At 63.6% G+C, this 56,851-nt stretch carries 50 protein-coding genes (1 of these 50 running past the window's edge); 17 read left to right on the forward strand and 33 right to left on the reverse strand.

Features of this window, described 5'->3' with window-relative positions; all coding sequences use genetic code 11:
- Window positions 1–5 precede the first annotated feature (5 nt).
- The 8 genes from HT051_RS02155 to HT051_RS02190 all read left to right on the forward strand — a co-directional run bounded on the left by HT051_RS02155 (window position 6) and on the right by HT051_RS02190 (window position 7,626).
- Window positions 6–1,298 carry a glutamate-5-semialdehyde dehydrogenase gene (locus HT051_RS02155; RefSeq protein WP_371740620.1) on the forward strand — a complete coding sequence of 431 codons (1,293 nt, stop codon included), beginning with the start codon at window positions 6–8 and terminating at the stop codon, window positions 1,296–1,298.
- Window positions 1,299–1,333: 35 nt separating this feature from the next.
- Window positions 1,334–1,894 (forward strand): nicotinate-nucleotide adenylyltransferase, encoded by a 561-nt coding sequence (locus HT051_RS02160; protein ID WP_174540514.1) that lies wholly within the window; start codon window positions 1,334–1,336, stop codon window positions 1,892–1,894.
- Window positions 1,895–2,073: 179 nt separating this feature from the next.
- Window positions 2,074–2,502 carry a ribosome silencing factor gene (rsfS, locus tag HT051_RS02165; RefSeq protein WP_174540515.1) on the forward strand — a complete coding sequence of 143 codons (429 nt, stop codon included), beginning with the start codon at window positions 2,074–2,076 and terminating at the stop codon, window positions 2,500–2,502.
- A gap of 39 nt (window positions 2,503–2,541) precedes the next feature.
- Complete coding sequence (gene rlmH / locus HT051_RS02170; protein ID WP_174542820.1) at window positions 2,542–3,024, forward strand: 23S rRNA (pseudouridine(1915)-N(3))-methyltransferase RlmH; 483 nt, start codon at window positions 2,542–2,544, stop codon at window positions 3,022–3,024.
- Window positions 3,025–3,168: 144 nt separating this feature from the next.
- Window positions 3,169–4,584 (forward strand): murein hydrolase activator EnvC, encoded by a 1,416-nt coding sequence (locus HT051_RS02175; protein ID WP_174540516.1) that lies wholly within the window; start codon window positions 3,169–3,171, stop codon window positions 4,582–4,584.
- Complete coding sequence (locus HT051_RS02180) at window positions 4,584–5,918, forward strand: S41 family peptidase (protein WP_174542821.1); 1,335 nt, start codon at window positions 4,584–4,586, stop codon at window positions 5,916–5,918. Before HT051_RS02175 ends, HT051_RS02180 begins: the two co-directional genes overlap by 1 nt.
- 96 nt (window positions 5,919–6,014) lie before the next feature.
- Window positions 6,015–7,082, forward strand: a complete 1,068-nt coding sequence (locus tag HT051_RS02185; protein ID WP_174540517.1) for a divergent polysaccharide deacetylase family protein — start codon at window positions 6,015–6,017, stop codon at window positions 7,080–7,082.
- Between the two features lie 22 nt (window positions 7,083–7,104).
- Window positions 7,105–7,626: an RNA pyrophosphohydrolase gene (locus HT051_RS02190; RefSeq protein WP_174540518.1), complete on the forward strand. Its 522-nt coding sequence runs from the start codon at window positions 7,105–7,107 to the stop codon at window positions 7,624–7,626.
- Here HT051_RS02190 and HT051_RS02195 read toward each other — a convergent pair.
- The 6 genes from HT051_RS02195 to HT051_RS02220 all read right to left on the reverse strand — a co-directional run bounded on the left by HT051_RS02195 (window position 7,623) and on the right by HT051_RS02220 (window position 15,110).
- Entirely contained in the window at window positions 7,623–9,971 is a 2,349-nt protein-coding gene (locus HT051_RS02195) for an RND family transporter (protein WP_174540519.1), read from the reverse strand. The genes HT051_RS02190 and HT051_RS02195 overlap by 4 nt on opposite strands.
- Window positions 9,972–10,151: 180 nt before the next feature.
- On the reverse strand, window positions 10,152–10,556 hold the full coding sequence (locus HT051_RS02200) for a F0F1 ATP synthase subunit epsilon (RefSeq protein WP_174540520.1): 405 nt from the start codon (window positions 10,554–10,556) through the stop codon (window positions 10,152–10,154).
- 75 nt (window positions 10,557–10,631) lie between these two features.
- Window positions 10,632–12,083, reverse strand: a complete 1,452-nt coding sequence (atpD, locus tag HT051_RS02205; RefSeq protein WP_174540521.1) for a F0F1 ATP synthase subunit beta — start codon at window positions 12,081–12,083, stop codon at window positions 10,632–10,634.
- Window positions 12,084–12,106: 23 nt separating this feature from the next.
- A complete protein-coding gene (locus HT051_RS02210) occupies window positions 12,107–12,994 on the reverse strand; it encodes a F0F1 ATP synthase subunit gamma (protein ID WP_174540522.1) in 888 nt (295 codons plus the stop codon).
- Between the two features lie 26 nt (window positions 12,995–13,020).
- Complete coding sequence (gene atpA, locus HT051_RS02215; RefSeq protein WP_174540523.1) at window positions 13,021–14,550, reverse strand: F0F1 ATP synthase subunit alpha; 1,530 nt, start codon at window positions 14,548–14,550, stop codon at window positions 13,021–13,023.
- Complete coding sequence (locus HT051_RS02220) at window positions 14,550–15,110, reverse strand: F0F1 ATP synthase subunit delta (protein ID WP_174542822.1); 561 nt, start codon at window positions 15,108–15,110, stop codon at window positions 14,550–14,552. The genes atpA and HT051_RS02220 overlap by 1 nt, the downstream gene beginning before the upstream one ends.
- A 430-nt stretch (window positions 15,111–15,540) precedes the next feature.
- On the opposite strand from HT051_RS02220, the gene HT051_RS02225 reads away from it, so the two are divergent.
- Window positions 15,541–17,517, forward strand: a complete 1,977-nt coding sequence (locus tag HT051_RS02225; protein ID WP_174540524.1) for a chloride channel protein — start codon at window positions 15,541–15,543, stop codon at window positions 17,515–17,517.
- A gap of 599 nt (window positions 17,518–18,116) precedes the next feature.
- Here the strand turns inward: HT051_RS02225 and HT051_RS02230 are convergent.
- Window positions 18,117–20,276, reverse strand: a complete 2,160-nt coding sequence (locus HT051_RS02230) for a primosomal protein N' (protein WP_246810147.1) — start codon at window positions 20,274–20,276, stop codon at window positions 18,117–18,119.
- Window positions 20,277–20,384: 108 nt separating this feature from the next.
- Here HT051_RS02230 and HT051_RS02235 point away from each other — a divergent pair, with 108 nt between their 5' ends.
- Window positions 20,385–21,341 carry a tyrosine recombinase XerC gene (locus HT051_RS02235; protein WP_174540525.1) on the forward strand — a complete coding sequence of 319 codons (957 nt, stop codon included), beginning with the start codon at window positions 20,385–20,387 and terminating at the stop codon, window positions 21,339–21,341.
- A 554-nt stretch (window positions 21,342–21,895) separates the two neighbouring features.
- On the opposite strand, the gene lpdA is transcribed toward HT051_RS02235, so the two are convergent.
- The 7 genes from lpdA to zapE all read right to left on the reverse strand — a co-directional run bounded on the left by lpdA (window position 21,896) and on the right by zapE (window position 31,988).
- Window positions 21,896–23,293: a dihydrolipoyl dehydrogenase gene (lpdA, locus tag HT051_RS02240; RefSeq protein ID WP_174540526.1), complete on the reverse strand. Its 1,398-nt coding sequence runs from the start codon at window positions 23,291–23,293 to the stop codon at window positions 21,896–21,898.
- A gap of 79 nt (window positions 23,294–23,372) precedes the next feature.
- Window positions 23,373–24,692 (reverse strand): 2-oxoglutarate dehydrogenase complex dihydrolipoyllysine-residue succinyltransferase, encoded by a 1,320-nt coding sequence (gene odhB, locus HT051_RS02245; protein ID WP_174540527.1) that lies wholly within the window; start codon window positions 24,690–24,692, stop codon window positions 23,373–23,375.
- Window positions 24,693–24,734: 42 nt separating this feature from the next.
- Window positions 24,735–27,614 carry a 2-oxoglutarate dehydrogenase E1 component gene (locus HT051_RS02250; RefSeq protein WP_174540528.1) on the reverse strand — a complete coding sequence of 960 codons (2,880 nt, stop codon included), beginning with the start codon at window positions 27,612–27,614 and terminating at the stop codon, window positions 24,735–24,737.
- A 65-nt stretch (window positions 27,615–27,679) separates the two neighbouring features.
- Window positions 27,680–28,558, reverse strand: a complete 879-nt coding sequence (gene sucD, locus HT051_RS02255) for a succinate--CoA ligase subunit alpha (protein WP_174540529.1) — start codon at window positions 28,556–28,558, stop codon at window positions 27,680–27,682.
- Window positions 28,559–29,725 carry an ADP-forming succinate--CoA ligase subunit beta gene (gene sucC, locus HT051_RS02260; RefSeq protein ID WP_174540530.1) on the reverse strand — a complete coding sequence of 389 codons (1,167 nt, stop codon included), beginning with the start codon at window positions 29,723–29,725 and terminating at the stop codon, window positions 28,559–28,561.
- 82 nt (window positions 29,726–29,807) lie between these two features.
- Window positions 29,808–30,782: a malate dehydrogenase gene (gene mdh, locus HT051_RS02265; RefSeq protein ID WP_174540531.1), complete on the reverse strand. Its 975-nt coding sequence runs from the start codon at window positions 30,780–30,782 to the stop codon at window positions 29,808–29,810.
- A 96-nt stretch (window positions 30,783–30,878) separates the two neighbouring features.
- On the reverse strand, window positions 30,879–31,988 hold the full coding sequence (zapE, locus tag HT051_RS02270) for a cell division protein ZapE (protein ID WP_174540532.1): 1,110 nt from the start codon (window positions 31,986–31,988) through the stop codon (window positions 30,879–30,881).
- A gap of 194 nt (window positions 31,989–32,182) precedes the next feature.
- Here zapE and HT051_RS02275 point away from each other — a divergent pair, with 194 nt between their 5' ends.
- Window positions 32,183–33,613, forward strand: coding sequence for a DUF1254 domain-containing protein (locus HT051_RS02275; RefSeq protein ID WP_174542824.1), 1,431 nt, complete (start codon window positions 32,183–32,185; stop codon window positions 33,611–33,613).
- Between the two features lie 29 nt (window positions 33,614–33,642).
- Here the strand turns inward: HT051_RS02275 and HT051_RS02280 are convergent, their stop codons facing one another.
- Together HT051_RS02280 and HT051_RS02285 are read right to left on the reverse strand one after the other, a co-directional pair.
- Entirely contained in the window at window positions 33,643–34,068 is a 426-nt protein-coding gene (locus HT051_RS02280; RefSeq protein ID WP_174540533.1) for a cupin domain-containing protein, read from the reverse strand.
- The gene (locus HT051_RS02285; protein ID WP_208454359.1) at window positions 34,065–35,012 is read right to left on the reverse strand and encodes a cobalamin-binding protein; all 948 of its coding nucleotides are present in this window, start codon (window positions 35,010–35,012) and stop codon (window positions 34,065–34,067) included. The genes HT051_RS02280 and HT051_RS02285 overlap by 4 nt, the downstream gene beginning before the upstream one ends.
- Window positions 35,013–35,210: 198 nt before the next feature.
- Between HT051_RS02285 and HT051_RS02290 the strand changes: the two genes are divergently transcribed.
- Complete coding sequence (locus HT051_RS02290) at window positions 35,211–35,693, forward strand: hypothetical protein (protein WP_174540535.1); 483 nt, start codon at window positions 35,211–35,213, stop codon at window positions 35,691–35,693.
- Here the strand turns inward: HT051_RS02290 and HT051_RS02295 are convergent.
- Window positions 35,690–36,319, reverse strand: coding sequence for a glutathione S-transferase family protein (locus tag HT051_RS02295; protein ID WP_174540536.1), 630 nt, complete (start codon window positions 36,317–36,319; stop codon window positions 35,690–35,692). The genes HT051_RS02290 and HT051_RS02295 overlap by 4 nt on opposite strands.
- Before the next feature lie 299 nt (window positions 36,320–36,618).
- Here HT051_RS02295 and HT051_RS02300 point away from each other — a divergent pair, with 299 nt between their 5' ends.
- Window positions 36,619–37,506: a hypothetical protein gene (locus HT051_RS02300; RefSeq protein ID WP_174540537.1), complete on the forward strand. Its 888-nt coding sequence runs from the start codon at window positions 36,619–36,621 to the stop codon at window positions 37,504–37,506.
- Window positions 37,507–37,528: 22 nt separating this feature from the next.
- On the opposite strand, the gene HT051_RS02305 is transcribed toward HT051_RS02300, so the two are convergent.
- From HT051_RS02305 to HT051_RS02355, 12 genes are all read right to left on the reverse strand, one after another.
- Window positions 37,529–38,320, reverse strand: a complete 792-nt coding sequence (locus HT051_RS02305) for a succinate dehydrogenase iron-sulfur subunit (protein ID WP_174540538.1) — start codon at window positions 38,318–38,320, stop codon at window positions 37,529–37,531.
- Window positions 38,321–38,555: 235 nt separating this feature from the next.
- Window positions 38,556–40,385 carry a succinate dehydrogenase flavoprotein subunit gene (gene sdhA / locus HT051_RS02310; RefSeq protein WP_174540539.1) on the reverse strand — a complete coding sequence of 610 codons (1,830 nt, stop codon included), beginning with the start codon at window positions 40,383–40,385 and terminating at the stop codon, window positions 38,556–38,558.
- Window positions 40,386–40,388: 3 nt separating this feature from the next.
- Complete coding sequence (gene sdhD, locus HT051_RS02315; protein WP_174540540.1) at window positions 40,389–40,763, reverse strand: succinate dehydrogenase, hydrophobic membrane anchor protein; 375 nt, start codon at window positions 40,761–40,763, stop codon at window positions 40,389–40,391.
- Window positions 40,764–41,171 (reverse strand): succinate dehydrogenase, cytochrome b556 subunit, encoded by a 408-nt coding sequence (gene sdhC, locus HT051_RS02320; RefSeq protein WP_174540541.1) that lies wholly within the window; start codon window positions 41,169–41,171, stop codon window positions 40,764–40,766. It lies immediately after the preceding gene.
- Window positions 41,172–41,297: 126 nt separating this feature from the next.
- Window positions 41,298–41,822, reverse strand: a complete 525-nt coding sequence (locus tag HT051_RS02325) for a superoxide dismutase family protein (RefSeq protein WP_174540542.1) — start codon at window positions 41,820–41,822, stop codon at window positions 41,298–41,300.
- Between the two features lie 145 nt (window positions 41,823–41,967).
- Entirely contained in the window at window positions 41,968–43,020 is a 1,053-nt protein-coding gene (locus HT051_RS02330) for a MaoC family dehydratase (protein WP_174540543.1), read from the reverse strand.
- Between the two features lie 109 nt (window positions 43,021–43,129).
- A complete protein-coding gene (locus HT051_RS02335; protein ID WP_208454360.1) occupies window positions 43,130–45,892 on the reverse strand; it encodes a DUF2339 domain-containing protein in 2,763 nt (920 codons plus the stop codon).
- A 196-nt stretch (window positions 45,893–46,088) separates the two neighbouring features.
- Window positions 46,089–46,178, reverse strand: coding sequence for a pyrroloquinoline quinone precursor peptide PqqA (gene pqqA, locus HT051_RS15250; protein WP_069094653.1), 90 nt, complete (start codon window positions 46,176–46,178; stop codon window positions 46,089–46,091).
- 647 nt (window positions 46,179–46,825) lie between these two features.
- Window positions 46,826–46,915, reverse strand: coding sequence for a pyrroloquinoline quinone precursor peptide PqqA (gene pqqA, locus HT051_RS02345; RefSeq protein WP_069094653.1), 90 nt, complete (start codon window positions 46,913–46,915; stop codon window positions 46,826–46,828).
- Between the two features lie 136 nt (window positions 46,916–47,051).
- The gene (locus HT051_RS15200) at window positions 47,052–47,180 is read right to left on the reverse strand and encodes a hypothetical protein (RefSeq protein WP_256396039.1); all 129 of its coding nucleotides are present in this window, start codon (window positions 47,178–47,180) and stop codon (window positions 47,052–47,054) included.
- 21 nt (window positions 47,181–47,201) lie between these two features.
- Window positions 47,202–48,587 carry an OFA family MFS transporter gene (locus HT051_RS02350; protein ID WP_174540545.1) on the reverse strand — a complete coding sequence of 462 codons (1,386 nt, stop codon included), beginning with the start codon at window positions 48,585–48,587 and terminating at the stop codon, window positions 47,202–47,204.
- 205 nt (window positions 48,588–48,792) lie between these two features.
- Entirely contained in the window at window positions 48,793–49,992 is a 1,200-nt protein-coding gene (locus tag HT051_RS02355; RefSeq protein ID WP_174540546.1) for an NAD-dependent formate dehydrogenase, read from the reverse strand.
- A 334-nt stretch (window positions 49,993–50,326) separates the two neighbouring features.
- Between HT051_RS02355 and HT051_RS02360 the strand changes: the two genes are divergently transcribed.
- Both HT051_RS02360 and HT051_RS02365 read left to right on the forward strand, forming a co-directional pair.
- A complete protein-coding gene (locus tag HT051_RS02360) occupies window positions 50,327–51,019 on the forward strand; it encodes a carbonic anhydrase (protein ID WP_174540547.1) in 693 nt (230 codons plus the stop codon).
- A gap of 175 nt (window positions 51,020–51,194) precedes the next feature.
- The gene (locus HT051_RS02365; protein ID WP_174540548.1) at window positions 51,195–52,322 is read left to right on the forward strand and encodes a hypothetical protein; all 1,128 of its coding nucleotides are present in this window, start codon (window positions 51,195–51,197) and stop codon (window positions 52,320–52,322) included.
- On the opposite strand, the gene HT051_RS02370 is transcribed toward HT051_RS02365, so the two are convergent.
- A complete protein-coding gene (locus tag HT051_RS02370) occupies window positions 52,291–53,316 on the reverse strand; it encodes an aspartate-semialdehyde dehydrogenase (protein WP_174540549.1) in 1,026 nt (341 codons plus the stop codon). The two genes, HT051_RS02365 and HT051_RS02370, sit on opposite strands and share 32 nt — an antisense overlap.
- 217 nt (window positions 53,317–53,533) lie before the next feature.
- On the opposite strand from HT051_RS02370, the gene HT051_RS02375 reads away from it, so the two are divergent.
- A complete protein-coding gene (locus HT051_RS02375; RefSeq protein ID WP_174540550.1) occupies window positions 53,534–54,901 on the forward strand; it encodes a sorbosone dehydrogenase family protein in 1,368 nt (455 codons plus the stop codon).
- 34 nt (window positions 54,902–54,935) lie between these two features.
- Here the strand turns inward: HT051_RS02375 and HT051_RS02380 are convergent, their stop codons facing one another.
- Window positions 54,936–55,322 (reverse strand): DoxX family protein, encoded by a 387-nt coding sequence (locus tag HT051_RS02380; RefSeq protein ID WP_174540551.1) that lies wholly within the window; start codon window positions 55,320–55,322, stop codon window positions 54,936–54,938.
- Window positions 55,323–55,519: 197 nt separating this feature from the next.
- Here HT051_RS02380 and HT051_RS02385 point away from each other — a divergent pair, with 197 nt between their 5' ends.
- A complete protein-coding gene (locus HT051_RS02385) occupies window positions 55,520–55,891 on the forward strand; it encodes a DUF962 domain-containing protein (RefSeq protein WP_208454361.1) in 372 nt (123 codons plus the stop codon).
- Window positions 55,892–55,916: 25 nt separating this feature from the next.
- On the opposite strand, the gene HT051_RS02390 is transcribed toward HT051_RS02385, so the two are convergent.
- On the reverse strand, window positions 55,917–56,621 hold the full coding sequence (locus HT051_RS02390) for a hypothetical protein (RefSeq protein ID WP_174540553.1): 705 nt from the start codon (window positions 56,619–56,621) through the stop codon (window positions 55,917–55,919).
- A gap of 10 nt (window positions 56,622–56,631) precedes the next feature.
- A protein-coding gene (gene leuB, locus HT051_RS02395; RefSeq protein ID WP_174540554.1) for a 3-isopropylmalate dehydrogenase crosses the window boundary here: on the reverse strand, window positions 56,632–56,851 show its end. It continues 887 nt past the right edge of the window; 220 of the gene's 1,107 nt are visible here — the last part of the coding sequence; its start codon lies beyond the right edge, outside the window; it ends in the stop codon at window positions 56,632–56,634.

Below are 56,851 nucleotides of genomic sequence, written 5' to 3' on the forward strand. Positions count from 1 at the left end.
ACGCGGTGAAGCAAATGGAAGCGAAGCAGTCGGACGGGCAGAGCCTGGATTCGCTGATGGCGCGGATCGGCGCGGATGCGCGGGCCTCGGGCCACGAGCTGGCGCTGGCATCGACAGAGGCGAAGAACGCCGCGCTGCTGGCCATGGCGGATGCGATCCTGGACACCGCGCCGGCGATCCTCGCCGCCAACGCGCAAGAGGTCGAGGCCGGCAAGGAAAAGGGGCTGGCGCCCTCGTTCATCGACCGGCTGACCGTCACCGATGCGCGGATCGCCGGTATGGCGCAGGGCTTGCGCGAGATCGCCGCGCTGCCCGATCCGGTCGGTCAGGTGACGGCCGATTGGGACCGGCCCAACGGGCTCAATATCGCCCGGGTGCGGGTGCCGCTCGGGGTGATCGGCATCATCTATGAGAGCCGGCCCAATGTGACGGCGGATGCCGGTGGGCTGTGCCTCAAATCCGGCAATGCGGTGATCCTTCGCGGCGGCAGCGATGCACTTGCCACCTCCACTGCCGTTCACCGGGCGCTTGTCGCCGGGCTCGAGGCGGCCGGGCTGCCCAAGGCGGCGATCCAGCTGGTTCCGACCACGGATCGCGCCGCAGTGGGGATGATGCTCACCGGGCTGAACGGCAATATCGACGTGATCGTGCCCCGCGGCGGCAAGGGGTTGGTGCAGCGGGTGCAGGACGAGGCGCGGGTGCCGGTCTTCGCCCATCTGGAAGGCGTCTGCCACGTCTATGTGGAGAAGTCGGCCGATCTGGAGATGGCAAAGGCCATCGTGCTGAACGCCAAGATGCGGCGCACCGGGATTTGCGGCGCAGCCGAGACGGTGCTGGTCGATGAGGCGGCGGCTCCCACCCATCTAAAGCCGCTGATCGAGACGCTGATCGATGCGGGCTGCGAGATCCGGGGCGATGAGGCGGTGCAAGAGGCCGATTCCCGGGTGAAGCCGGCGAGCGAAGAAGACTGGGCGACGGAATACCTCGCGCCCATCGTCACCATGGGCGTGGTGGCCGACGAAGCGGCAGCAATCGCCCATATCGCCCGCTACGGCTCGCACCATACCGACAGCATCGTCGCCGAGAATGCGAAGGCGGCGGAGCGGTTCCTGCGCGAGGTGGATTCGGCCATCGTGCTGCATAACGCCTCGACGCAATTCGCCGATGGCGGCCAGTTCGGCATGGGGGCGGAGATCGGCATCGCCACCGGGCGCTTCCATGCGCGCGGGCCCGTCGGGCTGGAGCAATTGACGACATTCAAATATGTCGTCCGCGGAAACGGCCAGACCCGGCCGTGATTTCGACGGCCAGGCCGCCCCTGGCGACGCCCGGCATGCGGATCGGGCTGCTTGGGGGCTCGTTCAACCCGGCCCATGCGGCGCATCGCAATATCAGCCTTGCGGCGCTGAAGCGGCTAGGGCTGGATGAGGTGTGGTGGCTGGTCAGCCCCGGAAATCCGCTGAAATCGGTGCCGGCGCCCTCCTCGGAGGAGCGCGCGGCGGCGGCCCGCAAGGTGGCCCGCCATCCTCGCATCAAGGTCACCGATTTCGAGAAGGGGCGCGGCTCGGCCTATACGGTCGACACGATCCGCTATTTGCAGCACCGCTACCCCGAGACCCGCTTCGTCTGGCTGATGGGGGCGGATAATCTTGCCGATTTCCACCGCTGGCGGGATTGGCAGCGGCTGTTCCAGATGGTGCCCATCGCCGTTTTCGACCGGCCGGGCTACCGGCTGAAGGCGCAAGCCGGCAAGGCGGCGCAGTATTTCGCCAAATTCCGTGTGGATCAGTCCGATGCGGCGGGGCTGGCAAGCCTTCCTGCGCCGGCCTGGACCACGCTGACTTTGCCGCTTTCGGAGCTTTCCTCCACGCAATTGCGGGAAAATGGCGGCTAAATCGGCGGTTTTCTTCGTTTTCCCGCACCGGTTGCGATTGCCTGAGAGGCCTATTGAAAGCACCCCGCCCCCTATATTATTCTATAGGTGTTCGTGGCGAAGTCTCGATTGTTGGGAGTTCGAACTCCGCGTAGGGGTTTCGCGAATAGGGTCAATGGAAAAAGGATACCCACCGCAAAATGCGCTCATCCAGTGAGGGTACCGAACATGGTGCTCCTCCCGCCGGACTTGCGTCGGTAAACGCCGGTCCGTCGCATTTGCCCGACCCGGCTCATCTCCTCAGCCTGGTGCTGAAGGTCCTTGATGACGCCAAAGCCGAAAATGTCGTCACTATCGATCTGAAGGGAAAGACCTCGATCGGCGATCACATGATCGTCGCCTCGGGCCGGTCCCAGCGGCATGTCGGCGCGGTTGCAGATCAGCTCGTCAAAGCCTTGAAGGATGCCGGATTCGGTCGTGCCCGAGTCGAAGGCATGCCCCAATGCGATTGGGTGCTGATCGATACGGGGGATGTTGTTGTCCACATCTTCAGGCCAGAAGTACGTGAGTTCTATAATCTGGAAAAGATGTGGTCCGCGGATCGACCGATCGAACGCCTGGCGGTCTAGCCGTCTAGGGCGTTTTCTGTTTGGGGCGGTCGCCCCATGATGCGGCTTCTCGTTGCTGCCGTCGGCAAGCTGAAGCAGGGGCCGGAGCGTCAGCTCTGTGCCGCCTATCTGGAGCGTGCCGAGGCAGCGGGACGCGGGCTGGGCTTTGGCCCGGTCGCCCAGATCGAGCTGTCGGAAAGCCGGCAGCAGACCGCTGAGAGCCGCAAAGCCGCCGAGGCGGCAAGCCTTCTGGAAAAGATACCGACGGGCGAGACGCTGATTTGCCTCGACCCGAAGGGGAAGACGCTGAGCAGCGAGGCTTTCGCGCAGCAACTTGCCGATTGGCGCGATGGCGGGGCTACGGGCGCGGCCTTCGTCATCGGCGGGGCGGATGGGCTCGGCCTCCCGATCCTGGAGAAAGCCGATCTGACGCTGTCCCTGGGCAAGATGACCTTGCCGCACGGGCTTGCCCGTATCGTGCTGGCCGAGCAGCTCTACCGGGCCATCACCATCCTCGCCGGCCATCCCTATCATCGCGGATGAGGGCTAAAGCCCTCCGTATGCTTAAGAAATGTTAACCAGGGCGCCTTGATTCTGCCTCAACGCTTCGCTGTGGTCGCTGGCGGTTTTCGCCCGGCCGGGATGCGCAGCTTTCACAGCCGAAATAAGGGATAAGCGGCTTTGCGCATGGTTCGTCAGTTGCCCCACGCTCTGGCCGTTTTGGCTTGGCGTATCGCGCTGGCGACGGCAATGCTCTGGCTTCCCGCGGCGGGCGTTCTCGCCCAGACCAGCGGGGTCTCGGAGACGCCCTTGCAGGCGCAGGCCGGCGGCGAGCCACAAGATCCCTTCGCCGGGCTGACCCGGGACGAGGCGGCGGAAAAGCTCGAAGCGACGAAGCAAGAGCTGGAATCGAGCCGGGCCCAGGAAGAAGGGCTGACGCAGAACGTAGAAGAGCTCGCTAAGGAGCGGGCGCGGCTGAACGAGGCTTTGATCGAAGCGGGACAGCGGGTGCAGGCGGCGGAAGCCAAGCTGTCGACGACGGAAGCGAAGCTGAAGGATCTCAATGGCAAGGTCGAGGCGATCCGCGGATCGATCACCGAGCGCAAGAGAACGATCGTAAAGATGTTGAGCGCCATGCAGCGTATCGGACGGAGCCCACCGCCCGCTCTCGTCACGCCCCGCGAGGATTCGCTGGCCGCGGTGCGTAGCGCCATGCTGCTGGCCAAGGTGTTCCCGAAGCTGAAATACCAGGCCGACACGCTGTCCAAGGAGCTGGACGGGTTGGTGGCGCTGGAGGACGGCATCCGTAAAGAGCGCGACGCAGAGCAGGAAGAGACCGACCGGCTGGCGTCGGAGCGCAACCGGCTGGATGCGCTTCTGGAAGAGAAGCGGCAGAAGCTGGCGCAAAGCCAGGTGGCCCTGGTGGAGGTGAAGCGCCAGGCGGAGCAGCAGGCGCAACAGGTCGGCACGCTGGGCGATCTGATCGCGCAGCTGGACAAACAGATCGCCAGCGCCGAGGTCGCCCAATACGATGCGGAGATCGCGGCCGAGCAGGCCTTGCGGGCCCGGCGTCAGGGTGAGCTGATGGAGGATGAAAACCTGGTCGAGCTGAAGCCGGAATCGACCAAGGTCGCCTTCGCAAATCCCTCACGCATGAAGCCGGCGGTGCCCTTCGCCGATGCCAAGGGCAGTTTGCCGCTGCCGGCGCAAGGCAAACGGCTGGCCGATTTCGGCGATTCCGACGCGCTCGGCGGCACGCGGCAAGGAATTTCGCTGGAAACCCGCGAAAATGCGCGAGTCACGGCGCCGGCCGACGGCTGGGTGGTCTATGCCGGGCCGTTCCGGTCCTATGGGCAACTCTTGATCGTAAATGCGGGCGGGGGCTATCATATTTTACTTGCGGGCATGGACCGCATAGATGTGAGTGTCGGTCAATTCGTTCTCGCCGGTGAGCCTATCGCTGAAATGGGAGCCCCTGAGACGGGCGGCGAAGATCCGGATGCCGGGCAACGCCCGGCCCTCTATGTTGAATTCAGAAAGGACGGACGACCTATAGATCCCGACCCATGGTGGGCCGAGCTGTCCGATAAGGTGCAAGGATGATGCGGAAATCCGAATACGCGGTTTGGACCCTTCTCGTGCTGGCGGTGATCGCCGCCGGCTCCGCGATGGTGAGCCTGGCCAAGAGCCAGTCTGCCTCGGCGGCCAATTCCGATATTTACCAGCAACTCGATCTGTTCGGCGAGGTGCTGGAACGGGTCCGGGCCGACTATGTCGAGAAGCCGAAGGATGACGAGCTGATCGAATCTGCGATCAACGGCATGCTGACCGGCCTCGATCCGCATTCCTCCTATCTGAACCCGGAACATTTCCGCGACATGCAGGTGCAGACCCGCGGCGAGTTCGGCGGTCTCGGCATCGAGGTCACCATGGAGAACGGCTTCGTCAAGGTGGTCTCGCCGATCGACGATACGCCGGCGGCCAAGGCGGGCGTGCTCGCCAACGATGTGATCACCCATCTCGACGGCAAGGAGATCCAGGGTCTGACCTTGCAGGAAGCGGTCGAGAAGATGCGCGGGCCGGTCAATTCGCCGATCGAGCTGACAATTGTGCGCGATGGCGTCGACGATCCCTTCAAGGTGAAGATCGTCCGCGACATCATTCACATCAATCCGGTGAAATACAGCGCCGAGGACGATGTCGGCTATATCCGCATCACCACCTTCAACGAGCAGACCACGCCGAACCTGCAAGAGGCGGTCACCGAGCTGAAGAAAGAGATCGGGCCGAAGCTGAAGGGTTATGTCATCGATCTGCGCAACAATCCGGGCGGCCTTCTGGACCAGGCCATCTCGGTCTCCGACTCGTTCCTGAACAAGGGTGCGATCGTGCTGACTCGCGGCCGGAACCAGGATGAGAGCCAGCGCTCCAATGCGCGTGACGGCGATATCGCCAACGGCAAGCCGATCGTGGTTCTGATCAATGGCGGTTCGGCCTCGGCTTCGGAAATCGTCGCCGGTGCGCTGCAGGATCATAAGCGCGCGGTCACGCTCGGCACGCGGTCCTTCGGCAAGGGCTCGGTGCAGACCATCATTCCGCTGGGCGACGGTGCGCTGCGTCTGACCACGGCACGTTACTACACGCCTTCGGGCCGCTCCATCCAGGCCAAGGGCATCGAGCCCGATGTCGAGGTCGAGGAGGAGATGCCCGACGACTTGAAGAAGAAGGCCGAGGTTATGGGCACGCGCGGCGAGGCCGATTTGCGCGGCCACCTGAAGGGCGAGGACGAGGCGCCGGGCGAGAAGGAAGAGTCCGGCAGCTCGGCTTACGTGCCGCAAGACAAAGAGAAAGACACGCAGCTGAATTACGCGCTGGATATCCTGCGCGGGATCAAGTCTGTGGACATCGAGAACAAGAAGAAGGCCGAAGCGAACTAAGGCGGCCCGAAGGGTTACTTTAGAAAGGGCGGTCCGGCGGCGCATCAGGCGCCGCGGACCATTGGGGTGAGTGCACAAGCGGGGAGGTGCAGGCGAATGAAGGCGTTGGCCATTACGGCGGCGGCCTTAGCGCTGTTTTTTGGCTTGATCATCGTTGTGCTGGCGTTCCTTCCGGGAGGCCAGAGCGGTGATTCAGCCGTTATCATCGAGGTCCAACCGCCGGCGCCGGCAGGCGACCAGCGTTCGGACAATGGGGGCGGGGCACCGGCCGAGGTCGATATCACCGGCCTCAATCCACAAGTCGAGAAGCTGATGGAGACGCCGGAGCCGAAGGTTCCGGCGCCCGGCGAGCCGCTGGCCGCTGCCCCCTTGTCGGACGTGACCGAGCAATCGGATTACGGCCCGCTGCCGAAGATCGCCGATAACGGCGCCCGGCCCGAGCAGGTCTATGCGCAGCCGTCGAAATATACCGGCGCTGCGGGCGAGGGACAGCCGCCACGCGTGGCGATCCTTGTGGAGGGGTTGGCAAAGGCCGACGTGGTCTCCACAGCGATCGACACGCTGCCGTCTGAAATGAGCCTGGCGCTCGGCCCTTATGGCGACGGGTTGCAGGATTGGGTCGACAGGGCCCGGGCCAAGGGCCATGAGGTGCTGCTGCAGGTACCGCTGGAGCCCCCCGATTATCCCACTGTGGATCCGGGCCCGAACACGCTGCTGACGAGCCTGGATACGGAAGAAAACAAAAAGCGGCTGCATTGGTTGATGTCACGCTTCACAGGATATGTGGGCGTGACAAATTTTATGGGGGGTCGGTTTGTGGGCGACGGTGCGGCGATGCAGCCGGTTCTTGCCGAGCTGAACGGTCGCGGCCTGTTCTATGTCGGCGATGGGAGCCGCGAGGACTCCACGGCGCCGCAGATCGCCCATTCCCTGGGGATGAATTTCGCCGGTGCCACGGTGCGGATTGGCGCCGATGCCTCGCCGGAAGCGGTTGGCCAGTCGCTTTCGGAGCTGGAGGCGGCCGCGCGCGAGGGCGGTGCGGCGATTGCGGTGGCCGATGCCAGTCCGGAAACCATCGGAGCGCTCTCGAAATGGGCAGCGGGCTTGCAGCAAAAGGGGCTTGTGCTGGTGCCGGTGAGCGCGGCAGTGTCGTCGCAGAGTTAGATTTTCGAAATAGTCTCCCGCCATGTCCAAAGTTTCCGCCGACCAGCTACCCTATCGCCCATGCGTCGGGGTGATGCTTCTCAATTCTCAAGGTCGTGTGTTTGTCGGCCGCCGCAGCGACCGCCTCGATCAGACCGAAGGCGAGGGCAATTGGTGGCAGATGCCGCAAGGCGGTATCGACAAGGGCGAAGATCCCGAGAAGGCCGCCAAGCGCGAGCTCTACGAGGAGACCGGCATCACCTCGGTGGAAATGCTGGGTCATACGTCAGACTGGGTCACCTACGACCTGCCGGCGCATCTGGTGGGCGTTGCCTGGAAGGGGCGCTATCGCGGCCAGAAGCAGATGTGGTTTGCCGCGCGTTTCGAAGGCGATGAGAGCGAGGTGGATCTTTCCCCGCTGGGCCATACCCAGGAATTCGATGCCTGGAAATGGGTGAGGCTGTCGGATCTTCCGTCGCTGATCGTGCCGTTCAAGCGGGACGTCTACGAAAAGGTGGTGGCGGAGTTCACTCCGCTCGTCGAGGCGGTAAAGAACAGCGCCTAGGCGTTCGCCTTCTCGGTCTCGGCCGATCCGCCGCCGCGAAGCTTTGCCATCATGCGGCGGATCACCAGCACACAGGCCGGCAGAAGCACCAGATCGCCGACCAGCGCCGCAATCAGAGTGAGCGCGGCCAGCTTGCCGAACAGGCGGAGCGAGGGTAGGGCGGACAGCACCGTCACACCGAGGCCGAAGGCCAGGATCACCGAGGTCAGCACCAGGGCGGGGCCGATCAGGACGGTCGCCCGCTCCACGCCGATAGACGGGTCCTCGCCTTCCCTGGTCTCAAGCCGCAGCCGGTTGAGATAATGCACGGTCGCGTTGAGCGACAGGCCGAAGGCGACGATCAGGGCGACGATGGAGGCGAATTGCAGCCCCTCGCCCGAGAGTGCCAGCATGGCGCCGGCGGAGAAGACCGGGAACAGGATTGGCACCACGGAGACCACCACCACCAGCCAGGAGCGGAACACCAGGCCTAGAAATAGGCAGATAAAGGCGATCTCGGTGGTCAGCCCCATATTGAGATTGCTGATCATGGAGGCGGAGTTGCGCGCCGCGATGGCCGAGAGGCCGGTCACCTGCATGGTGAATTGCGGATTGTATTTGCGCACCACGTCGAGACGCTTCTCCAGCTTCTCGATCACCGGCAGTAGATTGCTGACATCGATATCGGGCACGCGGCCCGTCACCACCGCCGAATGGGCCTCTGGATTGATGAAGCGCTGGGTCAGATAGCCGGGAAGGATATCGACATATTCCTTCAGCTTCTGGGGCGTGTCCTCGCCGGTTTCGGCGAGCCAGCGGCGCAAGGTCTCGATGGACCAGACATTGCCGACATCGGGCTCGCTCTGCACGGCCTGATGCACCTCGCCGATGACCCGCAGCACTTCGGGATCGTAGAGCGACATGTCGTCGGGCCAGTCGATCATTACATGCAGCGGATTGGCGCCGGTCAGCTTCTTGTCGAGCTCGGCGCTGGCGGCCACGGCCTGCTCCTGGTCGGGCACCTGGTCGGCGAGGCGATAGCGCGGCGGCAGATTGGTGTAGATGGCGCCGAGCGTCACTACGGCGAAGATGCCGAGCGCCATGATCACCACCGGGCGCTTGATGACGAAGCCGGCAAGCTTGGCGCAGCCGCCCTTCAAGACCTCCATGGCCTTGTTGTCGCGCGCCATGTCGGTTGCGAATTTGTGGTCGTGGGCGATCAGCAGGCGCGTCAGCAGCGGCACCACGGTTATGCAGATCAGGAAGGCCAGCAGGGTAGAGAGCGCGCCGGCAAAGCCGAAGGTGCGGATCAGCGCCGAAGACGAGAAGAACAGCGCGATGAAGGAGGCGGCCGCCGTGGTGCTGGAGAGCACGCAGGCTGGGCCCACCACCAAAAGCGCATAGCGCGAGGCATCCAGCCGGGATTTGCCGGACAGCATGCGGTCGCGGGTCGCCACGGTCAGCTGCATGGAATCGGAGAAACCGAGCACCATGATCAGCGGGATCATGACGTTGAGGAACAGGTTGAGCTTGAAGCCGAGCCAGCCGAACAGTCCGAGCGACCAGACAATGGCAATGATCGGCGGCATGGCGGCGATCACCATCAGCGAGAAGCGCCTAAAGAAGGCATAGGCGATGATAGCGCCGAACAGGAAGCCGAGGGCGTTGTAGAGATCGCGGTCGTGCTTCACCGCATTGCGGATCTCAAGCTGCATCACCGGCGCGCCGGAAAGCTTCATCTCCAGCCCGGTGGGGCCGAGGATCTGAGCCGCGGTGTCGTGGATCTGGGTGACGACATGCTCCAGCCCCTTGCTCGCCACGGTCTCGCGGTCGAGGGCGAGCAGGATCAGGGTCAGGGTGCCGTCGTCGGAAAGAAGCTTACCCTTGATGATCTGATTGTCGCGGACCTGCTGGATCAGATCGTCGTAGGCTTTCCCGGTCGGCAGCTCGGCCGGCACCACGGGGCCGGGGATCTTGCCGGGCTCGGGGGCCTCGCGGGCGGAGAACAGCGAGACCTCGCCGGACATGCCGTCGACGAATTGCAGCTCGAGCACTAGATCGCGCAACGCCTCCAGCGAGCTGCGCTCAAGCAGGGTCTTGCCGGTAATGACGATCAAGACGTCGTACTCGCTCGATGGGAAGCGGCTCGACAGGGTCTCGTAGGTATGGAATTCGGGGGTGTCGCTGTGGAACAGCTCGGACAACGAATCGTCCACCTTCAGGCGCTGAATGCCGAAGAAGGCGGCGACGGTAATGGCGGTCAGCAGCACCACCATCAGAATTGGATAATGCAGGGATAGAAGCCCGATTCGCTCCAGGCCGAAGCTGAGCGAGCGCACGCGCTTGGTCGCTTGCTTGTTCTGCATCCTGCCTCCGGCCGCCGATTGGGCGTTGGCTTGAGGCTGATACGCTCAGCAACCCCCCCGGCAGTTCCTCTCCCCTATTGGGGTCCCTTATAGCAAAGGAAAGGCGGGTCGGGCCAATGCGTTATTGGGGGATCTGCGATTCCAGCGAGAATCGCAGAAAAGCCGCAAGATGGCGGGATTTTAGAGGTTCAGAGCGGCCTGAACCTGGCGCAGATGCTCAAGCTGGATCTGCGCGGTGTCGCGTTTTTCGCCGTCGGTGGCGTCGGCGACGTCTTCTTCGGCATCCTTGATCGCCTGGGCGATGACACCGGCTTCCATGGTCTCAAGGTCGATGGCGGTTTCGGCCAGCAACGTCAGACCGGCGGCATTGACCTCGGCGAAGCCGCCGCGGACGAAATAGCGGGCTTCCTTGCCGCCGCCATAGGCGATGTCGAGCAGGCCCGGCTTCAAGGTGGCGAGGATCGGCTGATGGCCGGCGAGAATGGTCATTTCGCCCTCGGCGCCAGGCACCTGGACCTCTTCCACCTCGTCGGAAACGAGAAGCCGCTCCGGCGAAACCAGCTCGAACTTGAACTTATCAGCCATTTATCGGCCTCTTCTCCCTTGCTCTACCGCAAGGGGACGCTTTCGGGGCGTCCCCTCCGCGCGAGATACGTTTGCTTACGCGGCCTCGGCAGCCAGCTTCTCGGCCTTCTCGATGGCGGCCTCGATTGTGCCGACCATGTAGAAGGCAGCTTCCGGCAGGTGGTCGTAGTCGCCTTCGCAAAGACCCTTGAAGCCCTTGATGGTGTCGGCCAGGTCAACGAACACGCCAGGCGCGCCGGTGAAGATCTCAGCCACGTGGAAGGGCTGCGACAGGAAGCGCTCGATCTTACGGGCACGGGCCACGGTGAGCTTGTCCTCTTCGGACAGCTCGTCCATGCCGAGAATGGCGATGATGTCCTGGAGCGACTTATAGCGCTGCAGGATCTCCTGCACCTGGCGGGCCACGGCGTAATGCTCTTCGCCGACGATGGCCGGGGAAAGCATGCGCGAGGTGGAGTCCAGCGGATCCACGGCCGGGTAGATACCCTTTTCCGAAATCGCGCGGGACAGCACGGTGGTGGCGTCCAGATGGGCGAAGGAGGCGGCCGGCGCGGGGTCGGTCAGATCGTCGGCCGGCACGTAAATCGCCTGCACGCTCGTGATCGACCCCTTCTGGGTGGTGGTGATGCGCTCCTGCAGGGCGCCCATATCGGTGGCCAGAGTCGGCTGATACCCCACGGCGGAAGGAATACGGCCGAGCAGCGCCGACACTTCCGAACCCGCCTGGGTGAAACGGAAGATGTTGTCGACGAAGAACAGCACGTCCATGCCTTCGTTGCGGAAATACTCCGCCACGGTCAGGCCGGACAGGGCCACGCGGGCGCGGGCTCCGGGAGGCTCGTTCATCTGGCCGTAGACCAGGGCACATTTGGAGCCGGCGGTGGTACCGTCCTTCTTCGGGTCCTTGTTCACGCCGGATTCGATCATCTCGTGATAGAGGTCGTTGCCCTCGCGGGTACGCTCGCCGACACCGGCGAACACCGAGTAACCGCCATGGGCCTTGGCGACGTTGTTGATCAGCTCCTGGATGAGCACGGTCTTGCCCACGCCGGCGCCGCCGAACAGGCCGATCTTACCGCCACGAGCATACGGGGCGAGAAGATCGATGACCTTGATGCCGGTCACCAGGATCTCGGCCTCGGTGGACTGGTCGACATAATCCGGAGCCGGCTGATGGATCGGCGCCTTCTCGGAAGTCTCGATGGGGCCGGCCTCGTCCACAGCCTCGCCGATCACGTTCATGATGCGGCCCAGCGTGCCCTCGCCGACCGGCACCTCGATAGGCGCGCCGGTATCGGCCACGGGCTGGCCGCGGACCAGACCCTCGGTGGAGTCCATGGCGATGGTGCGCACGGTGTTCTCACCGAGATGCTGCGCAACCTCCAGAACCAGGCGCTGGCCGTTATTGTCAGTCTCCAGCGCGTTCAGGATCGCCGGAAGGTGGTCGTCGAACTGCACGTCGACGACGGCGCCAGTGACCTGGCGGACATGCCCGGTCTTGGCTTCGGAATTCTCTTTCTTCGCCATGGTGGTTTTCCTTCGTGGCTAGACTACAGCGCCTCGGCGCCGGAGATGATCTCGATCAGCTCCGTGGTGATCTGCGCCTGACGGGAACGGTTATATTCCAGGGACAGCCGATCGATCATGTCGCCGGCATTGCGGGTGGCGTTGTCCATGGCGGACATGCGCGCGCCCTGCTCGGAGGCGGCATTCTCAAGCAGCGCCTTCAGAATCTGGGTGGTGAGGTTCAGCGGCAGGAGGCTGGCGAGGATTTCGCTCTCCTCCGGCTCGTAATCGTAGATCGCGCCGCCGAGCTGCTCCTCCATGGAGGGGGCATCTTCCGGAATCTGGGCCGGAATGATCTGCTGGGCGGTCGGGATCTGGCTGATCACTGTCTTGAACTCCGAGAAGAACAGCGTCGCCACGTCGAATTCGCCGGCATCGAACATGCCAAGCACCCTCTGGGCAACGCGGTCCGCCTCGGGCAGCCCCACTGTCTTTGCGTCGCGAAGCTCGATCAGCTCGATGATATGCTCGGCGAATTGCCGGCGGAGCTGATCGTAGCCCTTCTTGCCGACGCAAATGATCTTCACCGTCTTGCCGTCCGCGAGCAGCCGGTTGGTGTGGTCGCGGGCCAGCTTGACGATGGACGAGTTGAAGCCGCCGCAAAGGCCGCGCTCGGCAGTGCAGACCACCAGGAGGTGGGTCTGATCGTTGCCGGTGCCGACCATCAGGCGGGGGCCTTCCTCCTGGCCGCTCAAGGCGTTGGCCAGATTGGCGAGCACCGTCTCCATGCGCTCGGCGTAAGGCCGGGCCGCCTCGGCGGCGGTTTGCGCACGCCGGAGCTTGGCCGCGGCCACCATCTGCATGGCCTTGGTGATCTTCTGCGTCGCCTTGACGGAGGAGATACGGTTTCGGAGGTCTTTGAGCGAGGCCATTCGTTACGCCTTACGGTTTCAGCCGACTATGCGAAGGCCTTGGAGAACTTCTCGACCGCCGCTTTCAGCTGCTCGGTCAGCTCGTCGGAGAGGGCCTGCTTCTCGCGGATTTCGTCGAGAAGACCGGCATGCTCCTCACGGACGTAGCGCAGAAGCTCATCCTCGAAGCGGCCGACCTGGGAAACCTCGAGATTATCGAGATAGCCGTTCACGCCGGCATAGATCACGACCACCTGCTCCTCGACCTTCAGCGGCGAGAACTGCGCCTGCTTGAGAAGCTCGGTGAGGCGGGCGCCGCGGTTCAGCAGGCGCTGGGTGGTGGCGTCCAGATCGGAGCCGAACTGGGCGAAGGCCGCCATTTCGCGATACTGGGCGAGCTCGCCCTTAATCTTACCGGCGACCTGCTTCATGGCCTTCACCTGGGCGGCAGAGCCCACGCGGGAGACCGAGAGGCCGACATTCACCGCCGGGCGGATGCCCTGGTAGAACAGATCGGTCTCAAGGAAGATCTGGCCGTCGGTGATGGAGATCACGTTGGTCGGGATGTAGGCCGACACGTCGTTGGCCTGGGTCTCGATCACCGGCAGAGCGGTCAGCGAGCCGGAGCCGTTATCGGCGTTCATCTTCGCCGCGCGCTCGAGCAGGCGGGAATGCAGATAGAACACGTCGCCCGGATAGGCCTCACGTCCCGGCGGGCGGCGAAGCAGCAGGGACATCTGGCGGTAGGCCACGGCCTGCTTGGAAAGATCGTCATAGGCGACGAGGGCATGCATGCCGTTGTCGCGGAAATACTCGCCCATGGCGCAGCCGGCAAACGGAGCCAGGAACTGCATCGGGGCCGGATCGGAGGCCGTTGCGGCGACGACGATGGAGTAATCCATGGCGCCGCGGTCCTCCAGCACCTTCACCAGCTGGGCGACGGTGGAGCGCTTCTGGCCGACGGCAATATAGATGCAGTAAAGCTTCTTGCTCTCGTCATCGCCGGCATTGATCGGCTTCTGGTTCAGGAAGCTGTCCAGGATGATGGCGGTCTTGCCGGTCTGACGGTCGCCGATGATCAGCTCGCGCTGGCCGCGGCCGATCGGGATCAGCGCATCGATAGCCTTAAGACCGGTCTGCATGGGCTCATGCACCGACTGGCGGGGGATGATGCCCGGGGCCTTGACGTCCACGCGGCGCATCTCTTCCGCCTCGATCGGGCCTTTGCCGTCGATCGGATTGCCGAGAGCGTCGACGACGCGGCCAAGCAGCGCCTTGCCGACCGGCACTTCCACGATGGAGCCGGTGCGCTTGACGGTGTCGCCCTCTTTAATGTTGCGGTCGGAGCCGAAGATCACGACGCCGACATTGTCGACCTCGAGGTTCAGCGCCATGCCCATGATGCCGTCGCCGAACTCGACCATCTCGCCGGCCTGGACATTGTCCAGCCCGTAGACGCGGGCGATACCGTCACCGACCGACAGCACTTGGCCGATTTCGGAGACTTCGGCTTCCTTGCCGAAATTCTTGATTTGATCCTTGAGAATCGCGGAGATCTCAGCGGCCTGGATATCCATCAGCCAACCTCTTTCATGGCGTGCTTCATACTATTCAGTCGGGTGCGGAGCGACGTGTCGATCATGCGGCTGCCGACCTTGACGATTAGCCCGCCAAGCAGGCTTTCGTCGGTGCGGGCGGTGAGCTGCACGTCCTTGTCCAGCGCGGCCTTCAAGGTCTTCTTGAGGGCGTCGAGCTGGCTGTCGTCCAATTTGGTTGCGGAAATGACCTCGGCGCTGGCTTCGCCGCGATGATCGGCGAGAAGCTTCTTAAAGGCGTCGATCATGCCGGGAACGGCGAAGAGACGGCGGTTCTTGGCCACCAGAAGCAGGAAATTCGAGGTGAGACCCTCGATTTTCAGCTTGTCGAGGATGGCTTTGAGGCCAGCCTGCTGCTCTTCGGCGGTAAAAACGGGACTTTTGACGAGGCGGAGCATATCTTCGCTCGCATCCAAAACCTCGCCGAAACGGTTGAGATCGCCCTCGATCTGCTCAAGCGCATTTTCTTCCTGCGCGAGCTCGAAAAGGGCCAAGGCATAACGGCCTGCTACACCAGATACTGTCGGGTCTTCCCCTGCCACGTCACACGCTCTTTCTTGGCCATATGGCTGGTTCGCAAGTTCAGCCACGTCGAGTTAAAAACAACCAGAAAGTCTGGGATTGGTGCTTCCGCGCCGACAAGCCAAAAGGACCTGTCGAACTGCCCCGGGAAACGCCGGCTGTGCCTCTAACATAAGGGGGAAGACCTCGCAATGGTGAGGGTGCCATGGGAGGGCTGAATCTGCTCCGGTTTGCGGCATTGGCGTTAAGATGCGGCGATTTCCTCCGGGCATCGGCGCTGCGTTTCCCGTATGCCGCTAGGACAAAAGGCGATTTGCGCTGGCTCCGCCAGAGTGCTACCCGGCGGAGGAGAAACATTTTCTCTTAATCTTGAAACGATGCATGTCAGGGGGATGACAGTGCCGGCGCTGCCGCGTGGGGGGCATCGCCGTCGGCGATACTGTAAAGGCAATGAGCGAGAGCGGGACCAGCAAGGGCAAGAGGGGCGGCGGGCGATCCGCCGGAACGCGGGGCAGCGCAAAAACCGCTTCCGCCAAGAAGGCGGCGCCTAAGAACGCGCCGAAGCGCGGCCGCGGGGCGGCGAAAGAGGTCGCGGACGAGGCGGCCGCAACGCTGCAACCGGTTCAGACCGAGGATATCACCCCGGCGCCGGAAGAAGACGAAACCTTACGCATCAGCCTGTGGGCGCTGTCGCTGCTGGCCATCGGGGTCGGAATCATCACCGGTTTCGGCGCCGTGCTGTTCCGGGGGCTGATCAGCGTCATTCACAACGCCTTCTTCCTCAAAGAGTTCTCGTTCGCCTTCGACGCCAATCTTTTCACCCCGGAAAGCCCCTGGGGCGCAGGCATCATTCTGGTGCCGGTGATCGGCGGCGTCATTGTGACCTGGCTGGTCAGCACCTTCGCGCCGGAGGCAAAGGGCCACGGTGTGCCGGAGGTGATGGACGCGATCTATTACAAGTCCGGCGTCATCCGCCCCGTGGTGGCGGTGGTGAAATCGCTGGCCTCTGCGATCTCCATCGGCACCGGCGCCTCGGTCGGCCGCGAAGGGCCGATCATCCAGATCGGGGCGGCGCTCGGCTCCACCTTCGGGCAGCTCTTCACCATGCCGCCGGGGCAGCGCATCATTTTGGTGGCCTCCGGCGCAGGTGCCGGCATCGCCTCCACCTTCAACACGCCGATCGGCGGGGTGATGTTCGCCATCGAGCTGATGATGCCGGAGGTGAGCGTGCGCACCTTCCTGCCCGTGGCGCTGGCGACGGGCACGGCCACCTTCATCGGCCGCTTCTTCTTCGGGCAGGATCCGGCCTTCGTGGTGCCGGCGCTGACGCCGCTCGATGCCGATGCGACGGCGGCGCTGCTGCTTTGCCTCTATGCCTTGCTGGGCGTGGTCACCGGCGTTGCCGCGGCGGCCTTCGTGCGCGGGCTCGCCTGGGCAGAGGATATTTTCGAGATGATCCCCGGCCGCTACACCCGGGCGATCGTCGGCATGACGCTGATCGGGCTGATGATCTACGGCCTGCATCAGGCTTTCGGCCATTACTTCGTCGCCGGCGTCGGCTACGCCACGATCCAGGGTATCTTGGACGGCAATCTCGCCGCCGGCATCTGGCTGTTTCTGCTGCTCGCCGTGGGCAAGCTGGTCGCCACATCGGTCAGCTTGGGCGCCGGCGCCTCGGGCGGGGTGTTCTCGCCCTCGCTCTTCATGGGCGCGACGGTCGGCGGGGCGTTCGGGCTGGCGCTCCAGACGCTGTTCCCGGAGCTGAATGTCAGCGTGCCCTCCTTCGCCATGGTCGGCATGGGCGCCATGGTGGGCGGCGGCACCGGCGCGGCGATGACCGCCGTCACCATGATCTTCGAGATGACGCGCGACTACGAGATCGTGCTGCCGATGATTTTGGCCGTGGCCCTCGCCATCGGCACGCGGCGGCTACTCTCGCGGGAGAATATCTACACGCTGAAGCTGGTGGCGCGCGGCCATGTGATCCCCAAGGCGCTGCACGCCAACATGTTCCTGGTGCGCCTGGCGAAGGAGATCATGGAGACCGATGTGGTGCTGGCGCCGGCGGATATGACGCTGGACGATTTTCTCGCCCAGCCGCCGCATGACGGCGCGGTGCGCCATGTGGCAGTGCGCGAGGAGAACAAGATCATCGGCGTCTTGCGCATCGACATGTCGTTCCGCCAGGCGCCGGAGAAGGCGACCTCCATCGTCACGCTGCGCGAGATCGCCAGCCGCCGCTTCACCATCGTGCGGGAGAACGACATCGTGTTCGATGTGATCCAGCGCATGTGGAAGAAGGAGGCGACCATGGCGCTGGTGATGCGCGGCCGCGGCATCGCCCGGGCCGACAATATCCTCGGTGTGATCAGCAAGGAGCATATCGCCGATAGTGTGGCTTCGAGCGTGAAGGTCTATCCGGGGTAGGGGGCGTATCCTACCTACGGCCAAATAGAGCTTAATGTTTTTACTTCGACGGGCGAGGCTTCGGCGGTTTTGGCGGAGGGACGCTCGGAACGCCGCCACCAGGTTTGCCGCGTCGGAGCGAATGTTTGCTCATCGGATTAGCTCTGAAATTCTTGATAAGAAAATATTGTGAGTGCAATCGCGCCAGCACAGAAAGCTAAACCTGATATCATGTTGAGATATTCAACAGCGCTGCTCCACAGATTCGACTTCCACTCATAGGAACCATTATCCTCATAGCTATCGTCAATCTGTTGTAGATCGAACCGAGAAGCCTTGAAACCACAAAACTGCGAGAAAACTATCGACACTAGACTGAGAATTAGCAATGCCCAGGAAAGTCCCAAAATCCATAGATTTTGGATTGGTTCTTGCCCTCGGAGCAGCGTGATAGATAGACCGATCGCACCTGAGGAAAGAACCATTAGAGAACGGTCATACTTCCCGATCTGGTCTTGCCCTACTCCTAGGAGTAGGTTTCGGTAGGCTAAATAGTCATCCCGTTCCATCTCGATTGCTCCGGCAGTATGGGGAATCTTAGCGGGAGTTAGCCGTATTTCTCACAAAAAACTATAGGGATCGATATCCACCGTCAGGCGGAGGTCGCCTTTGGGCTTTGGCGCATTGCCGAGCCAGAGGCGCAGATAAGTCTGCATGTCGGCCTCGCGCGGCGCCTTGACAAGCAGGCGATAACGGTAGCGGCCGCGGATCACGGCCAGCGGGGCTTCGGCCGGACCCAGCACTAGGATCTTTGCGGCAGGCGGCGCGGCGCGGGCAAGGTCGCGGGCATAAGTTTCGGCGCGGTCGCGCAAGCCCGATGAGATCAGCAGCGAAGCGAGGCGGCCGAAAGGCGGCATGCCTGCGGTTTTGCGGGCCTCGATCTCGCGGGCGAGAAAGGCGTCGCGGTCGCCCTTGGCGAGCGCCTGCAGCACCGGATGCTCGGGCATATAGGTCTGGATCAGGCCTTTGCCTTTGATGGCGGCGCGTCCGGCGCGCCCCGTAACCTGGCTCAACAGCTGGAAGGTGCGCTCGGCGGCGCGCGGATCGGCCTGGGCGAGGCCGAGATCGCCGTCGATCACCCCGACCAGCGCCAGTCCCGGAAAGTGATGCCCCTTGGCGACGAGCTGGGTGCCGATGACGATATCGACGGCGCCTTCCTCGATCTCGCGCAAGGCCCGGCGCAGCTCGTCGATGCCGGTGAGCTGGTCGCTGGAGAGGATCAGCCGCCGTGCCTCGGGGAAGCGCGTCGCAATCTCCTCGTCGATGCGCTCCACGCCGGGGCCGCACGGCGTCAGGCTGTCCTCGGCGCCGCATTGCGGGCATTCGTCGGGAATGGGAATGAAGGTGCCGCAATGATGGCATTCCAGGCGGCGGCGGAAGCGGTGCTCCACCAGCCAGGCGGAGCAGTTGGGGCATTCGAAGCGGTAGCCGCAATTGCGGCACAGGGTCAGCGGCGCATAGCCCCGGCGGTTCAGGAACAGCAGGCTCTGCTCGCCGCGCTCCAGGGTCTCGGCCAGCGCTTCGACCAGCGGCGGAGAGAGCCAGCGGCCCCGCTCCGGCGGGGTGGCGCGCATGTCGATGGGCTCGATCTCGGGGAGCTGGGCAGCGTTGTAGCGGCTCTTCAGGCGGATATGCGCATAGCGTCCGGCCTCGGCATTGACCACGCTCTCGATGGAGGGGGTGGCGGAGCTCAAGATCACCGGGATCTTGCCCAGATTGCCACGCACCACAGCCATGTCGCGGGCCTGATAGGTGACGCGGTCCTCCTGCTTGTAGCCCTGGTCGTGCTCCTCATCGACGACGATGAGGCCGAGATCGGGGAAGGGCAGGAACAGGCCGGAGCGGGCGGCGACGACGAATTTCGCATCGCCCTGCGCAATCGCCCGCCAGACCCGGCCGCGCATATTGGATGTCATGCCGGAATGCCATTCGGCGGGCTTGGCACCGAAGCGCGCTTCGCAGCGGGCGATGAACTGGGTGGTCAGCGCGATCTCCGGCATCAGCACAAGCGCCTGCTTGCCTTGTTCAAGCGTCTTGGCGATGGCCTCGAAATACACCTCCGTCTTGCCGGAGCCGGTGACGCCGTCGAGCAGGCTGACCGAGAAGCCGTTCCCGGTCTGGGCGAGCAGTGCCTTGGCGGCCTCGTCTTGCGCGTCGGACAGCGGGGCGTGTTCGCGGGCCAGATCGAACGGGGCTTGCCACGGGTCGGGCAGCACCTCCTGCAACAGCGTGCCGGCATTGACCAGGCCCTCGATCACGCCGGTGGAGACGCCGGCCATTTCGGCGAGCTCGGATTTGCGGAAGATCATGCCGCCTTCGGCCGCCTCCAGCACGCGGGCGCGGGCCGAGGTCATACGCTCCGGCGGCTCCCCACCGAGGCGCACGCCGAATTTCAGCGTCGGTGGCTCGAAGGCTTTGGAGGCGCTCATCATCATGCGCAGCACCATGCCCGGCGGGGTCAGTGTGTAATTGGCCACCCAGTCGCAGAAGCGCAGCGAGATCTCCGGGAGCGGCGGCACGTCCTCCAGCCGGTGCTGAATGCGGCGGAGCTTTGCCGGGGCGACATCGGGCTTTTCGTCTTCGCTCCGGTGCCAGACCACGCCGAGGCGGAGCGCCGGCCCCAGCGGCACCACGACGAAATCGCCCGGGCGCAAAGTCTCCCCTTCCGGCGCCAAATAGTCGTAAGGCGCAGGCAGAGCCAGCGGCAGCAAAACGGGCACGGTTTCGGGCTTAGACAGGGCGTCCGACTCGTCTGGTTAATCTCGGTTCAAGAACTCCTAGCGCATCATGGGCGCGAAATCGCCTCTTGCAGCGATGAGGGTTTTTCGATGTCCGAACAGGATGGTGCAGTCACGCTGGTGGCCGCGCCGGATGTGCAGCAGGCGGCCAATGCCTGGCTCGCCTATCTCAGCGTGGAGCGGCAGCTTTCGCCGAAAACGCGCGAGGCCTATGCTCGCGATCTGGGGCAATTCCTCTCCTACCTGGCGCCGGAGCTGAACCGGCTGCCGGACCTGCATGCGCTGCTGAAGCTTAAGCCGCGGGATTTCCGCGGCTTCCTCGCCGCGCGCCGGGCGGAGGATGTCGGTAGCCGCTCCCTGTCGCGCAGCCTTTCGGCGCTTCGCATGTTCTTCCAGTTCCTGGAGCGGCGGGGCTACGGCAAGAACGATGCGGTGCGCGCCGTCTCTCTGCCCAAGCTGCCCCATTCGGTGCCCAAGCCCCTGACCGCGCCGAAGGCGAGCGCGGTGGTGGATTCGGCTGAAATCGCAAGCCCCGATGCGCCCGATTGGGTGAGCGCGCGGGATACCGCCGTGCTCACCCTGCTGTACGGTTCGGGGCTTCGCATTTCCGAGGCGCTGGGGCTGACGCTCGCCGATGCGCCGGTCAAAGGGCGCGATGCGCTCCGGGTCACGGGCAAGGGCAACAAGATGCGGGTGGTGCCGGTTTTGCCGGTCGCGCGGCAAGCGGTGGAGCGCTATCTGGTGCTTTGCCCGTTCGACCTCAAGGCGGACGATCCGCTTTTTGTCGGGGTGCGGGGCAAGCAGCTCTCCCCCCGCATCATCCAGCTCGTGGTCGAGCGGCTACGCGGCGTGCTGGGCCTGCCCGATACGGCGACGCCGCACGCTTTACGCCACTCCTTCGCCACGCATCTTTTGGGGGCGGGGGCGGACCTTCGCGCCATCCAGGAGCTGCTCGGCCATGCCAGCCTCTCCACCACGCAGGTCTATACGGAAGTCGACCGCGAGCATCTTCTGAGGATCTACGACGCCGCGCATCCTCGGGCTTGAGGCGGCCTCATGGTTCGAGACGTGCTCCTGAAGGCGCGCCCTCACCATGAGGAGGCAGATTGGTCGCGCCGGCGCACGGTCTTTCCCCCGACTGCCTCATCCTGAGGGCGAGTTTAAGCTCGCGTCTCGAAGGAGAGGCGGTCGGCCCGAGACCCGCCACACGACCGTCATGCCCGGCCTTGTGCCGGGTATCCACGAGGCTGACTCTTCATGTTCCTCCCCGTGGATGGCCGGGACAAGCCCGGCCATGACGATGGATTGGGCGGTGGGGCCACGGGCCACGTCGTCCTTCGAGGCTCGCTTCGCTCGCAGCTCAGGATGACGTGGCGAGAGATCGGCGTTGAGGCACGGCGTGCACCCTCCCCCTAGAAGGGGGAGGGATGGGGTGGGGGTCAAAGCGAGGGTGGGGGTCAAAACGATGGCGTGGGGTGAACGCTTGAAGGCAGGGGCGATACTACCGATCGCGACCCCCCTCTAACTCTCCCCCCTTTTAGGGGGGAGGACCGGCCGTTCTGCGCCGTCCGGCTTGTTCCCTCCCGCCGGGGAGAGGGAAATCACATATGAATGGCGCGGCCTTCGGCGGCCAGGGCCGCTTCCTTCACTGCCTCGGTGAGGGTCGGGTGGGCGTGGCAGGTGCGGGCCAGATCCTCGGCCGAGCCGCCGAACTCCATCAGCACCGCGGCCTCGGCGATCATGTTGCCGGCGTCCGGCCCCAAGATATGCACGCCGAGCACCCGGTCGGTTTTCTTGTCGGCGAGGATCTTCACGAAGCCTTCGGTGGTGCGGTTCACCTTGGCGCGGCCGTTTGCCAGGAAGGGGAACTTGCCGACGGTGTAGTCGACGCCTTCTTCCTTCAGCTGCTCTTCGGTCTTGCCGACGGAGGCGACCTCCGGCTCGGTATAGACCACGGCCGGGATCACGCCGTAATTCACATGGCCTGCCTGGCCGGCCAGAATCTCGGCGATGGCGACACCCTCGTCCTCCGCCTTATGGGCCAGCATCGGGCCTTCGATCACATCGCCAATGGCGTAGATGCCGGGGATGTTGGTCTGATAGTGCTCGTCCACGGCGACGCGGCCGCGATTGTCGATCTTCACGCCGATATCGGCGAGGCCCAAGCCTTCGGTGTTGGGCACGCGGCCGATGGAGACCAGCACGGTATCGCAGTCGATGGTTTCCTGCTTGCCGCCCTTGGCCGGCTCCAGGGTGACGCTGCAGCCTTTGCCCTTGGTGTCGATGGAGACCACCTTGGTGGCGAGCTTGAAGCTCATGCCCTGCTTGGCGAGGATCTTCATGAACTGCTTGCCGACCTCGCCGTCGAGGCCGGGGGTGATGCGGTCCAGCATCTCCACTACGGTGACTTCGGCGCCGAGGCGGTTCCACACCGAGCCGAGCTCCAGGCCGATATAGCCGCCGCCGATCACCAGCAGCTTCTTCGGCACTTTGGGCAGCGACAGCGCGCCGGTGGAGGAGACGATTTTCTCCTCGTCGATCTCGATACCGGGCACTTTGGCGACTTCGGAGCCGGTGGCGATGACGATGGATTTGGCCTCCAAGGTCTCGCTCTTGCCCTTGTCGTTCGTCACCTCAACCTTGCCGGGGGCAGTGATCCTGCCGAGCCCGTGGAAGCTGTCGACCTTGTTCTTCTTCAGCAGGAACTCCACGCCCTGCACATTGCCGGCGACGCCCTCATCCTTGAATTTGAGCATGGCCTCCAGGTCCAGCTCCGGTTTCACCTTCACGCCCATCTCGGCGAAGCCGTTGGCGGCGTGGGCATAGGCCTCGCTGGCATGGAGCAGCGCCTTGGAGGGGATGCAGCCGATATTGAGGCAGGTGCCGCCGGGGGTGGCGCGCTTCTCCACCACCGCGGTCTTGAGGCCGAGCTGGGCGGCCCTTATGGCGCAGACATAGCCGCCGGGGCCGGTACCGATCACGATCAGATCATAGGACATAGAAAACTCGCAAAATCTCTCGAAGGGGCCAACGCCCCAGGGGTCAGATCTTTAGAAGCAGTCAGATCTCCAAAAGCCGTCAGATCTCCAGAAGTAGGCGAGACGGGTCCTCGATGGCTTCCTTCACCTTGACCAGGAAGGTGACGGCGCCTTGCCCGTCCACCACGCGATGGTCGTAGGAAAGGGCCAGATACATCATCGGCCGGGCGACGATCTCGCCATTCCGCACCACGGGGCGCTGCTCGATGCGGTGCATGCCGAGAATGCCGGATTGCGGCGCGTTGAGGATCGGGGTGGACAGCATGGAGCCGTAGATGCCGCCATTGGAGATGGTGAAGGTGCCGCCCTGCATCTCCGCCATGGAGAGCTTGCCGTCGCGGGCGCGGCGGCCGAAATCGCCGATGGTCTTCTCGATCTCGGCGAGGTTCATCTGATCGGCATCGCGGATCACCGGAACCACCAGGCCTTTGTCGGTGCCGACGGCGACGCCGACATGGCAATACTGCTTGTAGACCAGATCGGTGCCGTCGATCTCGGCATTGACGTCGGGCACCTGCTTCAGCGCCTGGCAGCAGGCTTTGACGAAGAAACCCATGAAGCCGAGCTTGACGCCGTATTTGGTTTCGAAGGCTTCGCGGTATTTTTTGCGCAGCGCCATCACCTCGCTCATATCCACATCGTTGAAGGTGGTGAGCATGGCGGCGGTGTCTTGGGCGCTTTTCAGCCGCTTGGCGATGGTTTGGCGCAGCCGCGTCATGGGCACGCGCTCTTCGCGCTCGGCATCCTCGAGGCTTGAGGGCTGGCGCGGCGGCGGGGCCTCCTTCACCGGCTGGCGGGCCAGCAGCTCGGCGGCGGCATCGGTCGCGGCGCCATTGCCCCCCTTCGGCACTGTGCCGCCTTCCTTGGCGCGGAGCACGTCTTCCTTCAGCACCTGGCCGCGGCGGCCGGTGCCTTGCACCTCGTTGACGTTGAGGCCGGATTCTTCCAGCGCTTTGCGCGCGGCGGGCGAGGGCGGCATATCGGTGCCCTCGGATGCGGCTGGCGCAGGGGCGGGAGAAGCCGCAGCGGCGGGTTGCGGGGCAGGCTCCGGCTCTGGCGCTTTCTCCGCTGCTTTGGGCGCGGGCGCCTGGCTGCCATTGCCGCTGCCGGCGCTTGCGCCTTCGCCTTCGGCAATGGCGCCGAGCAGGGCGCCGACCTCGACCGTTTCGCCGGACTCGACGGTGATCTCGGAGAGCACGCCGGCGGAGGGTGCGGGTACCTCGACGGTGACCTTGTCGGTTTCAAGCTCGACCAGGGGCTCGTCCGCATCCACCGTGTCGCCGGCGGATTTGTACCATTGCCCCACGGTCGCCTCGACGACCGATTCCCCTAATGTCGGCACCCGGATCTCTGTGGCCATGACCTCGTTCCTATTGTTCGGCCGTCCCGGCAGGCGTGCAGCCTAGCCCAGGGCGTCATCCAGAAAGCTGTTCAATTCCGCCAAATGCTTGCTCATCAGACCGGTGGCCGTCGCCGCGGAGGCGGGCCGGCCGGTGTAGCGCGGGCGCCGGTGCTCGGCTTCGATGTGATCGAGCACCCAGCAAAGATTGGGATCGATGAAGCTCCAGGCGCCCATATTCTTCGGCTCTTCCTGACACCAGACCATCTCGGCCTGCCGGAAGCGCGAGAGCTCCTGGATCAGGGCGCGGGCCGGGAAGGGGTAGAGCTGCTCGAGCCGCAGGAGATAGACATCGTCGATGCCGCGCTTCTCGCGCTCTTCGTAGAGATTGTAATAGACCTTGCCGGAGCAGAGCACGACGCGGCGCATCTTGTCGTCGGGAACCAGGCGCAGCGCCTCGTCCTTGCCGCTCTCGGCCTCGTCCCAGAGCAGGCGGTGGAAGCTGGTCTCGGGACCGAAATCCTCGATGGCCGAGACGGCGCGGCGGTGGCGCAGCAGGGATTTCGGCGTCATCAGCACCAAGGGCTTGCGGAACTGGCGGTGCAGCTGGCGGCGCAGCACGTGGAAATAATTGGCCGGGGTGGTGCAGTTGCAGATCTGCCAATTGTCCTCGGCGCAAAGCTGCAGGAAGCGCTCCAGCCGGGCGGAGGAATGCTCCGGACCTTGCCCCTCATAGCCATGGGGCAGCAGCAGGACGAGGCCGGACATGCGCAGCCATTTGCGCTCGCCGGAAGAGATGAACTGGTCGATGACCACTTGCGCGCCGTTGGCGAAGTCGCCGAATTGCGCCTCCCACAGGGTGAGCGCGTTGGGCTCGGCGAGGCTGTAGCCATATTCGAAGCCGAGCACCGCCTCCTCGGAGAGCATCGAGTTGATCACCTCGAAGGTGCCCTGCTCCGGCGCGATGTGCTGCAGCGGCGTGTACATCTCCTCGGTCTTCTGATCCATCAGCACCGAATGGCGCTGGGAGAAAGTGCCGCGCTCCACATCCTGGCCCGAGAGGCGGACGCGGAAGCCTTCCAGCAGCAGCGTGCCGAAAGCCAGTGCCTCGGCCATGGACCAATCGATGCGCTTGCCTTCCTCGACCATCTTGCGGCGGTTCTTGAGGATGCGGATCAGCGTCTTATGCGGGGTAAAGTCTTCCGGATAGGAGGTGAGCTTCTCGCCGACCTCCTTCAGCACGTCGAGATCGACGCCGGTGAGGCCGCGGCGGGCGCCTTCGTCGGCAAGGCCGATGCCCGACCATTTGCCGTCCAGCCAGTCGGCGCGGTTGGGGCGGTAGCTGTCGGCGGCGGAAAACTCCTCTTCCAGCGCGTTGCGGAAGTCGGTCTTCATCTGCTCGATCTGCTCGGCGGTGAGCAGGCCCTCATCGACCAGCTGCTTGGAATAGACATCGACGACGCGCGGATGCTTGGCGATGCGCTGATACATCAGCGGCTGAGTGAAGGCCGGCTCGTCGCCCTCGTTATGGCCGTGGCGGCGATAGCAGAACATGTCGATCACCACCGGCTTGCCGAATTCCTGGCGGAACTCGATGGCGAGCTTGGTGACATAGACCACCGCTTCCGGATCGTCGCCGTTCACGTGGAAGATCGGCGCATCGATCATCTTGGCGACGTCGGAGGGGTAGGGCGAGGAGCGGGCGAAGCGCGGCGCCGTGGTGAAGCCGATCTGGTTGTTGACGATGAAGTGGATCGAGCCGCCGGTGCGGTGGCCCTTCAGACCCGACAGGCCGAAACATTCGGCCACCACGCCCTGGCCGGCGAAGGCGGCATCGCCATGCAGCAAGAGCGGCAGCACCTTGTGGCGCTGGCCGTCATGGCGCTGATCCTGCTTGGCGCGCACCTTGCCGAGCACCACCGGATCGACGATCTCCAGATGCGACGGGTTGGCGGTGAGCGACAGATGCACCCTGTTCTCATCGAAGGTGCGGTCGGACGAGGCGCCGAGGTGATATTTCACGTCGCCCGAGCCCTCGACCTCGTCGGGGTGGGAGGAGCCGCCCTTGAATTCGTTGAAGATGGCGCGGAATGGCTTGCTCATCACATTGGAGAGCACGTTCAGCCGGCCGCGATGGGGCATGCCGATGACGATCTGCTCCAGGCCGAGCTGGCCGCCGCGCTTGATGATCTGCTCCAGCGCCGGGACCATGCTTTCGCCGCCGTCGAGGCCGAAGCGCTTGGTGCCGGTATATTTGACGTCGAGAAAGCGCTCGAAGCCTTCCACCTCGATTAGCTTGTTGAGGATGGCGGTCTTGCCTTCGGGGGTGAAGCGGAACTGCTCGTGCTCCACCTCCATGCGCTCCTGAATCCAGCGGCGCTCCACCGGGTTGGAGATGTGCATGTATTCGGCGCCGATATGGTGGCAGTAGCAGCGCTTCAGAATGCCCAGCACATGGCCAAGATTTGCGCTCTCCAGCCCCAGCAAGCCGCCGAGGAAGATGGGCCGGTCGTAATCCTCCGGGGTGAAGCCGTAAGTTTCGGGCTTCAGCTCCGGATGCTCCTGGCCCTCGGTGAGGCGCAAGGGATCGAGCTCGGCGATGAGATGGCCGCGCTGGCGGTAGGAGCGGATGATCTGGGCGGCGCGCAGCGTATCGTTGGCGGCGGCGGTGGCGTCCGCTTCGCCGATGGCGGCGATCGCCTTGGCCGGGCTCGGCGCGGCTTCGGTCTCGGCGGCTTGCGGCGGACGCCAAGACGGTGCCTGCGCTTCGGCAAGCACCGTGTTCGCCTCATCGCCGAGGGAATCGAAGAAGTCCCGCCAGTCCTGGCCGATTGCACTCGGGTCGCGCTTATAGAGCGCGTAGAGCTGCTCCATGTAGGCGGTGTTCGCGCCCTGGAGGAACGACGTGCGTAGGAAAACGTCGTTCAGCGGTTGCCTGGTCATCGACCTTACCTTGCCGGTATTAGGTTCCGGCTATAGGCGAATATGTGAGCCTGACGAAACTTCGTTCATGCTCCATTTAATACTTTGAGGAGCGTACTTCCAAGAGCAGCAGGCGATTGTGACATTACAATGCCAGCCGCCTCCATTGCTGCGACCTTGTCCTTGGCTGCGCCCTTGCCGCCGGAGATCACGGCGCCGGCATGACCCATGCGGCGGCCGGGCGGGGCGGAAGCGCCGGCGATGAAGCCGACGGTCGGCTTTTTGACCGGGCTGGCGGCGAGGTAAGCGGCCGCTTCCTCTTCGGCGCTGCCGCCGATTTCGCCAATCATGATAATGGCTTCGGTGGAATCGTCGCCGAGGAACAGCTCCAGGCAGTCGATGAAGTTGGTGCCGTTGACGGGGTCGCCGCCGATACCGATGCAGGTCGACTGGCCGAGACCGGCCGCGGTGGTCTGGGCCACGGCCTCGTAGGTCAGGGTGCCGGAGCGGGACACGATGCCGACCTTGCCGGGACGGTGGATATGTCCGGGCATGATGCCGATCTTGCACTGATCCGGGGTGATGACGCCGGGGCAGTTGGGGCCGATGAGCCGCGTCTTGCTGCCGGTGAGCGCCCGTTTCACCTTCACCATGTCGAGCACCGGGATGCCTTCGGTGATGCAGACGACCAGCGGCAGCTCGGCGTCGATGGCCTCCAGGATGGCGTCGCCGGCGAAGGGCGGCGGCACGTAGATCACGGATGCGTTGGCGCCGGTGGCGTCCACCGCCTGCTGCACGGTGTCGAAGATCGGCAGGCCGATATGGCTGGTGCCGCCTTTGCCCGGCGTCACGCCGCCCACCATGGTGGTGCCGTATTCGATGGCCTGCTCGGTGTGGAAGGTACCTTGCGCGCCGGTGAGACCCTGGCAAATCACCCGGGTCGATTTATCGATCAAAACACTCATTTACGCGCCTCCCACCTCGGCAACGATCTTCTTCGCCGCATCGTCCAGATCGTCGGCCGGGACGATGGCGAGGCCGGAGCTTGCCAGCAGTTCCTTGCCCTTCTCCACATTGGTGCCTTCCAGGCGGACCACCAGCGGCACGGTGATATTGGTTTCCTTGGCCGCTGCGATGATGCCTTCGGCGATGACGTCGCAGCGCATGATGCCGCCGAAGATATTCACCAGAATACCCTTCACGTTGGGATCGGACAGAATGATCTTGAAGGCCTCGGTGACCTTCTCCTTGGTCGCGCCGCCGCCGACATCGAGGAAGTTGGCGGGCTCGCGGCCGTAGAGCTTGATGATGTCCATGGTCGACATGGCGAGGCCGGCGCCGTTCACCATGCAGCCGATATCGCCGTCGAGCTTCACGTAGGAGAGATCGTATTTCGAGGCCTCGACCTCGGCCGGATCCTCCTCGTTGATGTCGCGCAGCTCCAGAATGTCCTTGTGGCGGAACAGGGCGTTGTCGTCGAAACCCATCTTGGCGTCGAGGCAGCGCAGCTGTCCGTCCTCGCCGACGATCAGCGGGTTGATCTCGATCAGGCTGCAATCCTTGTCGAGAAACAGCTTGTAGAGGCTGGCGACCAGCTTGCCGCATTGCTTGGCGAGATCGCCTTCCAGCTTCAGCGCTGCGGCGACCTTGCGGCCATGGAACGGGCTGAGGCCGGAGGCCGGGTCGACGCTGAAGGTGAGGATTTTCTCGGGCGTCTCGGCAGCGACCTGCTCGATATCCATGCCGCCTTCGGTGGAGGCGACGAAGGCGACGCGGCCGTCGGCGCGGTCCACCAGCATGGAAAGATAGAGCTCGCGGGCAATCGCCGAGCCTTCTTCGACATAGACCTTGCGGACCAGGCGCCCGGCGGGGCCGGTCTGCGGGGTGACCAGGGTCATGCCCAGCATGCGCTCGGCTTCCGCCTTCAGCTCGTCGATGGTCTTGACCAGCTTGACGCCGCCGCCCTTGCCGCGCCCGCCGGCGTGGATCTGAGCCTTCACCACGAGGGTGTCGGTGGAAAGATGGCTCTTCGCCTCCACCGCCTCTTCGGGCGTTTCGGCAAGATGGCCTTCGGCGACAGGCGCGCCGTATTCGCGCAGCAGCGCTTTGGCTTGGTATTCGTGAATGTTCATAGAGGCCGGTTACTCAGCTTCGTTGGGAAAAATACGATCGGCGATTGTTATGTCGGCCCTTAAGACGTTTCCGTAGGCACGTCTACGCCGCCGCCGCGCCGAGGCTCGGGGCGATCTTCTTGCAGGCCTCGACGAGGCCTTTAACCGATTCAACCGATTTCATGAAGGCGTCGCGTTCCGGACCGGTGAGATCGAGCTCGACCACCCGGTCGATGCCCTTGGCACCGATCACTGCCGGCACGCCGGCATAGAGGCCTTTGACGCCGTACTCGCCGTTGAGATAGGCGGCGCAAGGCAGCAGGCGCTTCTGGTCCTTGAGATAGGCTTCCGCCATGGCCATGGCCGAGACGGCGGGGGCGTAGAAGGCCGATCCGGTCTTCAGCAGGCCGACGATCTCGGCACCGCCGTCGCGGGTGCGCTGGACGATCTCGTCGAGGCGCTTCTGGGTGATCCAGCGCATCTTGACCAGATCGGGCAGCGGAATTCCGGCGACGGTGGAATAGCGGATCAGCGGCACCATGGTGTCGCCGTGGCCGCCGAGCACCAGGGCGGTCACGTCCTTGACCGAGACGTCGAATTCCTCGGACAGGAAATAGCGGAAGCGGGCGGCGTCGAGCACGCCGGCCATGCCGACCACCTTGTGACTGGGCAGGCCGGACGCGGTCTGCAGCGCCCACACCATGGCGTCGAGCGGATTGGTGATGCAGATGACGAAGGCTTCGGGGGCATATTTGCGGATGCCCGCGCCGACCTGCTCCATCACCTTGAGATTGATTTCCAGGAGATCGTCGCGGCTCATGCCCGGCTTGCGCGGCACGCCGGCGGTGACGATCACCACATCGGAGCCTTCGATCTCGGAATATTCATTGGCGCCGCGGAGCTTGGAGCCATAGCCGTCGACGGGGGCGGATTCGGCAAGATCCAGGGCCTTTCCCTGCGGAACGCCGTCAACCACATCAAACAGAACGACTTCGCCAAGTTCGCGAATGGCCGAAAGAAGCGCGAAGGTGCCGCCGATTTGTCCGGCACCGATCAACGCGATTTTGTTACTTGCCATAGAGCCCCCTCAACCCCAACTGGCGGCCAGTTTACGCGAGTGGCCGGTGATGGCAACCGTCGTCGTCCGCGCCGCGAGGGGGTGTGCAGAGCGCGGTCAAAGCGCCGCCTCCTCGGCGCGGTGCCGGTGACGCTTTTCCAGATAGGAGAGCGAGCGCATCTCCATCAGCCTGGAGGCGGTGCGGAAGAAGCCTTCCGGGCGGTTTCCCCGGTAGAGCGCGTCGGGTTCGGCCTCGGCGGAGGCGATGAGGCAGACGCCGTTGTCGTAGAGCGCATCGATCAGCGTGGTGAGGCGACGTGCGGCATTCTGACGCTCCGGCGGCAGGAGCGGGATCTTGTCGATCAGCACGGTGTGATAGCTGTGGGCGATGCGCTGATAGTCCTCCGGGCCGAGCGGCTTCTCGCAAAGATCTTCGAAGGCGAAACGGGCCGCGCCGAGTGCCGCGCAAGGCACCTCGATATGGCGTCCCTTGACGGTCAGCGTATCGGGCTCGCCGCCGTCGCGTCCGGTGAGCTTGTGCCAGCTCTGATCCAGCGAGCGGGTCGCCGTCTCGTCGGCCGGGGTGAGGTAGAGATTGCTGCCAGCCAGACGCTCCAGGCGGTAATCCTTTGCGGCATCCAATTCCAGCACCGCCATGCGCTGTTGGATCAGGGCGATGAAGGGCAGGAAGAGCTGGCGGTTGAGGCCGCCCTTATAGAGATCTTCCGGCGCGGTGTTGGAGGTGGCGACGATGGTCACGTTCTTGGCGAACAGCGCTTCGAACAGCCGGCCGATCACCATGGCGTCGGCGATATCCTCGATCTCCAGCTCGTCGAGGCAGAGCAGCTTCAAATCCTTGGCGAGGCTAAGGGCGGCGCTTTGCACCGCATCCTTGTTCTTGTCCTTGCGGGCGGCCTCGATGGCCTCATGGGCCTCGGTCATGAATTCCTGGAAATGCACGCGGCGCTTTTCTGGTGTCGGAACCGTCTCGAAGAACAGGTTCATCAGCATGGTCTTGCCGCGGCCGACGGAGCCGAAGACATAGAGGCCGGGAATGGCGCCGGGCTTCTTGGCGAAGGGGTTGAGGCGTTTGGCGAGGCCGCCGCCGTTTTCTTCGGCAAGCCGGTCCGCCAAGCCCTGCAAGCTTTGCGCGGCTTGTTCTTGCGCCGGATCGAAGTCGATCTCGCCGGATTCGATCAGCGCTTCATATTTTTTGCTCAGTTTCATGGTCGATATCTTTCGCGCGGCCGGGGCGCCTTGCGGTGACGGGCGGACGGCAAGCCGACCCAGGAGGTGCCAGTATTCATGTGGCCTTAGCAATGCTGCAGGAATTGTGCCGCGGGCGGAGCAACGTAGCTTCGCCGGTTTTATTGTTGCCGCTGAATGTTTCCAAGCCGTAGCGGCGGAAAGGAATATGCATGATGAAACGCTTGATTTCCGCGCTGGGGGTGGTTGCGGTGCTGGCCGGATTTTCCGGGCCTTCAGCTGCCGAAACCCCGGCGATCACCAAGGAAGAGGCCCATGAGATCGGGGTCAACGCCTATCTCTACTTCTATCCCCTGATCACCATGGATCTGACTCGGCTGCAGTCGCTGAATCTGCCGCCGGACGAAGGCTTGAGCGGCCCGCCGAACAAGTTCTTCAATCTGCCGGCCTTTCCGCCGGCCGATATGCGGCAGGTGGTGCGGCCCAATTTCGACACGCTGTATTCCTCCGCGTGGCTCGATTTGACCGACGGGCCGGTGGTGGTCTCGGTGCCGGACACCGATGGGCGCTATTACCTGTTGCCGATGCTGGACATGTGGACCGACGTGATCGCCTCTCCCGGCTGGCGCACGACGGGAACCAAGGCTGGAACCTTCCTGATCACGCCGCCGGATTGGCGGCCGGAACTGAAGGACGGCTTCGCCAAGGAATTGGGATTGCCCGAGGGCACGCAGCGGATCAGCGCCTCGACCCCCTGGCTCTGGGTGATCGGCCGTACCAAGACCGACGGGCCTTCCGATTATCCGGCGGTGCATAAGATCCAGGCCGGATACAAGATCACGCCGCTGGCCAATTGGGGCAAGGACGTGCCGGCGCCGGACTATAAGCGCGACCCGTCGTTCAACGTGAAGACGCCGCCGAAGCTGCAGATCGATTCCATGGCGGCCGACAAGTACTTCGCCTATGCGGCGGAGCTGCTGAAAACCAATCCGCCGCATTTCACCGACCGGCCGATCATCGCGCGGATGAAGCGGCTCGGCATTGTGCCTGGCGAAAGCTTCGATCTGAGCAAGGCGCCGGAAGCGGTGCAGGCCGGGCTGAAGGATGCGCCGAAAGATGCGCAGGCGCTGATGGCGTGGAAATTCCCGACGGTGGCGCGCAATGCCAATAACTGGTCGATGAATACCGACACGGTGGGCGTCTACGGCAACTACTATCTGAAGCGCGCGATCATGACCCAGCAGGGGCTTGGCGCGAATGTGCCGGAAGATGCGGTGTATCCGCTGAGCCTGGGCGACAAGGACGGTAAGCCGCTGGACGGCAACAAGAATTACCGTATCCATTTCGCCAAGGGTGAGCTGCCGCCGGTGCAAGGCTTCTGGTCGGTCACGCTGTATGACGATCAGGGTTTTCAGGTGCCCAACAGCCTTAATCGGTTTGCCCTGAGCAGCTGGATGGACATGAAGACCAATCCGGACGGATCGCTCGATCTGCTCATTCAGAACCAGAAACCGGACGGCGATATGAAGGCCAATTGGCTGCCGGCGCCGAAGGGGCCGTTTACCCTGACCATGCGGCTCTATGCGCCGGATTCGGCGGTGCTGACGGGCAAATGGAACCCGCCCGCCATCGCGCCGGTGGAGTAGGCCTAGAGCAATCGAAGGGGGTGGGCCGGCTAGCGGTCCACCTCTTTCACCAGCGGCGCGTCCTTCGGCTTGATGCGGACGACATAGAGCTTGGCGGTATGATCGGTGCTCGGGTTCCTGCCGCGATGAACCAGATCGGGGGCCAGGTGGAAATTGCCGCCGGTGGCGAGCTTGGTCTCGCCTTCGCCTTCCACCTCGACGATGAACGGTCCGCGCAGCACATAGACGATCTCCTGGGCGCCGGGATGGGTATGCCAGGGAAGCGTGGTGTTTGCCGGGATGGTGTAGAGCTGCGCCTTCACCTCATAAGCGGGGTCGCTGGCCAGATCCTCGCTCATCAGCTCGGTTGCCGTGGTGGTCTCGGCATAGCTTCCTTCGAGGGCATACGTGCTGCCGGGGAGGAGGCTGAGGGAAAGCAGCGCGGCGAACACCGACATGGATGCGTGCCGTATCATGACGAGGTTCCCGCATAGCGGATCCAGCCAGTGCCCTCGAAGCGGGGCGGGAACAGATCGGGATGGGCGATCTCGGCGAGGATCTCCAGGCTCTCCACCACGCGTGGGCCGGGCCGGTTGAAATACTGGTTGCCGTCGGCGACGAAGATTTTTCCGTCGCGCACCGCTTTCAAATCCTGCCAGCCGGGTTTCGCCTCCAGGATCGGCATCTCCTGCAGGGTGCGCGGGATATCGAAGCCGCAAGGGTGGACGAAGACGATGTCGGGATCCTCCTTGAGGATGTCGTCCCATTCCACCCAAGGCGAGGGCTCGCCGGGCTTGGCAAGAAAATCGGTGGCGCCCGCCATCTCCACCAGCTCCGGCATCCAATTGCCGCCGCCCATCATCGGGTCGATCCATTCGATCATGGCGATGCTCGGCTTGCTCTTGGCTTTGCGGGCCTCCGCGGCGATCGTTTCCATGCGCGCCATAGAGCGCGCGATCAGCGTCTCGCCCGCCTCCGGGTCGCCGAGGGCGGAGGCCACCTTAGCGATGTCGGCCCAGATATCGGCAAGGCTGCCGGGATGCAGCGAGACGATCTCAGCATTTCGGCCGGACCAGGCGCAGACCGCGTCCTCCACGTCGGAGAGGCTGACGGCGCAGACCTCGCAATGATCCTGGGTGACGATGATATCGGGGGAAAGGCTCTCCAGCGCGTCGGCATCGACCCGGTAGACGGAGAGCCCCTCTTCGACCACGGCTTTCACCCGCTTATCGATCTCGGAGCTGCTCCCTTCGACCGGGAATTTCGGCTCGGTGAGCTGGGGCAGCTCTAAGATATCCGGCGGGTAGTCGCATTCGTGGGAGCGGCCGACCAGCCGGTCGCGGGCGCCGAGGGCGCAGACGATCTCGGTGGCGCTGGCGATCAGCGACACGATTTTGGCGGGTTTGGCGGGCGCCGGCACTGATTCTCCCATGGCGGGAAGAATAGGGAGGGCGATAGGCTTTTGCGAGGCCGGGTGTCGGGCAGGCGTCGGTTTTGTACCGGCTCGCGGTCCCTCCCTATCTGTTAGGCTGAGGCGGGTGCGGTCCTTTGCGCGACATTTCGTATGGGACGCGATTTCGCCAAGATTCAACCGCGATGGGCTGGCATAGGCGTGCCGATGACAAGAACAGCAACCAGAATTCCGGCCCTCGCGCTTGCCGCGCTGATGGCGCTTTCGCCCGTTCTTTCGGGCTGCGCCGGAAATCCGGCGAGCATGGTCACTAATCTGACCAAAGCGGACCCGACGGCGCCCTATATCGGCCGCAGCAAGCAGGAGATCGTCGCTTGCGCCGGTCAGCCCTATAGCCGTTACGCCACGGGGAAGGGCGAGAATCTGATCTACCACTATAGCGGGGCGGGGCCGGTGCCCGGCGGCGGGTCGGTCAAGAAGGACAAGAAGAAGGATCAGAGTCCGTTCTCCATGACCAAGTCGTCGAGCGGCAATTGGGATTGCGCGGCGACGTTCGGCTTCGAGGGTGACCGTTTGGCGCGGATCACCTATGCGCCGCGTCAGGTGGAGAGCAAATATACCGAGGATGGCCGCCTGAAGAAGAATCTGCCGAGCTGCAGCTTCACGCTGCCCAATTGTCCGGCGCGCTAGCCGCCCGGTTTGTCCGGCATCAGGTCGTAGGGCGCCTTCCAGCCGGGCAGGCGCTGGATGCGGGCCAGCCATTCGGCGATATTGGGCCGTTCATTGTCCCAATCGATGCCGAATTCCGCCGGCCAGTAAAGATAGCCGCAGAGCGAGAAGTCGGCGATGGTCGGGCGCTCCGCCACGACCCATTCGCGGTCTTCCAGATGATTTTCCAGCACCTCGTGGGCCGCCAGCATGCGGTGGCGGAAGGCGTCGAGCACCGGTTTTTCGCCGCCCGGCTTGATGAAGCTCAAATAGCGATAGGTGGCGGTGTAGCCGGTCAACTTGTGGTTGTCCCAGAGCAGCCAGCGCAGGATCTCGCGGCCCTCGTCGCTGTCGGCGGGGCCGAAGCGGCCGAAATGCTCGGCCAGATAATCGAGGATCACGCCGGATTGGGTCAGCGCCTTGTCGCGATGGATGAGGACCGGCACCTCGCCCATCTCGTTCAGCGCCCGGTAGAGCGGCTCGCGTGTCTCGCCGTTGAAAAAGTCGACGAAGCGCGGGCGCCAATCGGCGCCGCAAAGCTGCAGCATCAGCGCCGCCTTATAGGCATTTCCCGACTGGGCGAAGCAATAGAGGGTGAATTCGGCCATGGGCGAGGATCCGAAAAGGCGGGATGGGGCGACTCAATTGCCTGACATCATTGCCAAATTCGGACCCGATGGGAAGGCGACGCCTGGTAGCGGCTTGATCTTGCAATTCAATACACTTCATAGTTGAATATTAAGCATCTGTTTAAGTTAAGTTGTGTGGGAGGGCGAGTATCGTGGTGATGGATCGGGATTACTTTAGCTGGCGGTCGCGGGATTCGGAGCGGCGGCTGAGCAGTGACATGGCACGTCCGCAATCGATGACGAATGGTGCGGCGCCATCGAACGCGGCCGAGCCAGAGTTGGATGCGTCCGCGGAGGTAGAGACCGCGGGCAATGGTCAGGCGGAAAGCCTTGGCGCGGAGCCTTCGGCGGAACCGACGGTGGAAACGCCGCAAGGCGCATCCGCGGACACGGCTTCATTCGGTTTCACTTCCGGGGCCGCAGCTGTTGAAGACGAGCCGGCTCCGGCCGAGCAGGCGGCAGAGCGGGCTGCAGATCCGGCACCGGTCGCCATCTCGGTGAAGGAGCTGGAGGATATCGACTTCACCGAGCCGGCGGCGCTTTGCGTGGCGCGGGCGATCGGTATCGCCAGGGCGCATAACCACACTCGGCTGGATGCCAGCCATCTGGTGCTGGCGATGACCCTCGATCCCGATATCAGCCGCAAGCTGCAGCGGGTGCTCGATGCCGATGTGGCACGGCGGGTGATGACGCGGAAGCTGGCCGAGGAGCCTTGGTTTGTCGGCACCGAGGATAGCAGCAGCGAGCTGGCGATGAGCCCGTTCCTCGCCAAGGTGCTGAGCCGGGCCTCCGATGTCGCCTCGGAGCGGGACCAGAAAGTCTCGCTGATGGATATTCTCTATGGCTTCGATCTGGCGGGCGAGGGAAGTGACATGCTTCAGGAGGACGCCGTCGCTGTCGACACCGCGCCGGCCATCGCGCGGCGGCTGGAAGAGAGCCTGATGCCGTATATGGACCGGCTGCTGGTGGCCCGCGCGGCGGAAATCACCGATCAGCTCGCCCGGGTGCTGGAGCTGCGCATGCCCAACATGGCCAGGAATATCGCAGGCGAGATGCTGGAGCTGATGGCGCAAGAAATGCCGGAGGAGTCGGAGCAAGATTTGCCGCCGCGGAACTCTATCGGTACGCGGCTGAAAGAGCTGCTCGGCCAGCAGCCCGCAGCTTAGGTCAGCCGGCCTTCGTCTTCGCCTACTCCCCGCGCTCGACCATCAGAGCGCGGATGGAGGCGATGGATTTGCCCGGGTTCAGTCCCTTGGGGCAGGCCTTGGTGCAGTTGAGGATGGTGCGGCAGCGGTAGAGCTTGAACGGATCCTCGACATTGTCGAGGCGTTCGCCGGTATGCTCGTCGCGGCTGTCGCTCATCCAGCGATAGGCCTGCAGCAGGGTGGCGGGGCCGAGATAGCGGTCGCCGTTCCACCAATAGGACGGGCAGGAGGTGGTGCAGCAGGCGCACAGGATGCACTCGTAGAGGCCGTCCAGCTTCTCCCGGTCCTCGCGGCTTTGGCGCCATTCCTTGCCCGGAGTGGGGGAATCGGTCTGCAGCCAGGGCTCGATGGAGCGGTGCTGGGCGTAGAAATGGGTCAGGTCCGGCACCAGGTCCTTCACCACCGGCATATGCGGCAGCGGATAGATGGCGATGGTCTCTTTCTGCGCTTCCTCGGCGTGCATGGTGCAGGCCAGCGTGTTGGTGCCGTCGATATTCATCGAGCAGGAGCCGCACACGCCTTCGCGGCAGGAGCGGCGGAAGGTGAGCGTGGAATCGACGTTGTTCTTGATCCAGAGCAGGGCATCGAGAACCATCGGCCCGCAATCGAAGGTATCCACCCAATAGGTATCGACGCGCGGGTTCTCATCGGTGTCGGGATCGTAGCGATAGACCCGGTAGGCGCGCCAGCGGCCCTCTTCGGCATCCTTGGGCGGCGGATTCCATTCCTTGCCCTGGTGGATCTTGGAATTCTTCGGAAGCGTGAGTTGGACCATTTTGTTACCGTTCGCTCGCCATTTTTCCGGCGTCATGCCCGGCCTTGTGCCGGGCATCCATGAACACCGACTTCGCGGCTCACCTGTTGAGTCCGCCAAAAAGATCGGCCCAATCGGGATTCTCTCTCTCGATTAGATTGATCTTCCAATCCCGCGGCCATCGCTTGAGCGACTTTTCTCGTGCGATTGCCGGGACAAGCCCGGCAATGACACATCAGCTAAACGATCCCCATCATCAGTACACCCGCTCCTTGGGCTCGATATAGGCGATTTCGTTGGACAAAGTGTAGCTGTGCACGGGGCGCTCGCCCAGGCTCACCGTGTATTTGTCGAAATCGGCATAGGCTAGCGTGTGCTTCATCCAGTTCTCGTCGTCGCGCTTGGGGAAGTCCTCGCGGGCATGGGCGCCGCGGCTTTCCTCCCGGTTCAGCGCGCCGTTGACGGTGACGGCGGCCTGGCAGATCAGATTGTCGAGCTCCAGGGTCTCGACCAGATCGGTGTTCCAGACCAGCGAGCGGTCGGTGACTTTCAGATCCTTGGCCTGCGCCCAGACCTCGCGGATGCCTTTCACGCCTTGCTGCAGAGACTCCTTGGTGCGGAACACGGCGCAGTCGGTCTGCATGGTCTTCTGCATCTTCAGGCGCAGCTCGGCGGTGGGAATGTCGCCGTCGGCGTAGCGGAAATGATCGAGACGGGCGATGGCCTTCTCGCCGGCATCCTTGGGCAGCGGCGCGGAGGCCTTACCGTTGCCGGCGATCTCGGCGCAGCGGAGCGCAGCGGCGCGGCCGAACACGACGAGGTCGATCAGCGAGTTGGAGCCGAGGCGGTTGGCGCCGTGCACCGAGGTGCAGGCAGCCTCGCCCACGGCCATCAGCCCCGGCATCAGCGCGTCCGGATCACCCTTGGTGGGGCGGATCACCTCGCCATGCATATTGGTGGGTATGCCGCCCATATTGTAATGCACCGTCGGCAGCACCGGGATCGGCTCGCGGGTCACGTCGACGCCGGAGAAGATCCGCGCTGACTCGGAGATACCCGGAAGCCGCTCGGCCAGCAGCTTCGGATCCAGATGGCTTAGGTTGAGGTAGACGTGCTCCTTGTTGGGGCCCGCCCCGCGGCCTTCGCGGATCTCGATGGTGATGGCGCGGGAAACCACGTCGCGGGAGGCGAGATCCTTGGCGGTCGGCGCATAACGCTCCATGAAGCGCTCGCCCTCGCCATTGGTGAGGAAGCCGCCCTCGCCGCGCGCGCCTTCGGTGATCAAGACGCCGGCGCCATAGACGCCGGTGGGGTGGAACTGCACGAACTCCATATCCTGCAGAGGGAGACCGGCGCGCAGCACCATGGCGTTGCCGTCGCCGGTGCAGATATGGGCCGAGGTGCAGGAGAAATAGGCGCGGCCATAGCCGCCGGTGGCCAGGATCACCTGCTTGGATTTGAAGCGGTGCAGGCTGCCGTCCTGCAGGCAGAGCGCCATGACGCCGCGGCAGACGCCCTCATCGTCCATGATCAGGTCGATGGCGAAATACTCGATGAAGAATTCCGCCGAATGGCGTAGCGCCTGGCCGTACATGGTGTGCAGCATGGCGTGACCGGTGCGGTCGGCGGCGGCGCAGGTGCGCATCGCCTGGCCGTTGCCGAAATCGACGCTCATGCCGCCAAAGGCACGCTGCAAAATCTTGCCCTGATCGGTGCGGGAGAAGGGCATGCCCCAATGCTCCAGCTCGTAGACGGCCTGGGGCGCATGGCGGCAGAGATATTCGATGGCGTCCTGGTCGCCGAGCCAGTCGGAGCCCTTCACCGTGTCGTACATATGCCAGCGCCAGTCGTCTGGATGCATATTGCCGAGCGAGGCGGCGATGCCGCCTTGGGCAGCCACGGTGTGGGAACGAGTGGGGAAGACCTTGGTGATGCAGGCGGTGCGGAGGCCGGCCTCTGAGCAGCCGACCACGGCACGCAGGCCCGAACCGCCGGCGCCGATCACCACGACATCGTAATCGTGGTCGACGATGGGATAGGCCCGGCCGTTGACCGACGGGGCCCCGTTCAGTTTGTCCTCGGCCATCGGCTAGGCTCCCAGACTGATTTTGACGATGGCGATGGCGCAGGCGAGCCCGGCGCCAATTACGAAGAAGGAGGAGAGCAGCATAACCGGCATGCGGATCGCATCGGATTGGATGTAATCCTCGACGATCTCCTTCACGCCGATGCGGGCGTGGACGGTCACCGACAGCACCAGGCCGAGCATCAGAACCGCGACGATCGGATGGGCGAGATAGGCCTTCACGGTGGCGTAGTCGCTGCCGATATGGAGCAGAATCGAGAAGATCAGGAACAGCACCAGCGGGATATTGGCGACCGCGGTGACGCGCTGGCGCCAGAAGGTCTCCGGCCCCTTATGGGCGGCGCCGAGGCCGCGAGCTTGCGAGAGCGGCGTGCGCATCTAAAGGCTCCCTCTCATCCAGACGCCGACGATCCACAGCAGCAGGTTGAGGTTGGTGGAGCCGATGATGGTGGCCCAAGCGAGCCGCTCGATGGTCGGCTTGTCGAGGGCGTGCAGCGTATCCCAGATCAGATGACGGATGCCGCCGAGGAGATGGTGGATCAGCGCCCAGGTGAACAGGAACAGCAGCACCTGGCCGGGCAGGCTCGACCAGAAGGCCGCCACCTTGGCATAGGCCTCCGGCCCCGCGCTCACCGCGATCAGCCACCAGGCGAAGAGGGCAAAGCCGACCGCCAGCGCCACACCGGAAACCCGGTGGGCCATGGACATCATCATGGTGAGCATCGGGCGATAAACTTGGAGATGCGGCGATAGCGGCCGCTCGATCTCTGTTCTGCCGTCGCTCATGGTGTGATTTTCGAATGACTCCCAGAATTATGTCATAGCCCACGCCGGGCTTCGGGGCAATCTACCCCGCGGCGCGACGTCCGGGCGCGGCGCCGGCTATTTCCCCGGACAGCGTCCCGGCGCTGGTCAGTCGGCGGTGATGACGCCGCAGGCGATGCGCGAGCCGGCATCGCCCGAAGGCTGGCTCTCATAGTCGTCCTCGCCGTCATGAATCATGATGGCGGCGCCGTCCTCGTCGAACAGGGCATTGTCGCCGTTGAAGGTCACCATCGGGTTGAAGACCTCGAAGTCCAGCTTGCCGGAGGCCGGCACGTGGATGTTCGGCATGTCGCCGGCATGGGGTCCGGTCTTGCTGAAATAGCCGTGTTCCACATCGGTGGGATTGAAATGGCCGCCGGCGGATTTGAAGGGCGGCTCGCATTTGCCCACTGCGTGGATATGGAAGGCGTGATCGCCGGGCGGGAAGCCCTTCAGCTCGACATCGAGGAGCACGCCATGGGGCGTCTCTTCCAGATCGACCTCGCCGACCGTATTGCCGTCGACGTCCTTCAGGGTCGCCTCGGCTTCGGGCGCATCGGCGAAAGCCGGGGCGGCGAAGGCGAGGCCTGCCGCTACGATGGCGGCGGGAAGGGCGAAACTCATCTTCGGCATGGAAATCCTCCTCGTAAACTTAAGCTGCTTGGCGTTCCGCGCATCATTGCATGCGGATCGCAAGGCGTAACGCTGCAAACCGCATGATAGTTGTCGCCAAGTTGCAGGCAAATGAATGCAAAGCCGCCGACGGGAGGCAGCTTCCCTAGCGCGGCAGCACCAGCCAGCAATCGAAATCGAGCACCACGCCGTCCTCGTATTTGCCGTCTTCCTTGACCCCGGGGAACTCGGCCGGGTCGCGGTCCTTCACGGCGAAGAGGCGGACGCGCAGGGCGCCGAGATCGTCGCGGCCCTCGAGCTCGGCTTTGTCCAGCACCTCGCTCCAGGCATAGATGGTGTCACCGGCGAAGGACGGGGCGACATGGCTGGCGCCGTTCAGGGCGGCGAGATGGAAGGCGTTGGCCAGGCCGTTAAACTGCAGCGCGCGGGCGATGGAGATGATGTGGCCGCCATAGACCAGGCGGCGGCCGAAGCGCCCCTGGCCCTCGATATGCTGGTTGAAATGCACCCGCGCGGTGTTCTGGAACAGGCGGGTGGCGATCTGGTGCTCGGCCTCCTCGATGGTCATGCCGTCGAAATGATTGATCTTCTGGCCGACCTCGTAATCGCCCCAGCGGAGCGGCGAGCCGGCGAGATCGAAATCGTAATGGCCCATGTCGAGGCTCGGCAGAGCACCGCCGATGGTTGCGGGATCCACGGCCTTGTCGAGCTCGGGAATCACCGTCTCGGGCGCCGGCGCATCGAGATTGCGCTTGTTGACCATCACCCAGCGGGCGAATTCCAGCACCTTCTCGCCGTTCTGGTTGGTGCCGGTGGAGCGCACATAGACGACGCCGTTCTTACCTGAAGAGTTCTGCTTCAGCCCGATCACCTCGGAGACGGAGGCCAGGGTATCGCCGGGATAAACCGGCTTCAGGAAGCGGAATTCGGCATAGCCGAGATTGGCGATAGCGTTGCGCGAGACATCCGGCACGGTCTTGCCGATGACGATATGGAAGACCAGATCGTCGGCGATCGGGGCCACCGGATAGCCGATCCCTTGCGCGAAATGATCGGAGGATTGAACCGCGAAACGGCCGCCATAAAGCCCGGTGAACAGGCTGGTGTCGCCCACGGTGAGGGTGCGTGGCGTGGCGTGGACGATCTTTTGGCCGAGGGAGAAGTCTTCGAAAAAATTACCGGCAGCAGGATTCTTCATGGGTCGTGTCGTGTGATCTTGCGCTGTTGTCGATGGGAAGGTGCGGGAGCGCTGACGGCCCCCGGCGGAATTGGCGCGACCATATCGGCGGGATATCCGCCTGTCACGCCTAGGTTTCGCGGTCCTTCGCCACCGGGGTAGGGCCCCGGAACAGAATGCGCTGATAGAACCAGCCGATGCCCAGCAGGACCGCGCCGAGGCCGAGGAAGGAAACCGCCCGATAGATGCCGGTGAGCCCGGCCATATCGATGAAGAAGACCTTCAGCACGGTGAGCACAACCACGGCGGCGGAGGCGGCGCGCAAGGAGAGCGAGCGGCGCGCGATGCCGAAGGCCAGCAGCGCCACGCCGAAGGCGAGCCAGACCACCGAATAGGTGTATTGCTCGGCATCGGAGACGTGGAAGCTGGAGAGGATCGGGCCCTGATAGAAGCGGCGGACCTCAAAAGAGAGATAGACCAGCACCAGCGCCACGGCGGTATAGGCGAAAGTCCGGGAATAGGCCGGCGGCCGGGTCTTGGCGGTGACCAGCGAAAGCCGCCAGCACAAGAAGGCCGGGAACGCATAAGCGAGGAGCAGCAGGTTGAGGATCAGCCCGCCGACGGGCTCTGGCCGGAACAGCGGATTGACGTCGATACCGAGGCCGAAGCCGATGCCGAGCAAGGCGAGGCCGGCCAGGATCAACGCCCCCCAATCGTAGACAATGCGCTCGGCGTTCAGGCGGCCGCGCTCCAGGCCGGTGGCGAGGGCGAGCCAGACGATGATCTGAAGGGCGACCTCGGTCAGGCTGGTTCCGCCGCGATAGATATCGAGGCCGGTCAGGTGGCGGATCTCGAAGAAGAACAGCAGCACGGTGCAAAGCAGGGTGGCGCTTTCGGCCAGGCGGGTGACGCCGTCGGCGCGCTGGCGGCGGAGCATGCGCGCGGCCGCCCAGAAGGCGAGTGCCGGAATGCCGTAGCCATAGAGCAGCCAGTTCAGAATCGGCGTCTCGCCGATGGCGTTGCCGACGATCTGCGGGTCCCAGGCGAAGCGGGCCAGAACGGCGGCGATCAGCGCGCCGGCGAGAGGGCGCAGGATGCGCAAGCGCCGCTTCTCGGCGATCCAGGCGATACCCGGCACCATCAGGGCGAGGGCGATTGTCAGCCATCCCTTCTCCAGCGCCATGGTGAGCGCAAGCGCCAGGGCGCCGACCGCGCCAATGGCGAAGAGCGCCGTTGCGGTGGCGATGCCGGCGCGTGCGGCGCGCTTGCTCAGCATCTCGGTGGCGAAGGCGAAGAGACCGGCGAGCACCAGCGCGGCGGCCGCAAAGGGCAAGGAGCGCTCGAAGCTGGCGATCTGGTAGTAGACGGCGATCAGCAGGGCGATGGGGGTGAAGACTGCCGCGGCGGCCCAGCAGGCTGCCGGTTTTGCGTTGGGGAGGCGGCCCTGGATCAGGAAGCCGGCACCGCCGAACAGCCCGGCGAAGCCGAGCGCCCAGAGCAGGTGCGCATCGAAGCCGGGCACGCGCTGGATCTGCGGCTGCTGGCTGAGATCCCAGGTGGTGTAGACCGACTGGATGTCGATCTGGGCAGACCAGGCGAGGAAGAGCAGGGCGACGAAGAGGCTTGCGGCGAGAACCGTGCCAGTGGCCGAGACCGCCTTCCAGGCAACTGCCAAGGCAATGGCGACCAGCAGGGCGAAGCCCCAAAGCGCCGCGCCGTCATGGCCGGTGGCCAGCACGATGCCGAGCCCGCCTAAGAGATAGGCGGCGAGGACACCGGAGGAGACAGCGTCGATCTTCGGCCGTTCCTGCTCCGGTCCGAGGAAGAAGCCGGAGACGATCAGCGCCGCGGCGAGGCAAAGTCCGGCGATGACGTGGAAGAGATGCGGCAGCAGCACGCTGGCACCGGTCTTATCCATGTCGGGCAGGGTCCAGAACAGGGCGAAGCAAGTTGCCGCGATGGCCAGCCAGCGCCAGAGCCTTGCCCGGGCCAGCGCGAAGGCGGCGGCGCTGACAATGGCGAGATAGAGATACAGCCCCCAGTAATTCGGCTCCGGGGTGGAGATCATGGCCGGGGTGAGAAAGGCGCCGATCAGGCCGAGTCCGGCCAGCGCCGGCCCGTGCAGCAGCGCGGCCGCCAAGGTGATCAGGGCGACGAGGCCGAGCAGCAAAAAGGCGAGGCCCGGGCCGATGAAGCCGTAGAGTCCATGGGCGGCGTAGATATCGGCATAGGCGATGGTGGTGCCGACGGCGGTGAGGATGCTCGGAATGTCGGCATTGGGGGCGACGGCGAGACGCGAGTGGAGCTCGTTGCGGCGGGTCCATTCACCGGCGGCGATGACGATGGCGGCGAGGATCGCGCCAAGCAGGATGCGGGCGCCGGGGCCGAACCAGCCCTGCTCGATGGAATAGCGGAGCAGGAAGAAGCCGCCGAGCGCCAGGGCGATGCCGCCGGCCCAGACCACCCATTGGGTGCCGAAGCGTTCTTCCAGTCCGATTGTTTGGGCCGGCGCTGGAGGCGGAGAGGGTGCCTCCGGCTCTCCGGCGACAGACTTTTCCTCGTGGCTAGCGGGGGCCTCTTCGCTGCCCGGTTCTTCGGCCGGTTCGGAGATTTTGCCGCCGCCGGCCATTTTCCGCGCTTCGGCGAGGCGTGCGGCCCGAATGCTGCGGAGAGCCTCGGGGGTACTATCGAGCTCGCTGCTTGGGGCAGGTTCCGGCGCTTCCGCAGTGTCCGGTGTTTCGCCGGGCGCGCCGAGGCTCAAGACGGCGCGGCGGAGCTTGGCGACCTCGATTTCGAGATCGGAGATCCGCTTGCGCTGGCCGATCGCGAGCCAAAAGCCGACAAAGCCCAGCGCGAGCAGGGCGACGATCAGCAGGACGAGGGCATAAAGCATCGACATCGCGAGAGGGACCGTGAAAAGGCGGACGCGCTCCCGATGCGGGGGACGAAAACGTCCCGCGAGAGCCGAAGTGCCGGTTGGTTACGGCACGATAGAGATGTTTGAGGGCCGCAAAAGGGCAAACAAAAAGGCGGCGCCCGCTTCTCGCAAGGCACCGCCTTTTGTCTAGTTCGCGTTAATCGCTAAGGATTTACGCGCGGTCCAGCTCAGCCGGGAGATAGGAAGTCACTTCCATGCCAGCTTCGGACTCGGTGATCTCGGGTTTCAGCCACGTCTTCATGGGTTCGTCTCCTCTTTCCAATTCTGATTATAAATATAGCGATGCCCGATGAGCACCGCATGAAATGGACATTAAAGGAAAATGAAAAGCTGTGGAGCCCAAAAATCCAGAAAAATAGCCGTTTTTCAGCTTTCGCGTGCGGCACTGCAGGCCGACAACCCGCCGAAACGGACCGCGCGTGTTCATGTCATCACGTGAGCGGGTCGCGTAAAACAGGCAAGCGCTCAAGTAGGCCAGAGGCCGGTAGCGCCCTTAATAAAGTGCTCAAATCGGCCCAGGCCGGTAGCGCAAACAAAATCACTCCCATGGTTCGAGACACGCTTCGCCCTTGGCGAAGCGCCCTCACCATGAGGCCCTGCAGGTGTGCTGGCCGGGTGCACAAAGCCGCGCTGAAGTAGCCCAGCGGGCGGTAGCGCACAAAACAAGCGCTCAAGTAGCCCAGCGGGCGGTAGCGCACAAAACAAGCGCTCAAGTAGCCCAGCGGGCGGTAGCGCACACAAAAAAGCGCTCAAGTAGGCCAGAGGCCGGTAGCGCACACAAAAAAGCGCTCAAGTAGGCCAGAGGCCGGTAGCGCATATAAAAAGAAAGGCGACGCCTGCGTTAAGCAGGAGCCGCCCCCTTCAAGACTCACTCAATCGATCGAACGATTAAGCGCGGTCCAGCTCGGCCGGAAGGTAAGACGTCACTTCCATACCAGCCTCGGACTCGGTGATCTCGGGTTTCAGCCAGGTCTTCATGGTCAGTCTCCTTTTGGTTTGAGGTCGCGTTCGACCTACTGAGGATTATGTGGTCAGCGCCAATGAGAACGGCATGACTCGCAGATGAACAGAATCTGACAGGCCGATTAAGACAGATTGACGCAGGGCCTGCCGGCTATTGGAAAAGCTGCATGGCGTTGGCCAAGGTTTGCGACACGCCCCAGATCAGGGGAATGCCGACAAAGGCCCAGGCGAAGACCAGCTTTACCTTGTTTTGAGCCGAGACATCGGTGGTTTCGCTCATGTTTTCTCCTTCCTGCGCGGGTTACGCGCGGGCCTCCTCGGGTTTCTCGTGATGCTTCTCATGCACCGAGTGCATCACCAGGTTGCAGAGGAAGCCTAAGAAGAGCAGCCCTGCCATGATGTACATGGTGATGGTGTAGGCGTCGGCTTTGGCCACGCCGTGGTCGATCTGATACTGGCGGATATAGTTCACCAGCACGGGGCCGAAGACGCCCGCCGCCGACCAGGCGGTGAGCAGGCGGCCGTGAATGGCGCCGACATAGCGGATGCCGAAGATATCTTTCAGATAGGCCGGGATGGTGGCGAAGCCGCCGCCATACATGGAGATGATCACCGCGTAGAGGGCAACGAACAGCGCCACAGAGCCGACCTCCCCGGTCCAGGGCACGGCGGCGTAGAGCGCCATGCCGAGCAGGAAGAAGATCATGTAGGTGGTGCGGCGGCCGATATAGTCGGAGGTCGAGGCCCAGAAGAAGCGGCCCAGCATGTTGAACAGGCTGAGCAGGCCGACGAAGCCCGCCGCCGCGGCGACGGAGATCTTGCCGGGGAACATCTCCTGGCTCATGGCCGAGGCCTGGCCGAGCACGCCGATACCGGCGGTGACGTTGAGGCAGAGGATGGCCCAGAGCAGGTAGAATTGCGGCGTCTTCAGCGCGGTATCGACATGGACGTCGGCGTCGGTGACCAGCTTCTTCGGCTTGGTCGAGGGCACGTAGCCTTCCGGCTCCCAGCCCTTGGGCGGCACGCGGACGATGGTTCCGCCCACCATCATGAAGCACAGATAGATCAGGCCGAGCGTGAGGAAGGTCTCCGCCACGCCGATATGGGTGGGGGTGGAGAATTGCGCCATCAGCCAGACCGACAGGGGCGAGGCGATCATCGCGCCGCCGCCGAAGCCCATGATGGCCATACCGGTGGCCATGCCGGGCCGGTCGGGAAACCAGGTCATCAGCGTCTTCACCGGCGAGATATAGCCGATGCCGAGACCGCAGCCGCCGAGCACGCCATAGCCGAGATAGATCAGCCAGAGCTGATGCACATAGACGCCGAGCGCCGAGATCAGGAAGCCGCCGCCGAAGCAGAGCGCGGCGATGAACATGGCCTTGCGCGGTCCTTGCCGGTCCAGCCAGGTGCCGGTGAAGGCGGCGGAGATGCCGAGAAACACGATGGCGATGGAGAAGATCCAGCCGAGCTCGGTGAGCTTCCAGTCGCCGGGCGCGGATTCGGTGATGCCGATCAGCTTGGTCATCGGCAGGTTGAACACGCTGAAGGCGTAGACCTGGCCGATGCACAGATGCACGCAGAGTGCAGCAGGCGGCACCAGCCAGCGGCTAAATCCAGGTTTTGCGATGATATTGTCGCGGCTGAACCAGCCGCCGGCACTTTGGGTGCCTGCACTGTCTGTCATTTGTTTCCCCCTAGTATTTGCCCGGATTTTTTCTTTGGGCTTACGCGTAGTTTGACGGTCTCAGCTTTGAACCGCAAGGCAAAGCTTCCTGAGCCGTTGCCGCGAACGGCAAAAGGCCGGACGCGAAAACGCCCGGCCTTTCTACCATGTGTCGATTGGATCGATGTGACAGGCGGGGTGCCCGTTTCGCACCCCGCCGTCATCTCTAGCTCGCCTTGCGGAAGCTTTCCTCCGCGCCGCCGGTGGTATCGCCGGCGGTGTAGGATTTGGCGCCGGTCCCGGCCAGATGGCCCTTATCGACGATGAGATATTCGTCGCGGATCGGCCGGCCCTCGAAATAGCATTCGAGGATCTCGCGGGTGCCGGCGGCGTAGCGGGCCTGGGCCGACAGGGTGGTGCCGGAGACATGAGGCGTCATGCCGTGATGGGGCATGGTCCGCCACGGATGGTCCTTCGGCGCCGGCTGCGGGAACCAGACATCGCCGGCATAGCCTGCGAGCTGGCCGCTCTCCAGGGCCCGCACCACCGCGTCGCGGTCGCAGATCTTGCCGCGGGCGGTGTTCACCAGATAGGCGCCGCGCTTCATCTTGCCGATCAGCTCGTCATTGAAGAGATGCTCGGTCTCCGGATGCAGCGGGGCATTGATGGTGACCACGTCGCAGACCTTGACCATGTCCTCGACGGTCTCGTGGAAGGTGAGGTTGTATTGTTCCTCGACCTCCGTCGGCAGGCGATGCTTGTCGGTGTAGTGCAGATGCATGTCGAAGGGGGCGAGCCGCTTCAGCACCGCGAAGCCGATGCGGCCGGCGGCCACGGTGCCGACATGCATACCCTCCACGTCATAGGCGCGCTCGACGCAATCGGCGATGTTCCAGCCGCCGTCGACGATCCACTTGTAGGAGGGGATGTAGTTCCGCACCAGGCTGAGGATCTGCATCACCACATGCTCGGCGACGGAGATGGAGTTGGAATAGGTCTCCTCCGCCACGGTGATGTTGCGCTCGATGGCGGCTTCCAGATCGGTGTGATCGGAGCCGATGCCTGCCGTGACGATCATCTTCAGTTTCGGCGCCTTCTCGATGCGCTCGCGCGTCATATAGGCCGGCCAGAAGGGCTGCGAGATGACGATCTCGGCATCGGGCAGCTCCTGGTCGAGCCGGGAGTTCGGGCCTTCCTTGTCGGAGGTCACCACCAGCTCGTGGCCGTTTTCTTCGAGATATTTGCGAAGACCCAGCTCGCCGGAGACGCAGCCGAGCAGCTCGCCCGGCTTGAAGTCGATGGATTTCGGCGTCGGCGTGGTCATGCCGTCCGGGTAGTGGTCGATTTTCGGGATGTCGTCCCGCGCATAAGCCGGCGGATAACCGTCGACGGGATCGGGGTAAAGAACGCATACGACTTTAGCCATCAGTGTCACTCCTTGGTGCTTGAGGCAAGCCGGTCCCTACCGCCCGTCACAAGACGTGAGCGGTCGCCAACGACCTGGCTGCCATGTCGCTGCTACGTTGGATCGGGCTGGGCTGGGTGAGCCGTGCCATATCCTTCGCGTTTCCTGTGTCGGGGGCGCCTTTCCGGCCGCGCTTATTATATTCCGACTTTCAAAGTCTGAATTTATGCGCCTTATGAATCAAGAGGATGATCGGAAACACCCGATAGGGATCCTCTATCGTTCGCGCCTTGCTAGACAAACGGATTTGAGCCTGAAATGTTTCGCCGGTTTGAGAATTTGAGGAGGAATAGGCGTGCCGCTACCAAAGGACTTGATCGAAGGTCACAAGCGCTTTCGGAAAGACGTCTATGAGCCCGAGCGCGGGCGCTACCGGCAACTGGCGGAGCTAGGCCAGACGCCGGCCGCGCTGGTGATCGCCTGCTGCGATGCGCGGGTGGATGTCTCGAAGATTTTCGACACCCAGCCGGGCGAGCTGTTCATCGTGCGCAACGTCGCCAATCTGGTGCCGCCTTACGAGCCGGAAGGCTTCTATCACGGCACCTCAGCGGCGATGGAGTTTGCGGTGCTGGGCTTGAAGGTGCCGCATATCATCATCCTCGGCCATTCGCGCTGCGGCGGCATCGCCGCCTTCCGCAAGAGCATGGAGGCGGCGGACGGCCAGGGGCCGGCCGAAGATCACGAGAGCGGAACCAGCTTCCTCGGCGGTGGCGACAGTTTCATTTCCCGCTGGATGACGCTGCTGAAAGGCGTTTCGATGCATGACGACGATATCGCCATGTATGGGCCCGACACGGCGCTGGAGCTTGCCGGCATTCGCTCCTCGCTCGGCAAGCTGCGCACCTTCCCGGCGCTGAAAGAACGCGAGGCGGAGGGGCTGGTGTCGCTGCACGGGCTGCATTTTGACATTGCCGACGGCAAGCTGATCGGGCTCGATCCGGAGAGCGACCGCTTCGTCGCCGTGGTCGAAGACGAGGCTGTGGGGTAGAGGGGCGGTTCCGAGTCGACCATCACCCTAAAGGGCGCGCGGAAGGTGCCCTTCTCGAAGCGGGAGGCCTAGTTTTTCGCCCGGACCGGCTACTAGCCAGTAGAGCATTGATCCTCAAAGCTGCGTTGGAGCTCATAAATTGGCTCCAATTTAGCCCAAGGAATGGGGTCGACCCATGGTATCGGACGACGAAATATCCGCCTGGGTTCGAAAGCAGGCGCTCCGGCCGTTGGCTAAGTTGCCAAGGAAGTACGATGGCCGTCATTCATACTTTGAGGCCCTTGATCGCCTTGATCAGCGCGCGCTGGGAGAGCGTGCCCTCAACCAACTTGTTGATGTGCTCGCGTCAGAAGGCGACCGGAAGAAATCTAATTGGGGAGACTTCCATGAGGCTAGCAAGCAGGTCGAATTAGCAAAAATACTCTATGCGTCTCGGCGAATAACAAAGGAAGAGTTCGTCCTTTTCGCTGTTGTGCCTGTAGAAGCATTTCACGATACGAACTTTCGTGATGGGGCTTACGCTAGCGACCTCAAGCCTCTTTCCGAAGCAATGGAAGAAATTGAGAAAAATTATGGCCTTTCAGAGGAAGAATATTGGGAAATAGGGGACGCTCCCGATGCTTATGTAAAGCTGAATGATAGATTTGAGGAAATTTTAGACGCTCATTTCGTTGCGGCACTACGTCAATTTCAGTTGGATGAACTCGCTGATCTGAAGCGGGATAATCCAAAAAAATTTGACGAACTAAGAGAGCGGGGGCGCCGTTCTGTTTATCATGCGGACGAATATTTTCACTCCATCAAAGATATAGTTGTCCACTTGGAAAAAGAATCCAAGAAATCATCTGAAATTTCTGCATTCGGTGCAGCGGTGACTTCTTTGGGGGCAGCTACCGAAGGACTGTTAATCCTGAGGTGTCTTGGATCACCAAAAAAGGCAGCCCGAATTGCGCGTAGCCTTGAGAGAAACTACAGGCCTCGCCGGCCTGACGATCCTACTATGTGGAGTTTCGACGAGTTGATTAGAGTATGCGACGAGGCAGGTTGGCTTAGGCCGGTTGAATCGGAATCCTACGTGTACAATTCCGCTGATCTTGCTCACCTGCTTCGTACGATGAGAAATAACGTTCATCCTGGGAGGAGAGCGAAAGCAAACCCGTGGTCCGAGCCAGGTGAACGCGACTATCGGGACGCGCGGGCAATATATGAAATTTTGTGCACTGCTATCGGCAAACTGCGCGCGCCGCGTTTAGAGGCGTCTGTTGGCCCCTCTAAGCCGCCTTCTTCAGCAGCCCGCGATTGATCACCGTCTCGGCGATCTGCACCGTGTTTAGAGCGGCGCCCTTGCGCAGGTTGTCGGAAACCACCCAGATATTCAGTCCGTTATCGATGGTGGAATCCTCGCGGACGCGGCTGACGAAGGTGGCGTAATCGCCGACGCATTCGACCGGCGTGACGTAGCCGCCATCCTCATGCTTGTCGACGACGAGGAGGCCGGGGGATTCGCGCAGGATTTCGCGCGCCTGATCGGCGGTGATCGGCTTCTCGAACTCGATATTCACCGCCTCGGCATGGCCGACGAAGACCGGCACGCGCACCGCCGTCGCGGTCAGCTTGATCTTGGTGTCGAGGATCTTCTTGGTCTCCACCATCAGCTTCCACTCTTCCTTGGTGGCGCCGTCCTCCATGAAGACGTCGATATGGGGGATGACGTTGAAGGCGATCTGCTTGGTAAAGTTATGGGGCTCGGGCTGATCGGTGACGTAGATGCCCTTGGTCTGGGTCCAAAGCTCATCCATCGCTTCCTTGCCGGCGCCGGAGACCGATTGGTAAGTGGCGACGACGACGCGCTTGATGGTGGCGGCGTCGTGCAGCGGCTTCAGCGCCACCACGAGCTGGGCGGTGGAGCAGTTCGGATTGGCGATGATGTTCTTCTTGGTGAAGCCGGCCACGGCGTCGGCATTGACCTCCGGCACGATCAGCGGCACGTCCGGATCGGTGCGCCAGTAGGAGGAATTGTCGATCACCAGACAGCCGGAAGCGGCGATCTTCGGCGCCCATTCCTTGGAGATGCTGCCGCCGGCGGAGAGCAGGGCGAAATCGACGCCGGAGAAGTCGAAATCCTCCAGCGCCTTGCACTTCAGAAGCTTGTCACCGTAGGAGATGTCGACGCCGACGGAACGGCGCGAGGCGATGGCGAACACCTCGTCGGCGGGGAATTGCCGTTCATCCAAAATGTTGAGCATCTCGCGCCCGACATTGCCAGTGGCGCCGACGACGGCGACCTTGTAACCCATGGAATAACTCTCCTGATTGGTGGTGCCGGGCTTTAACCTGCCCGGGGCCTTGCGATCATGGCCTCAGCCGTTGGACCGATGTCAGCCTTGGGGCCGATGTATGGGAAGCTACCTCTAATGTAAAGCCGAGGGGGGTGGCTGCAAGGGCGGAAAACCGCGCAACCTCGGCTCGGGTTCCGCGTTGGCCCTGGCAATGCAAACAGGAGTCTCGCAATCGATGGGTATCGGGAAGCTCGTATTCAGGGGGCTGATCATCGGACTGCTTTCAAGCCTGATCACCGCATGCGGCGACAGTTCCAAACTGCCGGAGGAGGCGACGCAAGGACCGAACCCGACCTTGCCGGCGCCGACCAAGTCCTTCATTCCCACGGTCAATCTCGCCAAGGCGCAAGGCTGGCCCGACGGGGTTGTGCCGACGCCGGCGGAAGGGATGCAGGTCAACGCTTTCGCCGAAGGGCTGGAGCATCCGCGCTGGCTCTATGTGCTGCCTAACGGCGATGTTCTGGTGGCCGAGACCAATGCGCCGGAACAGCCGGAAGATAATTCCGGCGGCGGGCTGATGGGGAAGATCAGATCCATCGTGGCGCGCATAGCGATGCGGTCCGCCGGGGCCGAGGTGCAAAGCCCCGACCGGATCGTCTTGCTGCGGGACGCGGATGGGGACGGCGTCGCCGAGACCAAGTCCGTATTCCTGAAAGACCTGCATTCGCCGTTCGGCATGGCGCTGGTGAACGGCTCGCTCTATGTGGCCAATACCGATGCCGTGGTGCGCTTTCCTTACGAGGACGGGCAGACGGAGATGACCGCGAAAGGCGAGACGCTGGCAGAGCTGCCGGGCGGGCCGATCAATCATCATTGGACCAAGAGCCTGGTGGCGAGCCCGGACGGGGCGAAGCTCTATGTCGGGGTCGGCTCCAATTCCAATGTGGCGGAGAATGGGCTCGCGGCGGAGCGGCGCCGGGCGGCGATCCTGGAGATCGACCGGGAGAGCGGCATGTCGCGCATCTATGCCTCGGGCTTGCGCAATCCGGTGGGGCTCGCCTTCGAGCCGGAGACGGAAATGCTCTGGACGGTGGTGAACGAGCGGGACGAGCTGGGCAGCGATCTGGTGCCCGATTACCTCACCTCGGTGCAGCCGGGCGGTTTCTATGGCTGGCCGTTCAGCTATTGGGGCGATCATGTCGATCACCGGGTGAGCCCGCAAAATCCGGAGCTGGTGGCGCAGGCGATCGTGCCGGATTATGCGCTGGGCAATCACGTCGCCGCGCTGGGCCTCGCCTTTGCGCCCAAGACGTCTTCCCTGCCGGCGGATTTCGCAAACGGCGCGTTTGTCGGCGAGCACGGGTCTTGGAACCGCAAGCCGCGCTCCGGCTACAAGGTGGTGTTCGTCGCGTTCGAGGGCGGCAAGCCGGTGGGGCAGCCGGTCGATGTGCTGACCGGCTTCCTGAGCGATGACGGCAAGGCTTACGGCCGGCCCGTCGGGGTGGCGTTCGACAAGACCGGCGCGCTGCTGGTCGCCGACGATGTCGGCAACCGGATCTGGCGGGTCAGCGGATCGGCAAGACAAGCGGCGGCGGCCCCGTAGTCCGACGAGGCCGCCCCGCCTTGTTTCCGTGCGGCTAGCGTCTCCGCAAGCTCTCTAGCGCGAAGGCGCCGGGTCCGGCAGCGGCCAGCACCAGGAAGCCGCCGGCAATCGAGATGTCTTTCAGAAAACCGGTGATCTGCTTGGGGTCGGCCGGGCTGTGAAACAGGATCGCGGCCAGGATGCAGAAGACGGCCAAGGCCAGGGCCGACCAGCGGGTGAAGATGCCGAGCAGCACGGCGAGCCCGCCGCCAAGCTCCAGCAGGATGACCAGCGGCAGCAGCATGCCCGGCACGCCCTGGCTTTCCATGAAGGCTTGGGTGCCGGAATAGCCGCCGATCTTGTTCCAGCCTGCGTAGATGAAAAGGATGGCCAGCAGCACGCGACCGACGAAACGCAAGTAAGGCGATGCGCTTTCGGACATTTCATTTCCCTCCCTAAAAGGCGCCCTGCCGGGTTTTTGATGTGCTTCTCCGCGAAGACAGGGCGGCGTGAGCTTAACCATAAACCGCAACGCTGTTTAGCACGCCCTGCGCGCGCTCTTGTCATCTGCACCTGAAACTGTCACCAGGGGCGAGTCTTAGGATGCGGCTGTTAGGGGGCGATCTTAGGAGGGATGTCTTGTCGAAAAAGTCCGAGAGTTTCGATGCGTTCTGGCATCACTATTTGCGCGATCACGCACGTCCCGGCACGCGGGCGCTGCATTTCTTCGGCACCACCGTGGCGGTGGTCAGCGTGGTGGCGGCCATCGTGGAGTTTCAGCCGCTGCTGATCCTGGCCGGGGTTCTGATCGGCTATGGCTTTGCCTGGTTCGGCCATTTCGTGGTCGAGAAGAACCGGCCTTCGATGATTGCCCACCCATTCTGGTCCTTCGCCGCCGATTTGCGCATGACCTGGCTGTGGTATGCGGGCCGGCTCGGGACGGAGCTTGCCGCGGCGGGGATCGCCGAGATGCCGGATGGGGCGGAGCGCGCCGAAGCGCGGAGCGACTGAGCCGTTCCCGGGCGGTCGCGCGCCGCTACTCCTCAGGCAGCTCGCGTTTTACTTCCGCGCATTTCTTGGTGGTGAACTCGTTGACCAGGTCGACCACCACCGGGCCTAGGAAATTGCTGGAATTGTCCAGTCCGGTGCCAGCGTAGATCACCGGATAGATGGCGGTGGGCGCATCCATCTCGCCCCAATTGATGCTGGCTTCCCTGGCCTTGCCGTTCTTGAACGTCACCTTGGGCGAAAGGTCGATGCGCATCTGGTAGGGCTTGCCGCCCTTGCGGTAGAGGGCGCAGCGCACGGTCTGGGTCTCCATGGAGACCTGGAAGTTCGGCCGGCTCATCGCCTTGGCCAGCGCGGCGCGTTCCAGCTTCAGCTTGGATCGGCACACCGCCTTGCCCCAGGGCCAGGAGACATGGCCGCCGGTCATCTTCTCGATGTCCTTCTCGCGCCAAGTCTTGACGATATCGCAAGCGACGTCGGGGCCCTCAAGCTGCTGGGTTTTCAGGATCGAGCAGATCTCGATCTTGCAGGCCATACGGCTTTGCTTCTCGGCCTTCTCCGCAGGGGTGAGCTTCGGCGGGCGTTCCGTCGCTTCGGGCTTTTCCGGCACTGCTGCCCGTTCGGTGGCGGCCTCGTCGGCCAGCGGCTCGGGCGGCTCCTCGGCGATTGCGGCGGCGCTCCACAGGGTGAAGGCCGCAATCGCTAGAGCCCGAAATGCCGCCCCCGAAGCCATGGCTCTCTCCCTATCCGGCCGCCTTCAGGCTGGCGAGGATGGCATCGCCCATCTGGCTGGTGCCGACCTCGTTGCCGCCCTCCTGCATGATGTCGGCGGTGCGGTAACCTTTGTCCAGCACATCGGCGATTGCCGCCTCGATCTTGTCGGCGAGATCGCCGAGATCCAGCGAGTAGCGCAGGCACATGGCGAAGCTTGCGATGGTGGCGATCGGGTTGGCGAGGCCGCGT

Origin of the sequence: Methyloligella sp. GL2 (genome assembly GCF_013341275.1) — a bacterium.
Classification (GTDB): Bacteria; Pseudomonadota; Alphaproteobacteria; order Rhizobiales; family Methyloligellaceae; genus Methyloligella.

What these genes read in the sequence shown, in the direction of transcription:
- HT051_RS02160 (WP_174540514.1), top strand. Translation starts at nt 1,334, where the DNA reads ATGCGGATCGGGCTGCTTGGGGGCTCGTTCAACCCGGCCCATGCGGCG.
- rsfS (WP_174540515.1), top strand. Translation starts at nt 2,074, where the DNA reads ATGCGCTCATCCAGTGAGGGTACCGAACATGGTGCTCCTCCCGCCGGA.
- rlmH (WP_174542820.1), top strand. Translation starts at nt 2,542, where the DNA reads ATGCGGCTTCTCGTTGCTGCCGTCGGCAAGCTGAAGCAGGGGCCGGAG.
- HT051_RS02175 (WP_174540516.1), top strand. Translation starts at nt 3,169, where the DNA reads ATGGTTCGTCAGTTGCCCCACGCTCTGGCCGTTTTGGCTTGGCGTATC.
- HT051_RS02180 (WP_174542821.1), top strand. Translation starts at nt 4,584, where the DNA reads ATGCGGAAATCCGAATACGCGGTTTGGACCCTTCTCGTGCTGGCGGTG.
- HT051_RS02185 (WP_174540517.1), top strand. Translation starts at nt 6,015, where the DNA reads ATGAAGGCGTTGGCCATTACGGCGGCGGCCTTAGCGCTGTTTTTTGGC.
- HT051_RS02190 (WP_174540518.1), top strand. Translation starts at nt 7,105, where the DNA reads ATGTCCAAAGTTTCCGCCGACCAGCTACCCTATCGCCCATGCGTCGGG.
- HT051_RS02195 (WP_174540519.1), bottom strand. Translation starts at nt 9,971, where the DNA reads ATGCAGAACAAGCAAGCGACCAAGCGCGTGCGCTCGCTCAGCTTCGGC.
- HT051_RS02200 (WP_174540520.1), bottom strand. Translation starts at nt 10,556, where the DNA reads ATGGCTGATAAGTTCAAGTTCGAGCTGGTTTCGCCGGAGCGGCTTCTC.
- atpD (WP_174540521.1), bottom strand. Translation starts at nt 12,083, where the DNA reads ATGGCGAAGAAAGAGAATTCCGAAGCCAAGACCGGGCATGTCCGCCAG.
- HT051_RS02210 (WP_174540522.1), bottom strand. Translation starts at nt 12,994, where the DNA reads ATGGCCTCGCTCAAAGACCTCCGAAACCGTATCTCCTCCGTCAAGGCG.
- atpA (WP_174540523.1), bottom strand. Translation starts at nt 14,550, where the DNA reads ATGGATATCCAGGCCGCTGAGATCTCCGCGATTCTCAAGGATCAAATC.
- HT051_RS02225 (WP_174540524.1), top strand. Translation starts at nt 15,541, where the DNA reads ATGAGCGAGAGCGGGACCAGCAAGGGCAAGAGGGGCGGCGGGCGATCC.
- HT051_RS02235 (WP_174540525.1), top strand. Translation starts at nt 20,385, where the DNA reads ATGTCCGAACAGGATGGTGCAGTCACGCTGGTGGCCGCGCCGGATGTG.
- lpdA (WP_174540526.1), bottom strand. Translation starts at nt 23,293, where the DNA reads ATGTCCTATGATCTGATCGTGATCGGTACCGGCCCCGGCGGCTATGTC.
- odhB (WP_174540527.1), bottom strand. Translation starts at nt 24,692, where the DNA reads ATGGCCACAGAGATCCGGGTGCCGACATTAGGGGAATCGGTCGTCGAG.
- HT051_RS02250 (WP_174540528.1), bottom strand. Translation starts at nt 27,614, where the DNA reads ATGACCAGGCAACCGCTGAACGACGTTTTCCTACGCACGTCGTTCCTC.
- sucD (WP_174540529.1), bottom strand. Translation starts at nt 28,558, where the DNA reads ATGAGTGTTTTGATCGATAAATCGACCCGGGTGATTTGCCAGGGTCTC.
- sucC (WP_174540530.1), bottom strand. Translation starts at nt 29,725, where the DNA reads ATGAACATTCACGAATACCAAGCCAAAGCGCTGCTGCGCGAATACGGC.
- mdh (WP_174540531.1), bottom strand. Translation starts at nt 30,782, where the DNA reads ATGGCAAGTAACAAAATCGCGTTGATCGGTGCCGGACAAATCGGCGGC.
- zapE (WP_174540532.1), bottom strand. Translation starts at nt 31,988, where the DNA reads ATGAAACTGAGCAAAAAATATGAAGCGCTGATCGAATCCGGCGAGATC.
- HT051_RS02275 (WP_174542824.1), top strand. Translation starts at nt 32,183, where the DNA reads ATGAAACGCTTGATTTCCGCGCTGGGGGTGGTTGCGGTGCTGGCCGGA.
- HT051_RS02280 (WP_174540533.1), bottom strand. Translation starts at nt 34,068, where the DNA reads ATGATACGGCACGCATCCATGTCGGTGTTCGCCGCGCTGCTTTCCCTC.
- HT051_RS02290 (WP_174540535.1), top strand. Translation starts at nt 35,211, where the DNA reads ATGACAAGAACAGCAACCAGAATTCCGGCCCTCGCGCTTGCCGCGCTG.
- HT051_RS02295 (WP_174540536.1), bottom strand. Translation starts at nt 36,319, where the DNA reads ATGGCCGAATTCACCCTCTATTGCTTCGCCCAGTCGGGAAATGCCTAT.
- HT051_RS02305 (WP_174540538.1), bottom strand. Translation starts at nt 38,320, where the DNA reads ATGGTCCAACTCACGCTTCCGAAGAATTCCAAGATCCACCAGGGCAAG.
- sdhA (WP_174540539.1), bottom strand. Translation starts at nt 40,385, where the DNA reads ATGGCCGAGGACAAACTGAACGGGGCCCCGTCGGTCAACGGCCGGGCC.
- sdhD (WP_174540540.1), bottom strand. Translation starts at nt 40,763, where the DNA reads ATGCGCACGCCGCTCTCGCAAGCTCGCGGCCTCGGCGCCGCCCATAAG.
- sdhC (WP_174540541.1), bottom strand. Translation starts at nt 41,171, where the DNA reads ATGAGCGACGGCAGAACAGAGATCGAGCGGCCGCTATCGCCGCATCTC.
- HT051_RS02325 (WP_174540542.1), bottom strand. Translation starts at nt 41,822, where the DNA reads ATGCCGAAGATGAGTTTCGCCCTTCCCGCCGCCATCGTAGCGGCAGGC.
- HT051_RS02330 (WP_174540543.1), bottom strand. Translation starts at nt 43,020, where the DNA reads ATGAAGAATCCTGCTGCCGGTAATTTTTTCGAAGACTTCTCCCTCGGC.
- HT051_RS02335 (WP_208454360.1), bottom strand. Translation starts at nt 45,892, where the DNA reads ATGCTTTATGCCCTCGTCCTGCTGATCGTCGCCCTGCTCGCGCTGGGC.
- pqqA (WP_069094653.1), bottom strand. Translation starts at nt 46,178, where the DNA reads ATGAAGACGTGGCTGAAACCCGAGATCACCGAGTCCGAAGCTGGCATG.
- pqqA (WP_069094653.1), bottom strand. Translation starts at nt 46,915, where the DNA reads ATGAAGACCTGGCTGAAACCCGAGATCACCGAGTCCGAGGCTGGTATG.
- HT051_RS15200 (WP_256396039.1), bottom strand. Translation starts at nt 47,180, where the DNA reads ATGAGCGAAACCACCGATGTCTCGGCTCAAAACAAGGTAAAGCTGGTC.
- HT051_RS02350 (WP_174540545.1), bottom strand. Translation starts at nt 48,587, where the DNA reads ATGACAGACAGTGCAGGCACCCAAAGTGCCGGCGGCTGGTTCAGCCGC.
- HT051_RS02355 (WP_174540546.1), bottom strand. Translation starts at nt 49,992, where the DNA reads ATGGCTAAAGTCGTATGCGTTCTTTACCCCGATCCCGTCGACGGTTAT.
- HT051_RS02365 (WP_174540548.1), top strand. Translation starts at nt 51,195, where the DNA reads ATGGTATCGGACGACGAAATATCCGCCTGGGTTCGAAAGCAGGCGCTC.
- HT051_RS02370 (WP_174540549.1), bottom strand. Translation starts at nt 53,316, where the DNA reads ATGGGTTACAAGGTCGCCGTCGTCGGCGCCACTGGCAATGTCGGGCGC.
- HT051_RS02375 (WP_174540550.1), top strand. Translation starts at nt 53,534, where the DNA reads ATGGGTATCGGGAAGCTCGTATTCAGGGGGCTGATCATCGGACTGCTT.
- HT051_RS02380 (WP_174540551.1), bottom strand. Translation starts at nt 55,322, where the DNA reads ATGTCCGAAAGCGCATCGCCTTACTTGCGTTTCGTCGGTCGCGTGCTG.
- HT051_RS02390 (WP_174540553.1), bottom strand. Translation starts at nt 56,621, where the DNA reads ATGGCTTCGGGGGCGGCATTTCGGGCTCTAGCGATTGCGGCCTTCACC.